The organism is Streptomyces sp. NPDC059906 (assembly GCF_042730645.1).
In the GTDB taxonomy this organism is placed as follows: Bacteria; Actinomycetota; Actinomycetes; order Streptomycetales; family Streptomycetaceae; genus Streptomyces; species Streptomyces rubrogriseus.
Genome location: NZ_JBHWKU010000004.1, coordinates 322773 through 378866, shown reverse-complemented (window position 1 = coordinate 378866; position 56094 = coordinate 322773). Strand labels below are relative to the sequence as shown.

Genomic DNA, 56094 nt, shown 5'->3' with positions numbered 1-56094 from the left:
GGGGTGTCGCGGGGGGCGCGACGGGGGGGGCGCGACGGGGGCTGTGGCGGAGGACGTGGCGGGGGGGCGCGACGGGGGGGGTGTCGCGGGGGGGCGCGACGGGGGGGTGTCGGAGGACGTGGGGGGGTCACACCAGCGGGGTCATGAAGCGGCGGAGGGTCTCCTCGTAGTCCGCGGGGTCGGCGTTCCACATGGCTCCGTGCGGGGCGTCCCGGACGGTGTGGAGGGCGACCAGGCGGGGGTGGGTGTCGGCGAGGCGGCGGCTCAGGCGCCAGGGGGCCACTTCGTCACCCGGGCCGTGGAAGATCAGGGTGGGCACGGCCGGGCGGTGCAGACCGGCCGTGCCGGTGTCCCGGTCCGCGTGCAGCCCGGCGCGGCCCTGCGCGGCCCGGACGGCGAGCGGCAGGAGCGCGCCGGGGGTGCGGCGGGCGGCGGCCAGGGCGCGCAGGGTGGTCTCCCAGCTGAGCACCGGGGAGTCCAGGACGAGCCCCGCGATGCGCTCGCGCACGCCGGAGAGCGCGGCGGTGCGCAGCGCCATGGTGGCGCCGGTGGACCAGCCGAGCAGGACGACCTGGCGGGCGCCGTGGTCGAGGGCGTAGCGGACGGCCGCGTCCACGTCGCGCCATTCGGTCTCGCCGAAGTGGTGCAGGCCGTCCGGCGAGGGCGGTGCGCCGACGTCGCCTCGGTAGGCGAGGGCGAGTACCGGGACGTTGCGGCGGTGCAGGGGGGCGATCAGGTTCAGCGCGTGTTCGCGGGTGGCGGCCAGGCCGTGCACGGCGACGATCCAGGTCGGCCGGGCCCCGGGCAGGAACCAGGCCGGGAGCGGCCCCAGTTCCCCCGGGACCTCGACGTCGGCGTACTCCAGGTCGAGGGCCGTGCCCGGGTTCCCGACGTACAGGTTGGGGGTGAACCACGCCCGGTCGCCGGTCGCGAGGGTGCCGTGCGTGACGCGTTCGAGGCGGCGTACGACGGTGTCGGCGCCGTGCTCGGCGGTGTCCAGGACGGGGCCGAGCACGGCGTGGGAGCCGTCGCCGGCGAGCCCGTACCGGCCGGGGCGCAGGGCGGCCAGGTCCCGGGTGAGGGTGATCTGCCCGGCGGCGGTCCCGTGCACGGTGAGCCGGGGCTCGGTGGGCAGGGGCCGGCCGGGGGGCGCCTTGAGCGCGGCGTCGCTGGCGAGCCGGCCGGCGGCGACGCTCGCCACCCCGGTCGCCAGTGCTGCGGTGACGGCGGCTGCCGTTGCGGTGACAGTGCGCATGGGGCCAGTCTCCTGGTGGAGTCCTCGGGCGGCCAGTGGACGCGTGACAGTGGGTGACGGGGTCTTCGTGTCCCGTAGCCGGTACCCGCGCAGCCGCCCGGCACGCACCGCGCGTCAGCTTCGCTGCCCGTACCCCCGCAGGCGTTCGGTCGCCTCGGCGAGCTGGGCCGGCGTCAGCAGGGACGGCGAGTGGCCCGGCACCGAGGACGCGGTCAGCCACAGGCGGCACATCCACTCGAGCTGGGCGGTGCGGTCGTAGGCCTGGTCGAGGGAGGTGCCGTAGGTGATCGTGCCGTGGTTGCGGAGCAGGCAGCCGGTGCGGTCGGCGAGGGCTTCGAGCATGCCGCGGGCGAGTTCGGCGGTGCCGTAGGCCGCGTAGGGGGCGACCCGGACGGGGCCGCCGAGGGCGGCGGTCATGTAGTGCACCGGCGGGAGTTCGGGGACGAGCAGCGAGACCGCCGTCGCGTGCACGGCGTGGGTGTGGACGACGGCCCGGGCGCCGGGGTCGGCGCGGTACACGGCGAGGTGCATGGGCAGTTCGCTGGTGGGGACGAGGGTGCCGAGCACCTGCCGTCCGTCCAGGTCGACGCCGGTCGCGTCGTCCGCGGCCAGCCGGTCGTAGGGGACGCCCGACGGGGTGACCAGGACCGTGTCGCCGACGCGCACCGAGACGTTGCCGGAGGTGCCGACCACCAGCCCGTCCGATACCGTCCGGCGGGCCGTCGCGACGAGTTCCGCCCAGGCCGGCCCGACGGCGGCCGCCCCGGCCGGCTCTCCCGCCGCGTCACCCGCCCGGTCTCCAGTCCCGGTCCCGGTCCCGTCCGCCCCTGCGGCCCGCGATCGCGTCACAGTCACCGTCTCCTCCCGGGCGCCCGCGCGCCCCTCACGTCCCGTCGCCGGACGCCCTCGCGGCGATCCTGCCAGGGACGTCTCCGGAGAGCACCGGAGCGGGTACGCAGCGGGAGGCCTCGACACCGCTTCCGGTCACCGTGACGCCCTGCCCAGTTCATCTTCCGTTCACCCTGGTTACCTACGTTCGTCGCGCCAACGACCTCGAACGATTGCCTGGGTAAATGGAAAGCTTCTCGCTGATCCTCGCGATTGTGGTGGTAACCGCACTCGCGTTTGATTTCACGAACGGTTTCCACGACACCGCGAACGCGATGGCAACGACCATTTCGACCGGTGCGCTCAAGCCCAAGGTGGCGGTGGCGATGTCCGCCGTCCTCAACCTTGTAGGCGCCTTCCTCTCGGTGGAGGTCGCCAACACGATCTCCAAGGGTCTCGTCGACGAGACCGGCATCCGTCCCGAGGTCATCTTCGCCGCCCTGGTCGGCGCGATCCTCTGGAACCTCCTGACCTGGCTGGTCGGGCTCCCGTCCAGCTCCTCGCACGCCCTGATGGGCGGCCTGATCGGTGCCGCCGTCGCCTCGGCCGGCATCGGCGCGGTCAACGGCGACGTCCTCGTCACCAAGGTGCTCCTCCCCGCGATCGCCGCCCCGCTCGTGGCCGGCCTCGCGGCGATGCTCGCGTCCCGGATGACGTACTCGCTGGGCCGCAAGGCCGACGGCAGGGCCGCCAAGAAGGGCTACCGGGCCGGGCAGATCGCCTCCGCCGGTCTGGTCTCGCTGGCCCACGGCACCAACGACGCCCAGAAGACCATGGGCATCATCACCCTCGCCCTGATCGCCGGCGGCTCGCTCGCCCCCGACTCCGACCCGCCGGTGTGGGTCATCCTGAGCGCGGGTCTGGCCATCGCGCTCGGCACCTACCTGGGCGGCTGGCGCATCATCCGCACCATGGGCAAGGGCCTGACCGACCTCCAGCCGCAGCAGGGCTTCGCCGCCCAGACCAGCGCCGCCACGGTCATCCTGGCCTCCTCCCACCTCGGCTTCTCGCTGTCCACCACGCACTCGGTCTCCGGTGCGGTGATGGGCGCGGGCCTCGGCCGCAAGGGCGGTGTGGTCCGCTGGTCCACGGCCACCCGGATGTTCGTCGCCTGGGGCCTGACGCTGCCGGCCGCGGCCCTGGTCGCCGCGCTCGCCGAGTGGGTCTGCCGCGCCGGCGACTGGGGTACGGCCCTCGTCGCGGTGTTCCTGATCGCCTCCAGCTTCGCGATCTGGCGGATCTCCCGCCGCGAGGTCGTCGACCACACCAACGTCGTCGAGGGCGACCCGGTGGACACCGAGGGGCCGGGGCAGCCCGAGCCCGCCGGTGTGGTCACCACGGCGATGGCCGCCGTGTCGCCGCCCCCGACGGGCGCGACCGAGGAGCTGGCGGCCACCGTCCCCGCCCCGGCCACCACCCCCGACCCCAAGGCCCCGTCGGCCGCCACCACCGTCTGAACCCGCCTGCCGGGTACGAAGGAAGCGAACCTCCATGAGCATCGACTGGGCAGCCCTCGGCTCCGTCTTCGGCGTCAGCCTCGTGGTCACGGTGGCCCTGGTGGGCCTGTTCACCCTCGGCATCGTCGGCCTCTCCCGCCAGGAGCGGGCCGCCGCCCGGGGCGGCTCCGCGGCCCTCGCGGTCACCGGCGCCTACGCGTGCTTCGCGGCGTGCACGGCGGCGGTGGCGTACGGGATCTATCTGATCGTCGCCTGAGCGTCGCCCCACGCACGGGCGCACGCCCCCGGGGCGGGGCGCGGGACGGACTCGAACCGTTCCGCGCCCCGCCTCTTCGCGTACCGGCGCACACCACTCGGGTGTGGGCCTTCGCACACTCCCCCGTCGCAGGTCAACGCCAGGTTGACGGGTGTTCGCGGACCGTGGTGGACTTCCGGGGCCATCTACGGCGGCAGAAGAGGAAGCCCGGTGCGAATCCGGCGCGGTCCCGCCACTGTGACCGGGGACAGGATCCCCGGGAGCCAGGAACTCTCGCCGCCGTGCTCTTCGAACCAGGGCGCGGACACCCTGAGTGAGGACCTATCGCCATGCGCGGCTGCCGTTCCGGGCTCACCAGCGACACGCTTCGACTTCCCCTTCCCACGGCCGGTTGAGCCGTGCGTGCCGGACGCGTCTTCGCGTACGGCGCCGCCGCCGGCCTCCTCGGTGACCTCCTCCTCGGCGATCCTCGCCGCGGACACCCGGTCGCCGCGTTCGGCCGTGCCGCGGGCGCCGTGGAACAGGTGCTGTGGCGGGACCACCGGGGCTGGGGCGCCCTGCACACCGTCGTGTGCGCCGGCGGCGCCGCCGTCCTCGGCTCGGCCGCCGCGCACGCCGTACGCCGCTCCCCCGCCGCCTCCGTCGCGCTGACCGCCGCGGCCACCTGGTCGGTCGTCGGCGGCAGCTCGCTGGCCCGCGAGGCCACCGCCGTCGGCCGTGCCCTGGACGCCGGGGACGTCGGGGCGGCGCGGGCGCGGCTGCCGCACCTGTGCGGGCGGGACCCGCAGGCGCTGGACGCCGACGGGATCGCCCGGGCCGTCGTGGAGTCCGTCGCCGAGAACACCTCGGACGCGGTGGTGGGCGCCCTGGTCTGGGGCGCGGTGGCCGGGGTTCCGGGGCTGCTCGGCTTCCGGGCCGTGAACACGCTGGACGCGATGGTCGGCCACAAGTCGCCCAGGTACCGCCGCTACGGCTGGGCCTCGGCCCGCCTCGACGACCTCGCGGGCTGGCCGGGCGCCCGCCTCACCGCCGTACTGGCCACCGTCGCCGGTGGCGACCCGCGGGGCGCCGTACGGGCCTGGCGCGCGGACGCCGCACGGCACCCGAGCCCCAACGCCGGGCCCGTGGAGGCCTCCTTCGCGGGCGCCCTCGGCGTGCGGCTCGGCGGGACGCTCTCGTACGGCGGGCGGGTCGAGCACCGGCCCGTCCTCAACGGGGCGGCGGGACGCGCCGTACGGGCGTCCGGCTCCGGCGACATCGACCGTGCCGTACGCCTGTCCCGGCGCGTGGGCTGGCTGGCGCTGGGCGTGTGCGCGGGCGCGCGGCTGCTCGCGAGCGGGGCCGCCTCCCTGAAGAACCGGGGCGTCGCGAAGGGACGTACGTCATGAACGGTGGCCTGCTCGTCGCCGGCACCACCTCCGACGCCGGCAAGAGCGTCGTCACCGCCGGGATCTGCCGCTGGCTGGTGCGCCAGGGCGTCAAGGTGGCGCCCTTCAAGGCGCAGAACATGTCGCTCAACTCCTTCGTGACCCGGGACGGCGCCGAGATCGGGCGGGCGCAGGCCATGCAGGCCCAGGCCTGCCGGGTGGAGCCGACCGCGCACATGAACCCCGTGCTGCTCAAGCCCGGCGGTGAGCGCAGCAGCCAGGTCGTGCTGCTCGGCAGGCCCGTGGGCGAGATGAGCGCCCGCGGCTATCACGGCGGGCGCCAGGAGCGGCTGCTCGGCACGGTGCTCGACTCGCTCGCCGAACTGCGCGGCACCTACGACGCGGTGATCTGCGAGGGGGCGGGCAGCCCGGCCGAGATCAACCTGCGTCGCACCGACATCGTGAACATGGGGATCGCCCGGGGCGCCGGACTCCCCGTCCTCGTCGTCGGCGACATCGACCGCGGCGGCGTCTTCGCCTCCTTCTTCGGCACGGTGGCGCTGCTGGCGCCCGAGGACCAGGCACTGGTCGCCGGGTTCCTGGTGAACAAGTTCCGGGGCGATGTGTCGCTCCTGGAGCCCGGGTTGGACATGCTGCACGGCCTCACCGGACGGCGGACGTACGGTGTGCTGCCGTTCCGGCACGGTCTCGGCATCGACGAGGAGGACGGACTGCGGGTCTCGCTGCGCGGGACGGTGCGGGAGTCGGTCGTCGCGCCGCCGGTCGGCGAGGACGTGCTGCGGGTCGCGGTCTGCGCGGTCCCGCTCATGTCGAACTTCACGGACGTGGACGCGCTGGCCGCCGAACCGGGCGTGGTGGTGCGGTTCGTGGACCGGCCGGAGGAGCTGGCCGACGCCGACCTGGTGATCGTGCCGGGGACGCGCGGGACGGTCCGGGCCCTGGAGTGGCTGCGGGAGCGGGGACTGGCGGACGCCGTCGCACGCAGGGTCGCGGAGCGGCGGCCCGTGCTCGGGATCTGCGGCGGCTTCCAGCTCCTCGGCGAGCACATCGAGGACGAGGTCGAGTCGCGCGCCGGGCACGTGGACGGGCTGGGACTGCTCCCCGTACGGGTGCGGTTCGACCGCGAGAAGACCCTCACCCGGCCGGTGGGCGAAGCCCTCGGCGAGCACGTCGAGGGGTACGAGATCCACCACGGCGTCGCCGAAGTGACGGGCGGGGCGCCCTTCCTGGACGGCTGCCGGGTCGGCCAGACCTGGGGCACGCACTGGCACGGCTCGCTGGAGTCGGACGGCTTCCGGCGGGCGTTCCTGCGCGAGGTGGCCGCCGCCGCGGGCCGCCGCTTCGTGCCGGCCCCCGACACCTCGTTCGCCGCGCTGCGCGAGGAGCAGCTCGACCGGCTCGGCGACCTGATCGAACAACACGCGGACACGGACGCGCTGTGGCGGCTCATCGAGTCCGGCGCGCCGCAAGGACTGCCCTTCATTCCACCGGGAGCGCCCGCATGAGCACAGTGCTGTTGTTGTCGACCGCCGACACGGACCTGCTGGCGGCCCGCGCGTCGGACGCCGCCTACCGGATCGGCAACCCGACCCGGGTCGACGTCGGAGAGGAACTGCCGGGCCTGGTCGACGGCGCGGACCTCGCCGTCGTGCGCCTGCTCGGCGGCAAGCGCGCCTGGGAGGACGGGCTCGCCGCGCTGAAGGCCGCCGGCATCCCGACCGTCCTGCTGGGCGGCGAGAGCGTGCCCGACGCGGAGCTGATGGCCGAGTCGTCGGTCCCGGCCGGGGTGGTGGCCGAGGCCCTGCGCTACCTGGTCGAGGGCGGCCCGGGCAACCTCACCCAGCTCGCCCGCTTCCTGTCGGACACGGTGCTGCTGACCGGCGAGGGCTTCGACGAGCCGCGGAAGATGCCGGAGTACGGCGTGCACGGCTCGCGGGACCTCGTGGCGGGCCGCCCGACGGTCGGCGTGCTCTTCTACCGCGCCCACCAGCTGAGCGGCAACACCGCCTTCGTCGACACGCTGTGCGACGCGATCGAGGCGCGCGGCGCCAACGCCCTTCCCGTGTACTGCGGTTCGCTGCGCGGCGCGGACCCCGGGCTGTACGAGCTGCTGGGCCGGACCGACGCCCTGGTCGCCACGGTCCTCGCGGCAGGGGGCACGCACGCCTCGCAGGCCTCGGCGGGCGGTGACGAGGAGGCCTGGGACATCGGGGCGCTGGCCGACCTGGACGTCCCGGTGCTGCAGGGGCTCTGCCTCACCTCCTCCCGGGCCGCCTGGGAGGCCTCCGACGCCGCCCTGTCCCCCATGGACGCGGCGATGCAGGTGGCGATCCCGGAGTTCGACGGACGGCTCGTCACGGTGCCCTTCTCCTTCAAGGAGCAGGGGCCGGACGAGGTGCCGGTCTACGTCGCCGACCCCGAGCGGGCCGCGCGCGTCGCCGGGATCGCCGTCCGGCACGCGGCGCTCGGCCACAAGCCGAACGCCGACAAGAGGCTCGCGCTGGTCTTCACGGCGTACCCGACCAAGCACTCCCGCGTCGGCAACGCCGTCGGCCTGGACACCCCCGCGTCCGCGGTGCGGGTCCTGGACGCGCTGCGGGAGGTGGGGTACGGGGTCACCGAGTACCCCTCCGAGGGCGACGAGTTGATCCACCGCCTCATCGAGGCGGGCGGTCACGACGTGGAGTGGCTGACGGAGGACCAGCTGGCGGCGGCGCCCGCGCGGGTGCCGCTGGCCGACTACCGGGCCTGGTTCGAGAAGCTGGACCCGGAGCTGCGGGACGGCATCCGGGAGGCGTGGGGCGAGCCGCCGGGCTCGCTGTACGTGGACGGGGACGACATCGTTCTCGCCTCCCTCCGGTTCGGGAACGTCGTGGTGATGATCCAGCCGCCGCGCGGCTTCGGGGAGAACCCGATCGCGATCTACCACGACCCGGACATGCCGCCGTCGCACCACTACCTGGCGGCGTACCGCTGGTTGGACAACAGCTTCGGCGCCGACGCGGTCGTGCACATGGGCAAGCACGGCACGATGGAGTGGCTGCCGGGCAAGGGGCTGGGGTTGAGCGCCGGCTGCGCACCGGACGCGGTCCTCGGCGACCTGCCGCTGATCTACCCGTTCATCGTCAACGACCCCGGCGAGGGCACCCAGGCCAAGCGCCGCGGGCACGCGACCGTGGTGGACCACCTCGTCCCGCCCATGGCGCGCGCCGACACCTACGGCGACCTGGCCAAGCTGGAGCAGCTCCTCGACGAGTACGCCCTCGTCTCCGACCTGGACCCGACCAAGGCACCGGCAGTCCGGGCCCAGATCTGGACGCTGGTCAAGGCGGCCGAGCTCCACCACGACCTGCACGTGGACGACCAGCCGGACGACAACGACTTCGACGAGTTCGTCATGCACATCGACGGCTACCTGTGCGAGATCAAGGACGTGCAGATCCGCGACGGCCTGCACGTCCTGGGCGGCGGCCCGGTCGGCGAGCCGCGCGTCAACCTCGTCCTCGCGGTGCTGCGCGCCTCGCAGGTGTGGGGCGGGCAGGCGAACGCCCTGCCGGGCCTGCGAGCCTGTCTGGCCGAGCACTTCGGGCTGGTGGAGAAGGAACTGCTGGCCGAGCCGGGCGCCCCGGTGAAGGTGCCGGCGGAACTGACGGACCTGGTGGAGGGCCCGGCGCGGTCGGCGGCCGACGCGATCGACCTGCTGGAGCAGCTGTGCCGGCGGTTCGCGGAGGGGATGGAGCTGCGGGCGTGGGACGCGGGGGCCGTTCCGGGTCTGGTACGCGACGTGCTGGGCACCGAACTCGCCGACGCGGTGGCGGTGCTGGAGTTCGCCTGCGTGGAGGTCGTACCGCGCCTCGCCCGGACCACGGACGAGATCGGGCACATCCTGCGGGCCCTGGACGGCGGTTACGTCCCGGCCGGTCCGTCGGGCTCCCCGACCCGCGGCCTGGTCAACGTCCTGCCGACCGGCCGGAACTTCTACTCCGTCGACCCGAAGGCGATCCCGTCCCGGCTGAGCTGGGAGGTGGGCCAGTCGCTCGCGGACTCGCTGATCCAGCGCTACCTGACCGACACCGGCGAGTACCCGAAGTCGGTCGGCCTCACGGTGTGGGGCACGTCCGCGATGCGCACCCAGGGCGACGACATCGCGGAGATCCTGGCCCTGCTGGGCTGCCGTCCGGTGTGGGACGACGCGTCGCGCCGGGTGACGGGCTTCGAGGTGGTCCCGGTCGCGGAACTGGGCCGGCCGCGCGTGGACGTCACGGTGCGCATCTCGGGGTTCTTCCGGGACGCGTTCCCGCACGTGGTGGGGCTGATCGACGACGCGGTACGGGCGGTGGCGGAGCTGGACGAGCCGGCCGACGCCAACTACGTGCGGGCGCACGTGGAGGAGGACACGGCCGAACACGGCGACCGCCGCCGCGCCACGGCCCGCATCTTCGGCTCCAAGCCCGGCGCGTACGGTGCGGGTCTGCTGCCGCTGATCGACGCCCGCAACTGGCGCAGCGACGCGGACCTCGCCGAGGTCTACGCGGTCTGGGGCGGTTACGCCTACGGGCGCGGGCTGGACGGGCGTGCGGCCCGCGGCGACATGGAGACGGCGTTCCGGCGGATCGCGGTGGCGGCGAAGAACGTCGACACGCGAGAACACGACATCGCCGATGCGGACGACTACTTCCAGTATCACGGCGGCATGGTCGCCATGGTGCGCCATCTGACGGGCGAGAGCCCGGAGGCGTACGTCGGGGATTCCGCGACTCCGGACCAGGTGAAGACGCGGACGCTGGGCGAGGAGACGCACAGAGTCTTCCGGGCCCGGGTGGTCAATCCCAGGTGGATGTCAGCGATGCGCAGGCATGGCTACAAGGGTGCCTTCGAGATGGCGGCCACCGTGGACTACCTCTTCGGCTACGACGCCACGGCCGGGGTCGTGGACGACTGGATGTACGAGAAGCTCAGCGCGGAGTACGTCTTCGACGTGGACAACCGGGACTTCATGCGCGAGTCGAATCCCTGGGCCTTGAGAGGCATCACCGAACGCTTGCTGGAGGCAGCGGATCGGGGGCTGTGGGCGGAGCCTGACCAGGAAACCCTGGACCGGCTCCGGGCGACCTACCTCGAGCTTGAGGGAGATCTGGAGGGGGACGCGTGATCTCCCCGAATATCCCCGCGGGTGCGGGGAGCACAGCAGCAGCTCGACCAGGTGGTCGTGCAACAGCGGACCATCCCCGTCCTGACGGGGAGCACGCCACCACTCTGCCTGTCGCTGTCGCCTCGCCGGCCTGGAAATTTCCTGCGCCACTCAAAGGAGTGATCCCCGCATGAACACGCCCTACCCGTTCACCGCGATCGTCGGGCAGGACGACCTACGGCTCGCCCTGCTGCTCAACGCAGTTGCGCCGAACATTGGTGGCGTGCTGGCCAGGGGCGAAAAGGGCACGGCCAAAAGCACGACCGTACGGGCGTTGTCGACGCTACTGCCTGAATTGGAGGTGGTCGCCGGCTGCCGCTTCGCATGCGACCCCGGGGCCCCCGACCCGGGGTGCCCGGACGGACCACACCGGGCTGGTGGAAGTGTCACTCGGCCATCGAGCATGGTCGAGCTGCCTGTCGGAGCTTCCGAGGATCGACTCATCGGAGCGTTGGATATCGAACGCGCCCTCACTGAGGGCGTGAAAGCGTTCGAACCTGGGCTTCTCGCCTCCGCGAACAGAGGCATTCTCTACGTCGACGAAGTCAATCTGTTGCATGACCACTTGATCGACGTCTTGCTGGACGCGGCTGCCATGGGCGCCTCGTACGTCGAGCGCGAAGGCGTGTCGGTGCGGCACGCCGCGCGGTTCCTGCTCGTCGGGACCATGAATCCCGAAGAGGGTGAATTGAGGCCGCAACTGTTGGACCGGTTCGGGCTCACCGTCGAGGTCGCCGCCTCGCGCGAGCCCGACCAGCGGGTGGAGGTCGTACGGCGCAGGCTGGCGTACGACGACGACCCGGCCGGTTTCGCCGCGCGCTGGACCGACGAGGAGGCCGCTGTACGGGCGCGGATCGTGGCGGCGCGGGCGCTGCTGCCGTCGGTGCGGCTGGGCGACGGGGCGTTGCGGCAGATCGCGGCGACGTGCGCGGCCTTCGAGGTGGACGGCATGCGGGCCGACATCGTGATGGCGCGGACGGCGACGGCTCTGGCCGCCTGGGCGGGACGCACGGAGGTTCTCGCGGAGGACGTGCGGCAGGCGGCGTTGCTTGCGCTGCCGCACCGGCGGCGGCGGAATCCCTTCGACGCGCCGGGGATCGACGAGGACAAGCTGGACGAGACGCTGGAGGAGTTCGGCGGGCAGGACGGGCAGGGCGAGGACGGGGACGACGACCCCGACCCGGGCCCTGGAGGCGGCCCGGGTGGGCAGCCCGAGCCCGATGACGCGCCCCAGGGGGACGGCGACGCCGCCGCGCGCCCCGACGCCGGGGAGGGGGGCGAGCCGCAGCCTGCCGGTGGTGCCGGTGAGCAGTCCCCCGCGCGTGCCGCCGAGCCGTTCCGCACCAAGGTGCTGAGCGTTCCGGGGCTGGGTGAGGGCGCCGCCGGGAGGCGTTCGCGGGCGCGGACCGAGCACGGCAGGACGACGGGCGCCCGGCGGCCGCGGGGCGCGCTGACGAAGCTGCACCTGGCCGCGACCGTGCAGGCCGCCGCACCGCACCAGCGGGCGCGGGGCCGCAGCGGGCCGGGGCTCGTGGTGCGCCGCGACGATCTGCGGCAGGCGGTTCGCGAGGGGCACGAATCCAACCTCGTGCTGTTCGTCGTCGACGCCTCCGGGTCGATGGCCGCGCGGCAGCGGATGAGCGCCGTCAAGGGTGCCGTGCTGTCGCTGCTGCTGGACGCGTACCAGCGGCGGGACAAGGTGGGGCTGGTGACCTTCCGGGGGTCGGCGGCCGATGTGGCGCTGCCGCCGACGTCGTCGGTGGACGCGGCGGCGGTGCGGCTGGAGTCGCTGCCCACCGGGGGCCGTACGCCGCTGGCCGCCGGGCTGCTGCGCGCGCACGAGGTGCTGCGGGTGGAGCGGTTGCGGGATCCGGCGCGGCGGGCGCTGGTGGTCGTCGTGACGGACGGTCGGGCCACGGGCGGTCCGGAGCCCGTCGCGCTCGCGACGCGTGCCGCGCGGCTGTTCGCCGCCGAGGGCACCGCCTCCGTCGTCGTGGACTGCGAGTCGGGGCCCGTGCGGCTCGGGCTCGCCGGGCAGCTCGCGGGTGAGCTGGGCGGTACCGCGGTGACGTTGGACGAGCTGCGGGCCGACTCGATCGCCGGTCTCGTGAAGGACGTCCAGGGCAGCAGGAGGGCCGCGTAATGCCGCAGGGGAAGCCGAGCATCGTCCCGGACGACGGGCTGACGACCCGGCAGCGGCGCAACCGTCCGCTGGTCGTGGTGCACACGGGCATCGGGAAGGGCAAGTCCACCGCCGCCTTCGGGCTGGCGCTGCGGGCCTGGAACCAGGGGTGGCCGATCGGGGTGTTCCAGTTCGTCAAGTCGGCGAAGTGGAAGGTCGGCGAGGAGAACGCCCTGCGGGTGCTGGGCGCCAGCGGCGAGGGCGGGTCCGTCGACTGGCACAAGATGGGCGAGGGCTGGTCCTGGGTCCAGCGGGACGCCCAGATGGACAACGAGGAGAAGGCCCGCGAGGGCTGGGAGCAGGTCAAGCGGGACCTGGCCGCCGAGACGTACCGGCTGTACGTGCTGGACGAGTTCGCCTACCCGATGCACTGGGGGTGGGTCGACACCGACGAGGTGGTGTCGGTGCTGCGCGAGCGGCCGGGGACCCAGCACGTCGTGATCACCGGGCGGAACGCGCCCGGCGCCCTCGTGGAGTGCGCCGATCTCGTCACCGACATGTCCAAGGTCAAGCACCCGATGGACGCGGGGCAGAAGGGGCAGAGGGGCATCGAGTGGTGACCTCGCCCGATTCCGGTGTTCCTCGGCTGATCATTGCCGCGCCCTCGTCCGGCAGCGGCAAGACCACCGTCGCCACCGGGTTGATGGCCGCGCTCCGGGCGCGGGGGCTCACCGTGTCGCCGCACAAGGTCGGGCCCGACTACATCGACCCCGGCTACCACGCGCTCGCCACCGGGCGGGTGGGCCGCAACCTCGACGCGTACCTGTGCGGGCCCGAGCTGGTCGGGCCGCTGTTCCTGCACGGGGCGCGCGGATGCGACATCGCCGTGGTCGAGGGCGTGATGGGGCTGTACGACGGGGCCGCCGGGGAGGGCGAGCTGGCCTCCACCGCGCAGGTCGCGAAGCTGTTGCGGGCGCCGGTGGTGCTGGTCGTGGACGCGTCCTCGCAGTCGCGGTCGGTGGCGGCGCTGGTGCACGGGTTCGTGTCCTGGGACCCGGAGGTGCGGATCGGGGGCGTGATCCTGAACAAGGTCGCGTCGGACCGGCACGAGGTGTTGCTGCGGGAGGCGGTGGACTCCGTCGGGGTGCCGGTTCTTGGGGTGTTGCGGCGGGCCGCGCCCGTGGAGACGCCTTCTCGGCATCTGGGGTTGGTGCCGGTTGCCGAGCGGGGCTCGGATGCGGTGGACGCGGTGGCGGCGATGGGTGCGCAGGTTGCGGCGGGGTGTGACCTGGAGGCGTTGGTCGGGTTGGCGCGGGCTGCCGGGCCGTTGCCAGGGGGCTCCGCCCCCTGGACCCCCGGGCCTGTGCCCACCCACGACCCGTCTCGGTCGGACAAGAAGTCACCCCCGCGCGTCGCCGTTGCCGGTGGACCCGCCTTCACCTTCTCCTACGCCGAGCACACCGAGCTGCTCGCCGCCGCCGGGGCCGAGGTCGTCACGTTCGACCCGCTGCGGGACGAGGAGCTGCCCGAGGGCACACAAGGGCTCGTCATCGGCGGCGGGTTCCCCGAGGTGTACGCCGCCGAGCTGTCCGCCAACGAGGGGCTGCGCAAGTCCGTCGCCGAGCTGGCGCTCTCCGGTGCTCCCGTCGCCGCCGAGTGTGCGGGGCTGCTGTATCTGTGCCGGGAGCTGGACGGGTTGCCGATGTGCGGGGTGCTGGACGCCGCCGCGCGGATGTCGGAGCGGCTGACGCTGGGCTACCGGGACGCCGTGGCCGTGTCCGACAGCGCGCTGGCCGGGGCGGGGACGCGGATGCGGGGGCACGAGTTCCACCGGACGGTGGTGGAGCCGGGGGCCGGGGCGGCGCCGGCGTGGGGGATGCGGGCGCCCGAGCGGCGCGTCGAGGGATTCGTGGAGCGCGGTGTGCACGCGAGCTATCTGCACACGCACTGGGCGGCCGAGCCCGGTGTCGCCCGTCGGTTCGTGGAGAGGTGCCGGACGTCATGAGCAGCAGGCTGATCGGTGTGGGGGTCGGGCCCGGGGACCCCGAGCTGGTGACCGTGAAGGGGGTCAACGCGCTGCGGGCCGCCGATGTCGTGGTCGTGCCGGTAATGGACACGGGGGAGCGCGGGCGTGCCGAGGCGACCGTGCTGCACTACGTGGGCGCCGAGAAGATCGTGCGGGTCGTGTTCGCGCTGAACGAGCGCACCGACCGGGCGCGGCGCGAGGCGGCCTGGGACGCGGCCGGTGAGCGGGTGGCCGGGCTGCTGCGGGAGCATGCCGCCGTCGCCTTCGCGACCATCGGTGATCCCAACGTGTATTCCACCTTCACCTATCTCGCGCAGACCGTCGGCGCGCTCGTGCCGGGTACGGTCGTGGAGACCGTGCCGGGGATCACCGCCATGCAGGACCTCGCGGCGCGGTCGGGGGCGGTGCTGACCGAGGGCACGGAGCCGTTGACGCTGGTGCCGGTCACCGCGGGGTCCGCGGTGCTCAAGGAGGCGTTGCACGGGCCCGGCACGGTCGTCGCCTACAAGTTCGGCCGTCAGGCGGCCGAGGTGGCCGAGGCGTTGCGGGAGAGCGGGCGCCTCGACGACGCCGTGTGGGGGTCGGCGCTGGGGCTGCCGGAGGAGTCGGTGCGGCCGGCCGGCGAGCTGGACGGGGCGCCGTTGCCGTATCTGTCGACGCTCATCGCGCCCGCCCGGCGCGGGGGCGGGCGGGGCGGGAAGCTGTGACCGCCTCCCGTTGCCGGCGCTCACTCCGCGATGCCCACCACCAGCCAGATGAACGCCGCGCCCGCGATCGTGCACAGCAGGGTCGAGCGGGCGGGGTGCTCGTGGTGGGCCTCGGGGAGGATCTCGGCCGCGGCGAGGTAGAGGAGTACGCCGCCGAACAGGCCGAGATAGGCGCCGAGGGCGCCCTCCGGGATGGTGAAGAGGAGGGTGGAGGCCGCGCCGACGACGGGGGCGATCGCGTCGGCGACGAGCATCGCGACGGCTCGGCGGCGGGCGTTGCCGTACAGGCTGGTCAGTGTGTAGGTGTTGAAGCCGTCCGCGAAGTCGTGGGCGATCACGGCCAGCGCGACCGCCGCGCCCATGCCGCCGCCGACCTGGAAGGCCGCGCCGATCGCCACGCCGTCCATCGCGCTGTGGCCGACCATCGCGGCCGCGGCCGTCAGGCCCACCTCGGGCGAGCGGTGTCCGTGCTCGTCGGCGCCGTGTGCGGCGCGGCGGGCCGCCAGCAGGCGTTCCACCAGGTGCGCGAGCAGGAATCCGGCGACGAAGAGCAGCAGTGCGGCGGGTACGCCGAACACCTCGTCGCCCGCCGCCTGAAGGGCCTCCGGCAGCAGGTCGAGGCCGACGACGCCGAGCATGAGGCCGCCGGCCAGGCCCAGGACCAGGTGGCGCCGGTCGGTGACGCGCTGTGCCGTCCAGCCGCCGGCCAGCGTCATCAGGAACGCGCCGAGCGCGACGAAGACCGCCATGGGCCCTTGGTATCCGATCACGCCGCGTTCACGCGCGTACGACAGCAGCAACCGCAGTAAATATGCGCAGGGCGCACCGGAACAGGATGCACAGGAGAGGACCGAAAACGATGGATTCCGAGGCCAGGGTGACCTTCGTCGGTGCCGGTCCCGGCGCCGCCGATCTGCTGACGTTCCGTGCGGCGCGGGCGATCGCCGAGGCGGACGTGGTGATCTGGGCGGCGAGCCTCGTCCAGGCGGAGGTGCTCCAGCACGCGCGCGAGGGCGCCGAGGTGCTGGACTCGGCGACGATGTCGCTGGAGGACGTCGTCGCCGTGTACCGGCGGGCCCGGGCGGAGGGGCTGCGGGTGGCCCGCATCCACTCCGGCGACCCGGCGCTGTGGGGCGGCACGCAGGAGCAGCTCGACCGGTGCGCGGAGATCGGCGTCGCGACCGAGGTGGTGCCCGGTGTCTCCGCGTTCTCGGCCGTGGCCGCGCTCGCGCGGCGCGAGCTGACCATCCCGGAGGTCGCGCAGTCCGTGGTCCTCACCCGGCTCGGCGGGGGCAAGACGCCGATGCCGCCCGGGGAGGAGGTCCGCGAGTTCGCGAAGCACGGCACGACCATGGCGGTCTTCCTGTCGGCCGCCCGCAGCGGACAGCTGGTGCGGGAGCTGCTGGAGGGCGGCTATCCGACCGAGACTCCGGTGGTGGTCGCCTACCAGGCCACCTGGCCGGAGGAGCTGGTCGTGCGGTGCACGATCGGGACGCTGGAGGAGACGGTCAAGGAGCACAAGCTCTGGAAGCACACCCTGTTCCTGGTCGGCCCGGCCCTGGACGCGCACGGCACCCGCTCGCACCTCTACCACCCGGGGCACTTCCACGGCTATCGCAAGGCCGACCCACAGGCGCGCCGGGAGCTGCGCTCGCGGGGTGCGAGCACGTGATCACCGTGGTCGGGATGGGGGCCGCCCCCGGTGCGGCTCCCGCCGGGGAGGTCGCCGCGGGTGCGGAGCTGGTCGTCGGCGGACGTCGGCACCTGGACGCCGTACGGCTGCATGAGGGGGCCCGGACGGTGGTCCTCGGGGCGTTGGCGCCCGCCCTGGACACGGTCGCGGAGTACGTCGCCCGGGGGCGGCCGGTGACCGTGCTGGCCTCCGGTGATCCGGGGTTCTTCGGGATCGTGCGGGCGCTGGCCGAGCGGTTCGGGCCGGAGCGGCTGGACGTGCGGGCCGGGGTGTCCTCCGTCGCGGCGGCCTTCGCGCGGGTGGGGCTGCCGTGGGACGACGCCGTGGTGGCGAGCGCGCACGGGCGGGACCTGCGGACGGCGGTGCATGTGTGCCGGGCGCACCCGAAGGTCGCCGTGCTGACCGGTCCCGGGGCGGGCCCGGCAGAGCTGGGGGCCGCGTTGCGGGACGACGGGCGGATGCTCGTCGTCGCCTCCGCGCTGGGCTCGGCCGAGGAGCGGGTGGAGCGGGTGACGCCCGCCGAGGCCGCCGAACGGGACTGGGGGACGGCGGTGAGCGTGGTGCTGTGCCTGGACGGGGCGCGGGCGCTGGGGCCGGTGCGGGCCCTCGCGGGGGCGCGTCCCGGTCCCGCGGGGTGGGCGCTGGCCGAGGACGCGTTCGCGCACCGGGACTCGATGATCACCAAGTTCGAGGTGCGGGCGCTGGCCCTGGCCCGTCTCGGGCCGCGCCCCGGCGATCTGGTGTGGGACGTCGGCGCCGGTTCGGGGTCCGTGGCGGTGGAGTGCGCGCGGCTGGGTGCCGCCGTCACCGCCGTCGAGCGGACGCCGGACGGTGTCGGGCGGGTCCGCGCCAACGCCGCCGCGCACGGTGTCGACGTGCGGGTGGTGCACGGGTCGGCGCCGGCGGTGCTGGCCGGGCTGGGCGAGGTCCCGGACGCGGTGTTCGTGGGCGGCGGCGGGCGCGAGCTGCCCGCGATCGTCGCCGAGTGCGCGCGGCGGGCCCGGCGCTGCGTGGTCGTCGCCGTGGCCGCGCTCGACCGGGTGCCGGCGGCCCGCGAGGCGCTGCTCGGCGCCGGTCTCGACTGCGACGGGGTGCTGCTGCAGTCCTCGCGGCTCGCGCCGCTGCCGGGGGACGTGACCCGGCTCGCGGCCACCAATCCCGTCTTCCTGCTGTGGGGCGTCAGGCCGCACGGCCGTACCGAAGGAGTTGCCCCTTGATCGGCCTCATTTCCGCCACGGCGGCGGGAGCGGCGGCGCGGGACCGGCTGGCCGCGGCGTGGCCGGACCGCACGCGGGTGTACGACGGTCCCGTCGGGGACGCCGTGCGGGCCGCGTTCGCCGAGTGCGGGCGGCTGGTGTGCTTCCTGGCCACCGGGGCCGTGGTCCGGCTGGTGGCGCCGCTGCTGGACGACAAGCGGACCGACCCCGGTGTGGTGTGCGTCGACGAGGGCGGGCGGTTCGCCGTGTCGCTGGTCGGCGGGCACGCGGGCGGCGCCAACGAACTGGCCCGTGCGGTCGGCGAGGTGCTGGGCGCGGAGCCGGTGGTGACGACGGCGACCGACGCGGTCGGGCTGGCCGGTCTGGACACGCTCGGGCTGCCCGTGGAGGGCGACGTCGCCGGAGTGTCGCGGGCCCTGCTGGACGGTGGGCCGGTGGCGCTGCGGGCGGAGGTGGCGTGGCCGCTGCCGCCGCTGCCGGTCACCGCCGAAGGGGCCTACGGGATCCGGGTGACGGACCGTGCGGTGGAGCCGGCCGAGGGCGAGGTCGTCCTGCGGCCGCCGTCCCTGGTCGTCGGCGTCGGCGCGTCCCGGGGGGCGCCGGTGGACGAGGTGCTCGGCCTGGTCGAGGCCGCCCTGCGCGAGGCGGGGCTGTCCGCCGCGTCGGTCGCCGAGCTGGCCACCGTGGACGCCAAGGCCGCAGAACCCGGGATCGTCGGGGCGGCGGCGCGGCTCGGGGTGCCCCTGGTGCCGTACCCCGCCGACGTGTTGGCGGACGTCGAGGTGCCCAACCCGTCCGACGCCCCGCTCGCGGCCGTGGGCACCCCGTCGGTGGCTGAGGCGGCGGCGCTGGTGCGCGGGGGCGAACTGCTCGTGCCCAAGCGGAAGTCGGCGGCGGTGCCCGCGATGGCGACCTGCGCGGTCGTACGGCGTCCCGGGCGCGGACGGCTCGCGGTGGTCGGGCTCGGGCCCGGCGCCCGGGACCTGGTGACGCCGCGGGCGCGGGCGGAGCTGCGGCGGGCGTCGGTGCTGGTCGGGCTCGACCAGTACGTCGACCAGATCCGCGACCTGCTGCGGCCCGGCACCCGGGTGCTGGAGTCGGGGCTCGGCGCCGAGGAGGAGCGGGCCCGGACGGCGGTCGCGGAGGCCCGGCGCGGGCATGCCGTGGCGCTGATCGGCAGCGGTGACGCTGGCGTGTACGCCATGGCCTCGCCCGCGCTGGCGGAGGCGTCCGACGACATCGACGTGGTCGGGGTGCCGGGCGTGACGGCGGCGCTGGCGGCCGGGGCGGTCCTGGGCGCGCCGCTCGGGCACGACCACGTGTCGATCAGCCTGTCCGACCTGCACACGCCGTGGGAGGTCATCGAGCGGCGGGTGCGGGCGGCGGCGGAGGCGGACCTGGTGGTGACGTTCTACAACCCGCGCAGCCGGGGCCGCGACTGGCAGCTGCCCAAGGCGCTGGCGATCCTCGCGGAGCACCGGGAGCCGACGACTCCGGTGGGTGTCGTGCGCAACGCGTCGCGCGCCGACGAGTCGAGCCGCCTGTGCACGCTCGCCGCTCTCGACCCGGCGACCGTCGACATGATGACGGTCGTGACGGTGGGCAACACCGCGACCCGGGAGATCGCCGGGCGCATGGTGACGCCGCGCGGCTACCGCTGGCAGGCGCGCGAGACCGCGCCGCCCGCCGAGAGGACCGGCTCGTCCGCCGAGAGGACCGGCTCGTCCGCAACGGCCGAAGCGCCCGCCGAACCCGAAGTGTCCGCTGAACCCGATGTGTCCGCTACACCCGAGGAGACCCTGTGACGACCCCGCCCGCCCTGCTCATCGCCGGACACGGCACCCGGGACGAGGCCGGAGCCGCGGCGTTCCGCGACTTCGTGCGCGAGCTGGGCCGACGCCATCCCGAGCTGCCCGTCGCGGGCGGCTTCATCGAGCTGTCCCCGCCGCCGCTGGGCGACGCGGTCGCCGAACTGGTCGAGCGCGGTGTGCGCCGGTTCGCGGCGGTGCCGCTGATGCTGGTGTCCGCCGGGCACGCCAAGGGCGACATCCCGGCGGCCCTGTCCCGCGAGAAGGAGCGCCACCCCGGCATCACGTACACCTACGGGCGCCCGCTGGGCCCGCACCCCGCGCTGCTGCGGGTGCTGGAGCGGCGCCTGGCCCAGGCGGTCGATCCGGCCTGGGACCCGGCCGAGGTGACCGTGCTGCTGGTCGGGCGCGGTTCGACGGACCCGGACGCCAACGCCGAGGTGTTCAAGGCGGCGCGGCTGCTGTGGGAGGGCCGCGGTTACGCGGGCGTGGAGACGGCGTTCGTGTCGCTGGCGGAGCCGGACGTGCCGGGCGGCCTGGACCGGTGCGTGCGGCTGGGGGCGCGGCGGGTCGTGGTGCTGCCGTACTTCCTGTTCACCGGCATCCTCCCGGACCGGGTCCGGCACCAGACCGAGGAGTGGGCCGCCGCGCACCCGGAGACCGAGGTGCGGTCGGCGGACGTGATCGGGCCGGAGCCGGAGCTGCTCGACCTGGTGTGGGAGCGGTACGAGGAGGCCGTCGGCGGCGACCTGCGGATGAACTGCGACAGCTGCGTGTACCGGATCGCGCTGCCGGGGTTCGAGGACAAGGTGGGGCTGCCGCAGCAGCCGCACTTCCACCCCGACGACGACGGCGGTCACCACCACGGGCACCATCACGGGCATGGACACGCACACTCCCATGCACACTGAGGCCGACGGCCTCGACCTGCGCCATCACGGGGACGCCGAGGTGCGCGACGACGGTGCGGCACTGGTGGACCTCGCGGTGAACGTCCGCGCGGACACTCCCCCGGCCTGGCTGCGCGAGCACGTCGCCGCCTCGCTCGGTTCGCTCGCCGCCTACCCGGACGGTCGGGCCGCGCGGGCGGCGGTGGCGGCGCGGCACGGACTGCCGGTGGAGCGGGTGCTGCTGACGGCCGGCGCGGCGGAGGCGTTCGTGCTGCTGGCGCGGGCGCTGAAGGTGCGTCGGCCGGTCGTGGTGCATCCCCAGTTCACCGAGCCGGAGGCGGCGCTGCGGGACGCGGGGCACACGGTCGGCCGGGTGCTGCTGCGGGAGGCGGACGGCTTCCGCCTCGGCCCTGCCGACGTCCCCGAGGACGCCGATCTGGTGGTGGTCGGCAACCCGACGAACCCGACCTCGGTGCTGCACCCGGCGGGCGTGCTCGCGTCGCTGGCCCGGCCCGGGCGGACGCTGGTCGTGGACGAGGCGTTCATGGACGCGGTGCCGGGCGAGCGGGAGGCGCTGGCCGGGCGGACGGACGTACCCGGGCTGGTCGTCCTGCGCAGCCTCACCAAGACGTGGGGCCTCGCGGGGCTGCGCATCGGGTACGTCCTCGCGGACCCGGAGACGATCGCCGAACTGGAGCGCGCCCAGCCCCTGTGGCCGGTGTCCACGCCCGCGCTGGCGGCGGCCGAGGCGTGCGTGGCGCCGCGGGCGCTGGCGGAGGCCGCCCACGCCGCCCACCGCGTCGCCGCCGACCGGGACCGGCTCGTCGCCGGGCTGGCGACGTTCGCCGGTGCCGGGGTGCGGGTCGTCGGACCGGCCGAGGGACCCTTCGTCCTGGTCGGCGTCCCGGAGGCGGCCGCCGTACGGCGCCGGTTGCGCGGCCTGGGGTACGCGGTCCGGCGCGGGGACACGTTCCCCGGTCTGGGCGGCGGATGGCTGCGGCTGGCGGTACGGGACCGGGCGACGACGGAGGGCTTCCTGAGCGCGCTGGAGCAAGCGGTGACAACGACGAACCCGACCTGAGCCACACGCCCCCGCCAGCCCCGCCCACGCCGGGACACACCCCCGGCGCCCCGCCACCCACCAGGACCGGCACCACGCGGCCCCCTCCCCAGAACGGGGACAGCCGACCCCCGGCCACACCTGCCCCGGCAACCGGCCCCCAACACCCCGCCACCCTCCCCAGAACGGAGACGGCCAGCCCCCGGCCACACGCAGGCCACACCTGCCCCGACGACCGGCCCCCAACGCCCCGCCATCCACCCGGACCGGCACCACGCCGCCACCCTCCCCAGAACGGGGACAGCCGACCCCCGGCCACACGCCAGCCACACCTGCCCCGGCAACCGGCCCCCAACGCGCCGCCATCCACCCGGACCGGCACCACGCCGCCACCCGCGTCGCGCACGGTTTCCGGACCGCCCCCGTCCCGGCCAGGGCCGTCACCGCGGGGCCGTCCACCCCGGAGCCGGCCCCGGCCGGGCGTCAGGTGCGCCTGCGGCGGGACAGGGCGAGTGCGCTGCCGCCCGCCAGGACCAGGGCCGCGGCTCCGGCCGCGACGTACGGCGTCGCGGAGCTGCCGCCGGTCTCGGCGAGGTCGGCCTCGGCCTCGGTGCGGGCGCCCTGGGCCTTCACGTCGGCCGCGGGCTCGGCGGGCTGTTCCGCGTCCTGCCCGGCCCGGGGCTCGTCGGCCTTCGCCGGGGGCTGCCCGGCCTCGTCCGCGGGGGCGGCCGGGGACTCGCAGGTCGCCTTCGCCAGGGTGACGGTGCCGTCGACCTCGGCGACGTTCAGATCGCCGGGGTTGACGGAGACCTTGAGTTCGAGCGCGGTGGCGGCGGCCGTGCGGGAGGTGGTCTCCTCCTTCGAGAGGTCGAGCCGTACCTCGCCGACGCCGGGCACCTTCACGTCGGTCGTCCCGCCGGTGGTGAGCGTGACCTTCTTGCCGAGGACGGTCACGGGTCCCAGGAGGTCGGCGTCGGCGACCGGCTTCTTCCCGGCCTCGCAGGTCGCCGTGGAGGTGACCTCCTGGACCTCGATCACCGACAGCAGCGGCAGGCCGGGAACGTGGAGCCTGGCGCGGGCCAGCGTGGTGGAGCCCTCGCTCTTCTCGGCGGTGGCCGTCGCCCTCGCCTCGGCCACGTCGGCGCGCAGGACGCTGAACGGCTTTCCGCCGTCGACGCCGTCCAGGCGGGCGGTGAGCGCGGTCTTCTCGGCGCTCTCGGGCGCCTGCACCTCGTTGAGGGTGACCGCGAGCGGGATGTTCACGGTCTTGTTGAGCAGGGAGACGTCGAGCCCGGTGCGCAGCACGGTGGCGCTCGCGCGGCCGTGGTCGCCGGTCGCGTGGGCGGACCCCGCGCCGGCCAGGATCGCGGGACCCGCGGCCAGGGCCGTGGCCGCCGCGACGGTGGCGAGACGGCGTGCGGGCATGCGGAAGGTGTTGCCGTTCAAGGTGGTGGGACCCCCAGTGAGACATGCGTGCGGGGCACGCATGAGCGACGTGCTTGGGACCCGGACAGAATGTCCCCGCGTCCGCCGAACCGTCAGCGAACCGGGGGCACTTCACCCCTTCGTGGGGTTTTGGCGGATCTATTCGAATCTTCGTCGCATCTTCCGGCACGGGTGTTCCCCGGCGTCACTCCCGTCGGTCAACCGACGACCCACCCGTTGAGCACGACCCGGCGCGGAGCGGTCAGCACGCGCACGTCCGCGCGCGGGTCCTGCTCGTACACCACCAGGTCCGCCGGCGCGCCCTCGTCCAGGCCGGGGCGGCCGAGCCAGCGCCGGGCGGCCCAGGTCGTCGCGGCGAGGGCCTCGACGGGCGGGATGCCCGCGGTGACCAGCTCGGCGACCTCGGCCCCGGCCAGCCCGTGGGCAAGGGCACCGCCCGCGTCGGTGCCGACGAAGACCGGGATTCCGGCGTCGTAGGCGCTCCGGACGGTGTCGTAGCGGCGTTCGTGGAGCCGGCGCATATGGGCCGACCAGCGCGGGAACCGGGACTCGCCGCCGTCGGCCAGCGCCGGGAAGGTGGCGATGTTGACCAGGGTGGGGACGATGGCGACGCCGCGCTCGGCGAAGAGCGGGATCGTGTCGTCGGTCAGCCCCGTGGCGTGCTCGACGCAGTCGATGCCGGCCTCGACCAGGTCGCGCAGGGAGTCCTCGGCGAAGCAGTGCGCGGTGACCCGGGCGCCCAGGCGGTGGGCCTCGGCGATGGCCGCCTCCACGGCGCCGCGCGGCCAGCAGGCCGACAGGTCGCCGAGGTCGCGGTCGATCCAGTCGCCGACCAGCTTCACCCAGCCGTCGCCGCGCCGGGCCTCCTGGGCGACGTAGGCGACGAGGTCGTCGGGCTCGACCTCCCAGGCGTAGTTGCGGATGTAGCGGCGGGTGCGGGCGATGTGCCGGCCGGCCCGGATGATCTTCGGGAGGTCCTCGCGGTCGTCGATCCAGCGGGTGTCGGAGGGCGAGCCCGCGTCCCGGATGAGCAGGGTGCCCGCCTCGCGGTCGGTCAGCGCCTGCTTCTCGGCGACGTCCGCGGGGACGGCGCCGTGCTGGTCGAGGCCGACGTGGCAGTGCGCGTCGACCAGGCCGGGCAGCGCCCATCCCTCGACGGTGCGGACGTCGGCGGCGCCCGCGGGGCGGTCGTAGGAGATCCGGCCGTCGATCACCCACACCTCGTCCCGGACCTCCTCCGGTCCGACGAGCACCCGACCCTTCACGTGCAGCACCGCGCGATCGCTCATGCCCCGCACCCTAAACGGTGCCCGCACACCCGTCCGGGGCCGGTCACCGGCCGTCGCCGCGCGCTGCCGCGCGGGCGCGCGCCTCACTCGCGCATCCGGCCCCGACGGCACAAGCGGCGGCGGTCAGGGCCAGGGCGGCGGTGGCGGGGTTGACGTAGCCGGGGACGTCGTCGCTGGTGTACTCGCCGCCGTCGGTGGTCTCGCAGACGAAACCCAGCGGCAGGAAGGAGACCGACTGGTCGATGACGTGGAGGGCGCGCTCCTCGTTCCCGGGTGTGCGGCAGGGCAGCGCCGGTGCGGAGCCCGCGCCGCCGTTGGACTCCATGACGGCGCCGGTCACGTGCAGCAGCCCCCAGGCGTACACCGCGACGGCGGCGGCACCGGCGAAGGCGGCGAGGGCGTGCAGCGCCGGTCCGGCACGCGTTCCCCGGGCGCGGCGGGCGGCGAGGACGCTCGCGCCGTGGCCGGTCAGGCCGACGGCGGACACCACGGCGATCAGGACGACCAGCAGGAGTACGAGGAACACGAGGCCAGTTCATCAGGCGGTGATCGCTTCGGCTGTGACGGAAGCCATGATTCCGGGCGTGGGGGTGTCGCAACGGAAGCACTCCGGCGCGAGTGCCGGCGGACGCCATGGTTACTCTCGACTCCGTACGCCGCGTACCCGCGCCGCACACCCGCCGTCACCGAAGAGAGCACCGCCGTGACCCATCCCTTCCTGGACCTCCCCCCGCTGAGCGCCGGACGTTTCGCCGCGATCGAGGACCGGGTCGCGCGCCTGCTCGGCACCGGCCAGGACGTGGTGGTCATGCAGGGCGAGGCGCTGCTGCCGCTGGAGGGCGCCATCCGCGCCGCCGCGGGACCCGGCACCGTCGCGCTGAACGTCGTCACGGGACCGTACGGGCAGACCTTCGGGAACTGGCTGCGGGACTGCGGCGCGAGGGTGCACGACCTCGCCGTGCCGTTCCACACGGCCGTCTCCGCCGAGCAGGTCGGCCGGGCTCTGGCCGAGCACCCGGAGATCGACTTCGTGTCCCTGGTGCACGCCGAGGCGGCGACCGGCAACACCAACCCGGTCGCGGAGATCGGCGAGGTGGTCCGGGCGCACGGCGCGCTGTTCTACCTGGACGCCGTGGCCTCGGTGGGCGCGGAGCCGGTGCTGCCGGACGCCTGGGGCGTGGACCTGTGCGTCATCGGCGCGCAGAAGGCGATGGGCGGCCCGGCGGGCGTCTCGGCGGTGTCGGTGAGCGAGCGGGCCTGGGCCCGCATGGCGGCGAACCCGAACGCCCCGCGGCGGTCGTACCTGTCGCTCCTCGACTGGAAGGAGCGGTGGATCGACGGCGGGCGCAAGGCGCTGCTGCACGCGCCGGCGCAGTTGGAGATGCTCGCGCTGGAGGCCTGCGTCGAGCGCATCGAGGCGGCGGGCCCGGAGACGGTGATGGCGCGGCACGCGTCCGCGGCGGCGGCCACCCGGTCCGGCGCGCTGGCGCTGGGCGGCCTGGAGCCGTACGTGTACGAGGCGAGGGACGCGGCGCCGGTCGCGACGACACTGCGCACGCCGTCGGACGTCGACGCGTCCGCGCTGGTGGCCCGTGCCCTGGAGTCCGACCCGGCGCTGCCGCTGGCGGCGGGCGGCGGCGCGCTGGCGGCCGAGATGATCCGGGTCAACCACTACGGTCCGGACGCGACGCGCGGGGCCGTACAGGGCTGCCTGGCGGCACTGGGTGCCGCACTGGTCGAGCGGGGTGTGAAGGCCGACCCGGAGGCCGCCCGGCGGGCCGCCGAGGAGGCGTGGGAGCGGCCGACCGGGCCCGGCCTTTCCGAAGGCTGAATCAGAGGGAATTCCGGATACTCGCACAAGCAGAATTTAGGAATTCCACTCAGCGCAGCTTCCCGTATTCTTCTGCCCGCTTTCTTCGGACCTAAACACAAAGATTTCACGACAGCCGATCTTCACATTTCGGACACGTCTCGCACGGGTTACGCGATTGTGACCCGATCCACATGCTGCCCGATTTGCGGCTTACGACCCTGTCAAATCGCCTCAAAACGCCGCCCCCTCGCGCGGAAGCACGCGCCCGCGTGATAACACACGAGGCGCCCATTCGTAACCCCGTCCGGCGATGCAATTTCGAATTTCGCTGGGTAAATTCAATTTGCATGACTGCCGCGCAAGCAGACCTGCAAATCGATCGTCCGAGAGTGGCCGACGGCGCCGCCCTGTGGCGGATAGCGAGGGATTCCGAGGTCCTCGACCTGAACTCCTCGTACAGCTACCTGCTCTGGTGCCGGGACTTCGCCGCCACCTCCGCCGTCGTCCGCGACGGGCACGGCGTGCCGGTCGGCTTCATCACCGGCTACGTACGGCCCGACAGCCCCGACACCCTGCTCGTGTGGCAGGTGGCGGTGGACCGGACGTACCGTGGTCGTGGGCTCGCGGCCACGCTGGTCGACGGACTGGCGGAGCGGGTGGCCCGCGAACGCGGGATCACCACCCTGGAGACAACGATCTCTCCCGACAACACGGCGTCCCAACGACTGTTCACCTCGTTCGCCGAGCGCCGCGGCGCCCGGCTTGAGCGCGAAGTCCTGTTCGACACGGCGGTGTTCCCCGACGGGCCCCACGAGCCCGAGGTCCTGTACCGCATCTGCCCCCTGTCCGCCGGCGGCTGACCCCTCGCCGAGCCGTCGGGGCACCCCCGACCGGTTTGGCCCCCCAGACTTCCCGGCCGGGACCACGAACGGTCCCACCGGACCTGTACGACCTTCCTCTCCCACCCTCACCCCACGAGGAGCGATTCGTCGTGACCATCACCCAGCCCGACCTCAGCGTCTTCGAGACCGTCGAGTCCGAGGTGCGCAGCTACTGCCGCGGCTGGCCCACCGTCTTCGACCGTGCGGTCGGCAGCCGCATGTACGACGAGGACGGCCACGAGTACCTCGACTTCTTCGCCGGAGCGGGTTCGCTCAACTACGGGCACAACAACGCGGTCCTGAAACGCGCGCTGATCGACTACCTGGAGCGGGACGGCGTCACGCACGGGCTCGACATGTCGACGACCGCCAAGCGCCGCTTCCTGGAGACGTTCCAGAACACCATCCTGCGGCCCCGTGACCTGCCCTACAAGGTCATGTTCCCGGGCCCGACGGGCACCAACGCCGTCGAGTCGGCGCTCAAGCTGGCGCGCAAGGTGAAGGGGCGCGAGTCGATCGTGTCCTTCACCAACGCCTTCCACGGCATGTCGCTGGGCTCCCTCGCGGTGACCGGCAACGCCTTCAAGCGGGCCGGCGCCGGCATCCCGCTGGTGCACGGCACGCCCATGCCGTTCGACAACTACTTCGACGGCACCGTCGAGGACTTCATCTGGTTCGAGCGGCTGCTCGAGGACCAGGGCTCCGGCCTGAACAAGCCGGCCGCCGTGATCGTCGAGACCGTGCAGGGCGAGGGCGGCATCAACGTCGCCCGGGCCGAGTGGCTGCGCGCCCTGGCCGACCTGTGCGAGCGCCAGGACATGCTGCTCATCGTCGACGACATCCAGATGGGCTGCGGCCGTACCGGCGCCTTCTTCTCCTTCGAGGAGGCGGGCATCACGCCGGACATCGTCACCGTCTCCAAGTCCATCAGCGGCTACGGCATGCCGATGGCGCTGACCCTGTTCAAGCCGGAGCTGGACGTCTGGGAGCCGGGCGAGCACAACGGCACCTTCCGCGGCAACAACCCGGCCTTCGTCACGGCGACCGCCACGCTGGAGGCGTACTGGGCCGACGGGTCGGCGATGGAGAAGCAGACCCGCAAGCGCGGCGAGCAGGTCGAGCAGCACATGATCGCCATCACCGAGGAGAACCTCGCCGACGTCAAGGAGTACCGCGGCCGCGGCCTGGTCTGGGGCCTGGAGTTCCACGACAAGGACCGCGCGGGCCGGGTCGCCAAGCGCGCCTTCGAGCTGGGGCTGCTCATCGAGACCTCCGGTCCCGAGAGCGAGGTCGTCAAGCTGCTGCCGGCGCTCACCATCACGCCCGACGAGCTGGACGAGGGCATGAAGACCCTGGCCAGGGCCGTGCGCGAGACGGCCTGACCGTCCGCCGGACCGGCTGTCCGGCACCCCCCGTACTTCCGGCGCCTTCGGCCCGCGCGGCCGAAGGCGCCGGGGACCATTGCACACCCTCACCTAGGAGGCATCGCAACACCGTGATCGTCCGTTCGTTCAAGGAGTTCGAAGGCACCGACCGGCACGTGAAGAGCGCGTCCGGCACCTGGGAAAGCACCCGGATCGTCCTCGCCAAGGAGAAGGTCGGCTTCTCCGTGCACGAGACGATCCTGTACGCGGGTACGGAGACGTCGATGTGGTACGCCAACCACATCGAGGCCGTCGTCTGCACCAAGGGCGACGCCGAGTTGACCGACCGCGAGACGGGGAAGACGTACCACATCACGCCGGGCACGATGTATCTCCTCGACGGCCACGAGCGGCACACGCTCAAGGTCAAGGAGGACTTCCACTGCATCTGTGTCTTCAACCCGCCCGTCACCGGACGGGAGGATCACGACGAGAACGGCGTCTACCCGCTGCTCACCGAGGAGGTGTGAGTCACCGTGACCACCACGACCACGAACGTCACTGATCTCTATCCCACCCGCGGCGCCACCGAAGTGGCCACCCCTCGGCAGGACCCGGTCGTCTGGGGCTCCCCGGACGCGTCCGGCCCCGTCTCGGCGGGCGACCTGCAGTCCCTGGACCGCGACGGCTTCCTCGCCATCGACCAGCTGATCGCGCCGGACGAGGTCGGCGAGTACCAGCGGGAGCTGGAGCGCCTCACCACCGACCCGGCCATCCGCGCGGACGAGCGCTCGATCGTCGAGCCGCAGTCCCAGGAGATCCGGTCGGTCTTCGAGGTGCACAAGATCAGTGAGGTCTTCGCCAAGCTGGTGCGCGACGAGCGCGTGGTCGGGCGGGCGCGGCAGATCCTCGGCTCGGACGTGTACGTCCACCAGTCGCGGATCAACGTCAAGCCGGGCTTCGGGGCCAGCGGCTTCTACTGGCACTCGGACTTCGAGACCTGGCACGCCGAGGACGGCCTGCCCAACATGCGCACGATCTCGGTCTCGATCGCGCTCACCGAGAACTACGACACCAACGGCGGTCTGATGATCATGCCGGGGTCGCACAAGACGTTCCTCGGGTGCGCGGGGGCCACGCCGAAGGACAACTACAAGAAGTCCCTGCAGATGCAGGACGCGGGGACGCCGTCCGACGAGGGCCTGACGAAGATGGCCTCGGAGTACGGCATCAAGCTGTTCACCGGCAAGGCCGGTTCGGCGACCTGGTTCGACTGCAACTGCATGCACGGGTCGGGCGACAACATCACGCCGTTCCCGCGCAGCAACGTGTTCATCGTGTTCAACAGCGTGGAGAACACGGCGGTCGAGCCGTTCGCGGCTCCGATCCGGCGGCCGGACTTCATCGGCGCGCGGGACTTCACCCCGGTGAAGTGACTCGCGTCCGAGACGTCTGAGACATCTGAAACGTCTGAGATGTCCGAGACTCGGGCAGGGGCCTCTTCGTGTGGGACGGGAGGCCCCTGCCCGATATTTTCTTCCCGGCTCCGCCGGGTCAGCCCGCCAGCACGTCGAGCAGCCGGTCCACGTCGGCCGCGGTGTTGTACACGTGGAAGGCGGCCCGCAGATTGCCCGCCCGGTCCGAGACCTGGACGCCGGCCTCGCCCAGCTCGCCCTGCCGGTGTCCGAGTCCCGGCACGGACACGATCGCGGAGCCCGGCGCGTCCACCGGTTGGTGGCCCAGCGAGCGCACCCCCGCGCGGAACCGGTCGGCGAGCCCCGTGTCGTGGGCGTGCACCGCGTCGACGCCCAGTTCCTCGATCAGGGCCAGGGAGTGCCGGGCACCGGTGTAGGAGAACAGGGCGGGGCTCTCGTCGAACCGCCGGGCGGAGTGCGCGAGTTCCTCGACGGGGCCGTAGCAGCTGTCCCAGGGGCGCTCACCGGACGCCCACCCGGCGAACAGCGGTGTCAGCCCGGCCGCCGCCCCCAGATCCTCCGGTACGACGAGGAAGGCGACGCCGCGCGGGCACAGGACCCACTTGTAGGCGACGGCGGCCACGAAGTCGAAGTCGCCGGCGGTCAGCGGCAGCCACCCGTTCGACTGCGAGGCGTCGATCAGCGTCCGCGCCCCGTGCGCCCGGGCGGCGTCCCGCAGCGCGGCGAGGTCGGCGAGCCGCCCGTCGGCGGACTGCACGGAACTGACCGCGACGAGCGCGGTGTCCGGTCCCACCGACTCGGCCAGCCGTTCCAGCGGCACGCTGCGCACCTTCAGGTCGCCGCGCGTGTACAGCGGGTTCACCAGGGAGCTGAAGTCGGCCTCCGCGGTGAGCACTTCGGCTCCCGGGGGCAGCGACGCGGCGACGAGCCCGCTGAACGTGGCCACGGACGCGCCGGTCGCGACCCTGGTGGCGGGCACCCCCGCGAGGCGGGCGTACGCGGCCCGGGACGCCTCGACGTCGGCGAACATGTCGAGCGGCTGCCCTTGTGCGGCGGAGGCCGCGGCCTCGCGCATGGCCACCAGGGTCCGGGCGGGGAGCAGGCCGGTGCTGGCGGTGTTCAGGTACGTGGTCTTCGGGGCGAACTCGGTACGGACGAGATTCTCGAAGCTCTCCATGGCACCACTGTGCGGCCCAGTGACCTCCCCGTCCATCGCGTATTTCTACGCGGTTTCTCCAAGCATCGCTTATGAACGGGCCCTCATCTGGGCTTTCCGCCGGCCCTTCACTCCTGGGGCACCGCGCACCCGTCCGGACCGCAGGCCTCGGCGCCGCCGTCGTCGATCAGCTTCAGCGGCGTGCGCTCGCCCCACGCCTGGGTCAGTGCCTGGCTGAAGACCTCGGCGGGCTGGGCGCCCGAGACTCCGTAGGCCCGGTCGAGCACGAAGAACGGCACCCCGGTGGCCCCGAGCTGGGCGGCCTCGCGCTCGTCGGCGCGCACCTCGTCGGCGTAGGCGGCGGGGTCGGCGAGCACCGCGCGGACCTCCTCGGCGTCCAGCCCGGCGCCGACGGCCAGCTCCACCAGCCGCTCGTCGTCGTTGAACACGGAGCGCTCGTCGGCGAAGTTGCCCCGGTAGAAGGCGTCGAGGAGCGCCTCGTGCCGTCCCCGCTCCTTGGCGAGGTGCAGCAGGCGGTGCAGGTCGAAGGTGCTGCCGTGGTCGCGGTCCCGGGTGCGGTAGTCCAGGCCCTCGGCGGCGGCCTGCGCGCCGAGGTTGTCCTCACCGGCCTGCGCCTGCGCCTCGCTCATGCCGTACTTGGCGGTGAGCATCGTCAGCACCGGCTGCACGTCGTCCTTGGCCCGCCCGGGGTCCAGTTCGAACGAACGGTGGACCACCTCGACGCCGTCACGGTGCGGGAAGGCCGCGAGCGCCTTCTCGAAGCGGGCCTTGCCCACGTAGCACCAGGGGCAGGCGATGTCGCTCCAGATCTCGACGCGCATGTCTCGGCTCTTCTCCAGGTCGTACGGCGGCGGAGGCCCTCTCCGCCACGTACGTGAACGTTCAAGCGGCCGCTCTCATTCCCGCCCCGCGCTCAGCTGCCGTCCCGCAGATCCGCGGGCCAGACCGGCCGGAACTCCAGGTTCTCGTACGTCACGGTGCAGCCCTCCCCCGTCGGCGCCTGCGCCAGGAAGCCGACCAGGGCGGAGCCGGTCTCCTCCTCGTCGCCCAGTGTGAAGAGCCGTACGAAGGTCCAGCGCTCCCCGTCGAGGGAGGCGTGGAAGGCGAAGGCCCGTCCGGTCCGGCTGACCCGGAACCAGACGGAGTCGCCCTCCACGGTGAAGGAGTTGCAGTCGTCGGAGTGCCCCCGGGTGACCACCGTGCAGACGGTCGGCACGTCCGGGGAGTACTCCAGACACAGCTTGGCCCAGGCCCGCTCCCCCACGTGCACGTAGAGCACCCCGGCGTCGAAGGCACCCCGGAACCCGACGGACACGCGGGCGATCAGCTGAAAGTCCCCGTCGGGAGCGCCGAGCAGCCGGGGCGCGTCGGAGGCTGGCTCCAGCGACACCCCGGTAGGCGGCACAAACCGATCCTGCCGCGCCCCGGCGACCCCGGTGAGCACACCGTCGGCGTAGGTCCAACGGCCGTCGGGCCCGTGGGGACGGAGGAGAAACGGCAGTTCGGGAAGCTGAAGAGTCATGCACTGATCATCGCAGGCTCAGTGGATGCACTCAGGGGCGCGGGGAACTGCGCGACCAGCCACGACGGCGCAGCACTCCACACACAACCCCGCGCCCGACGGCGCTACCGCTCAAGCACCCCGTTGAACCGCCGAGGCAGCCCCAGCGCGTTCTCGTCCCGCAACTCCACCGGCAGCAAGGACTCCGGCACCCCCTGATAAGCCACCGGCCGCAACCACCGCTCGATAGCCGTACCCCCCACCGAGGTGGACGTCGACGTGGTCGCCGGGTACGGCCCCCCGTGCTGCTGAGCCGCCGCCACGGCAACCCCCGTCGGCCAGCCATTGACCAGCACCCGCCCCGCCAGCGGCGTCACCTCGGCGAGCAGAGCCGCCCCGGCACCCTCCCCCGCCGCCTCCTCGGCAGAGAGCTGCACGGTCGCCGTCAGGTTCCCCGGCAGTCGCGACAGCACCCCCCGAACCTCACCCTCGTCCTGATAGCGGGCCACCACGGTGACCGGCCCGAAGCACTCCTCCAGGAGCAGGTCGTACTCGCCCTCCGCCGCCAGCCGCGCCGCCGGCACCGTGAGGAACCCCGCGCTGACGGTGTGCTCGCCGCCCGAGCCCGGCGTCACCGGGGAGTCCACGTCGGGCAGCGCGACGCGCTCGGCGACGCCCGCGACGAAGTTGTCCCGCATGCGGTGGTCGAGGAGCACTCCGGCGTCGGTGGCGCTGACCGCGTCGGTGAGCGACTTGACCAGGCCGTCACCGGCGTCGCCCGCCGGCACGAGCACCAGGCCGGGCTTGACGCAGAACTGGCCGACGCCCAGCGTCATCGAACCGGCCAGGCCCGCGCCGATCGCCTCCGCCCGCTCCACGGCCGCCGCCTCCGTGACGACGACCGGGTTCAGCGAGCCCAGCTCGCCGTGGAACGGGATCGGCACCTCACGCGCCGCCGCCGCGTCGAAGAGCGCGCGGCCACCGCGGACGGAGCCCGTGAAGCCCGCCGCGGCGACCAGCGGGTGCTTGATCAGCTCGACGCCCGCCTCGAAGCCGTGCACCAGGCCGAGGACCCCGTCCGGGATGTCGTGCCGGGCCGCGGCCCGGCGCAGCACCTTGGCGACCAGCTCGGACAGGGCCGGGTGGTCGGGGTGCGCCTTGACGACGACCGGGCAGCCGGCCGCGAGCGCGCTCGCGGTGTCGCCGCCGGGGACGGAGAAGGCGAAGGGGAAGTTGGAGGCGGAGTAGACGGCGACGACGCCGAGCGGCACCTTGTAGCGGCGCAGGTCGGGGATGGGCGGGGTGGCCGTGTCGTCGGGGTGGTTGACGACCACGCCGAGGTACTCGCCCTCGTCGACGATGTCGGCGAAGGCCCGCAGCTGGTAGCAGGTGCGGGCGAGTTCGCCGGTGAGCCGGACCGGGCCGAGCGCGGTCTCCGCGTCGGCGGCCTCGACGAGAGTACTCTCGGCCGCCTTCAGCTCGTCGGCGGCGCTCCGCAGGAAGGCCGCGCGGACGGCGCGGTCGGCAAGGGCGTCCCGGGCGGCGTGCGCGGCGCGGACGGCGGCGTCCACCTCCTGGGCCGTGGCTTCCACGGCGACCTGTTCACGCTGCTTCCCGGTACGGGGGTCGACACTCCAGACTGGTGCTGCTGCCACCGCGGGTCCCTCCACGTGCTCTGCACAGAAGTTGTTCGATATACTGAACGCTGTCTCTACTGATGAATATGCTGTTCGAGACTATATCTTCAGCTTCTCGTCGAACGAAGGGGTCAAGGTCGATGTCGGCTGTCGAGACGGGGGGCGGAGCGCAGGTCAAGTCCGCGGTGCGGACGGTTGAGCTGCTCGAGTACTTCGCCGGGCGCCCCGGTATGCACTCTCTGGCGTCGGTCCAGGAGGCCGTCGGCTACCCCAAGTCCAGTCTCTACATGCTGCTGCGCACGCTGGTGGAGCTGGGCTGGGTGGAGACGGACGCCACGGGCACGCGGTACGGCATCGGCGTACGGGCACTGCTGGTCGGCACCTCGTACATCGACGGCGACGAGGTGGTCGCGGCGGCCCGGCCGACGCTGGACCGGCTCTCCGACGACACGACGGAGACCATCCACCTCGCGCGTCTGGACGGCACGAACGTGGTGTACCTGGCCACCCGCCAGTCCCAGCACTACCTGCGGCCGTTCACCCGGGTCGGCCGCCGGCTGCCCGCGCACTCGACCTCGCTGGGCAAGGCGCTGCTGAGCACGTACACCGACGAGCAGGTGCGCAAGATGCTCCCGGAGACCCTCCCCGCGCTGACCGAGCACACCATCACGGACCGGGAGAAGCTCATCGAGGAGCTGCGCCTGGTGCGGGAGCAGGGCTTCGCCGTGGACCGCGAGGAGAACACGCTGGGGCTGCGCTGCTTCGGCGTGGCGGTCCCCTACCGCACCCCCGCGCGGGACGCGATCAGCTGCTCGGTGCCGGTGGCGCGGCTGACGCCCGCGCACGAACAGATGGTGAAGGACGCTCTGTTCGACGCGCGGGACCGGCTGACACTGGCGACGCGTAGGCTCTGAGCCATGCACATCGCACTGCGCGAGGTTCACGACAGCGATCTGCCCGTCTTCTTCCGGCAGATGAACGATCCGGAGGCCGTGCGGATGGCGGCCTTCACGGCGAGGGACCCCTCCGACTGGGCGGCGTTCGCGGCCCACTGGGCGAAGATCCGGGCCTCCCGCGACGTCGTGCGCACCATCCTCGGCGACGGTGACGTCATCGGCAGCACGGCGGTGTACGGGGAGCCGGGCGAACGCGAGGTGACGTACTGGGTCGACCGGGCGTACTGGGGGCAGGGCGTGGCGACGGCCGCGCTGCGAGCCCTGCTCGCCGAGGTCCGGGACCGGCCGCTGTACGCGCGCGCGGCGGCCGACAACGCGGGGTCGCGGCGTGTGCTGGAGAAGTGCGGCTTCGTGACCAGCGCGTGGGCGCGGGGGTTCGCGCGGGCCCGCGGCGAGGAGATCGACGAGGTCGTCCTGCACCTCGCGGAATGAGCCGGGAGCGTGCGGGCGAGAGCGTGGACGCATGACGCCGACGCCCGCCGCCTCCGCCCCGGCCGCCGCCGCCTCCGCCCCGCCCGCCCCGATTCCGCCCACGGGCCCCACCCGGCCCCGGCGGCTGCTGCGGGCGGTCGCCGTCGTGGCCCGTCTGCCGTACCTCGCGCTGGTGCTGACCCGGCCCTGGGGGCGCCGGATGCCCGCCCGGTCACTGGCGTTCCCTGTGTGGGTCGCCACCGGGCTGCTCGCGCCGATCATGGCGGGGTATCCGCTGCAACTCCTCGCGCGGGCGGTCACCGGCGGGGCCGCCACGGCCGCCGTCGCCCGGGGATGCCGCGGGCCGCGACCGCCGTCGCCGCCGTCGCCGCCGTGCTCGCGCTGTTCCCGCTCGTGGTCCGGGCTTACGAGGCGGGCTTCATGAACGGGCGATGAGAAGCATGAGAAAGATGAGAAATCGGGGCACACGGGAACGACCGCCGCCCGCCCGTTCGTCCTGTCAGCGGGATGAACGGGATGAACAAGACGATCAGGCGTGCCTCGGTCTTCACGCTGCTCCTGGTGTTCGCTCTGCTGATCAGGGCGACCTGGGTGCAGTTCTACGAGGGTCAGGCACTCGCGGACGGCAAGGACAACCGGCGGAACGCGATCGAGACGTACGCGGAGCCGCTCGGCAACATCATCGTGGCCGGCCGGTCGGTCACCGGCTCGGCGCCGACGGAGGGCGGCGACCTCGCGTACAAACGCACGTACAAGAACGGGAAGCTGTACGCGGCGGTGACGGGCTACGCCTCGCAGGCGTACGCGCCGACCCAGCTGGAGGGCATCTACCAGGACGTCCTCAACGGCACCGATCCGCGGCTGAAGACGGTGATGGACACCGTCACCGGCACCCGGGCCGAGCCGGGCAACGTGGTGACGACGATCGACCCGGACGTGCAGAAGGCCGGGTTCGAGGCGCTGGGCGACACGAAGGGCGCCGCCGTCGCGATCGACCCGGAGACGGGCAGGATCCTCTCGGTCGTGTCGACCCCCTCGTACGACCCGACGTCGCTGACCGACGCCAACACCGCCGGTGAGGCCTGGGAGAAGCTCACCGGCGACCCGGACAAGCCGCTGACCAACCGGGCGCTGCGCCAGCCGCTGCCGCCGGGCTCGACGTTCAAGCTGGTCGTGGCGGCCGCCGCGCTGGAGAACGGGCTGTACGACTCGGTGGACGTGAAGACCGACAGCCCCGACCCGTACACGCTCCCGGACACCACGACCGACCTGACCAACGAGAATCCGAACGCGCCCTGCGAGAACGCCACGATCCGCACCGCGCTGCAGTACTCGTGCAACAACGTCTTCGCGAAGATGGCCGTCGACCTCGGCCAGGACGAGCTGCGCGCCATGGCCGAGAAGTTCGGCTTCAACGACGAGACGCAGGACGTGCCGGTACGGGCCTACACCAGCGTCTACCCGAAGGACATGAACCGGTCGTCGACGGCGCTGACGGGTATCGGCCAGTTCGACGTGACGGCGACCCCGCTGCAGATGGCGATGGTCTCCGCGGCCCTCGCCAACGGCGGTGAGCTGGTCTCCCCGCACATGGTGTCGCAGGTCACCGACAGCGGCGGCGACGTCCTGGAGGACCACACCGACGCGGACTCGAAGCGGATCGTCAGCTCCACCACCGCCGAGCAGCTGCAGTCGGCCATGGAGACGGTCGTCGAGAAGGGCACGGGGTCCAACGCGCAGATCGCCGGGGCGACGGTGGGCGGCAAGACGGGCACGGCCCAGCACGGCGAGAACAACAGCAAGACGCCGTACGCCTGGTTCACCTCCTACGCCAAGTCCGACACCTCGGACAAGGAGGTCGCGGTGGCGGTCATCATCGAGCAGTCCGACGCGGCCCGCAGCGAGGTCAGCGGCAACGGCCTGGCGGCCCCGGTGGCCAAGGCGATGATGGAGGCGGCGCTCAAGGGCTGACCCTGCGGGGGTCGTTCGGGTTCGGTCTGCCGTACGGTGTTCGGCAGCCGGGAAGCCGCTGCGAGGAGAGCCCGCCGTGGGGACAGTCGTCGACGACGCCGCCGCCGCGGAGTTCCGCGCCTTCTTCGAGCGCCACTACGCCGAACTGGCCAGGCTCGCCCACCTGCTGACGGGCGAGCCGGACGCCGCCGACGACCTCGCGGCGGACGCCCTGCTGGCCCTGTGGCACCGCTGGGACCGGGTGCGCGCGGCCGACCACCCGGTGGCGTACGCGCGCGGTGTCGTCGCCAACCTCGCCCGTACCCGCGTCCGGAGCGCCGTGCGCGAGCGCAGACGCGTCGCCCTGTTCTGGTCGCAGCGCGAGGAGCGGACGGAGAATCCCGACGTCGCGGGCGTGGTGGACGTGCGGGAGGCGCTGCGCCGGCTGCCGTTTCGCAAACGGGCGTGCGTGGTGCTGCGGCACGCCTTCGACCTCTCCGAGAAGGACACGGCGCTCGCCCTGGGCATCTCCGTGGGGACGGTCAAGAGCCAGACCTCGAAGGGGGTGGCCGAACTCCAGCGGCTGCTCGGCACCCGGACCGCTCCCCGCGCTCCCGGGCAGGTGCGCGCGGCGATCGCGCACAGCGGTGAGGCCGCGGGAGGGGCCCGGTGACCGGGCGGCGGGAGGCGGACGAGCGGTTGCGTGCCCGGCTGCACGGGGCGGCCGGGGCCCACGAGCCCGACCGGGCCCGGATCCTGGCCCGGGTCGAGCGCGGCATGGCGGCCGGTGACCGCGGTCCGGCCCGCCCGCCGCTGCCGGGCTGGGTACGGGTGGCCGGTGCGACGGCGGCCGTGGCGGGCGTCCTGGTGGCCGGTGGTTACACGGTCGCCCCGGCGGTGCGGGGCGACGCGCCCGCACAGCGTCCGGCCGCCACCGCACCGGCGTCGCGCGAGCCGGGCCCGCTGTGGTCGGGCGGTGCGGTGGACCCGCACAGCAACGAGTTCTGGGCGCAGAGCAACATCACCCTGGGTACGAGCGCCCCGCTCACCGCGCTCACCGTCGAACTGCGGGTGGCGCAGACCGGTTCGGTGACCTCCACCGGCGCCTGGCGGTCGCTGCCCGAGGACGACTTCGCGTTCACGGTCGGCGAACGCGCGGGCTTCCTCGTCTACCGGTGGACCCTCAAGGAGGGCCGTACCGTCCCGGCCGGCGAGTGGGTGTTCGCCGGGCAGTACAACCACGAGCGCGGTGGCCGGGACGCGGGCGGCGACCGCTACGCGGCGACGGCCACCGCCGCGTCCGGACGGCTCACGGTCCGGGGCGGCTTCACCCCGGGCGGCTGAGCGGGCGAACCGCTACTCGACGAAGTACGTCGGGTTGGGCAGCTTGTACGTCCGGTCCGCGTAGCCGCCCTGGAGGTCGGAGTACTGGTCGCCGAAGTTGGCGACGACGTCGTACCCGAGGTCGTGCTCGATGTGCCGGCGGGTGCCCGCCTTGTACTGGACGGTGGTGCACGTCCAGCTGCCCGGGGTGGCGCAGTGGGCCAGGTAGGACGGCGGGTTCGCCTTGTCCTTGAGGAACATGTGGGAGGCGTCCAGGTTCACGTCCGCGCCGACCTTCTTCAGGTTCACGACGGCGGCGGCGCGCTGGGCCTCGCTCAGACCGGAGTTGTAGAAGACCTCGACGCCCTTCTCGTCGGCGTACCGGACCAGCTCGGGGCTGCCGGGGACGGCCGGGCGGTCGGCCCGGTCGACGTAGGCGGCCCAGGTCGCGCCGTCGTAGCCGTAGTTGTTCTTCTTCTCGTAGTCGAGGCTGAGCAGCAGCGTGTCGTCGATGTCGAAGACGACCGCGGGCCTGGTGTGCTTGTGGTGCGCCGTGCGGGCGGCCCGGTCGATCTGCTTCTTCGCGGCGGCGTCGACGCGGGCCAGATCCGCGGCGTACGGGCTGTCCGGGGAGGCCTGGTAGACGCCGTCGGCGTCGAGCGTGGTGCCGTAGTAGGCGTCGATGTCCTTGGCCAGCACCCCGATGTTGTACGGCTCGTGGGTGGAGTTCGCCGTCGACTGGCCGGCGGTGGCGGCGCCCGTTCCGTACAGGACGGCACCGGCGACGGCACAGGCGGCGGTGACGGTCGCGATGCGCAGTGGTTTATGCATGACACAGGTTTCTACGCGCGTCACCCGGGTGAGCGCGAGACCCGTGGCCGGATCCGCGCCCCTTTACCTGGCAAAAATCGCGTCAAGCAGGTCAAGTACCGGCCGTGACGGCCGTGACTGCCGGGTCGGCCCGTTCAGTGCCGTCCGTGGTGGTGCTGCCGGTCGTAGGGCCGCCAGTCGCCGAGGTACGCCTCGCGGGTGTGCGCGGCGGCCTCGGCGCGGGTGAGCTGCGGCCGGTTGTCCGGGACGGTGACCGCGGCGCCGGGGCCGGTGTTGCGGTACTCGCGGAACCGCTGCTCCTGCCAGGGGTGGGCGTCGCGCATGTTGGCGTACGGCGCCACCGCGTCGATGCCCGCGCCGAGGTGGGTCTCGCGGACGGTGAGCATCGGACGGGCGGTGGTGTCGGAGCTGGGCACCCAGGGGCGGGCCAGCTTGTAGTAGCCGTCGGGGGCCTCGCTGCTGACGCGGCCGCGGGTCACCAGGTAGCCGCGCGGGTTGGCGCCCGCCGTGGAGGGCGCGAAGACGAAGCCGTACGGGGCGGCGTCGAGGTCGGTGCGGACCAGGGTGCGGAAGTGGCAGTGCTCGTACACCGCGGTCGCCCGGCCGAAGACGAAGTCGACGTCGCCCTCGACGTAGCAGCGCTCGTAGTACTGGCGGGCGAAGAGGGAGAGGTCGCGGCTGTCGGCGTAGAGGGTGTCCTGGTGGCCGAGGAAGCGGCAGTCGTGGAAGGCGGAGCGGTCGCCCATGACCTTGATCGCGACCGCCTGGGTGCCGGTCCAGTCGGGCCGGTCGGCGCGCAGCCAGTCGTTGGCGAAGGTGAGGGCTCGGGCGGTGAAGCCGTCGGCGCGCACGGTGGTGGTGGCCGACCCGCTGGTGCCGTGGGTGCCGGAGCCGTCCGGCTTGGGGGTGCCGGCCGCGTTGTCGTGGACGATGACGGCGTCGCGCGGGTCGCCGGAGGCGCCGATCCAGGTCGCACCGGTGCGCCCGGCGTCGACGGAGACCGTCTCGCGGTAGGTGCCCGGGGCGAGGACGAGGGTCCAGCCGTCGCCCCCGGCGGCGTCGACGGCGGCCTGGACGGAGGTGAAGTCGCCGCGGCCGTGCGGGTCGACGTACAGGGTCTTGGGTGTGCGGCGGACGGCCGGTGAGCCGTACCGGCCGAAGGGACGCGGGCGCGGTCGGGTGCCGGCGACGGCGGGACCGGCTGCCGTGAGGCCGAGGGCGAGGGCGGCGCCCGTGCCGGCGGTCGCCAGGAGGAAGCCTCTGCGGGACGGGACGGGTGGGTGCATGCGGGTGCTCCTTCGGGGGTGGGCCGGGGCGGTGCGGGCGCCCCGGCCCGGTTCGGGGGACGGGTCTCAGCGCAGCCGGCCGGCGCCCGCGCCGTGGTCGACGACGAAGGGGACCGCCCGGGCCGGCAGGACCTTGGTGCGTAGCGAGGGCGTCCAGCCCGCGCCGGAGCGCAGGACCGCGTCCGGGTTCTCGGCGTTGTGGGCGGCGATCAGGTCGACGGTGCGGCCGTTGACGCGGTTGTGGGCGGCGCTGAGCGGCGAGTCGTTCCAGCGCTTGAGCACCTTCGCGGGGCTGACCCCGGCCGGCAGGGTGAAGGCGTTGTGCTCGGCGACCAGCGCGGACTCCTTGCCGACGCCGAAGCTGTAGGCGTAGTCGTCCGAGGCCACGAAGTGGTTGTTGTAGACGTCGACCTGGCCGAAGCGGACGCGGGGCGCGCGCTCGACGAGGTTCTTGAACAGGTTGTGGTGGAAGGTCGCCCTGAGGTGGCCGCGGTCGACGGCGGCGGTGGACTCGCTGTCGCTGTTGCCGATCAGGATCGTCTTGTCGTGCTCGGTGAAGACGTTCCAGGAGGCGGTGACGTAGTCGGCGCCCTTGACGATGTCCAGCTGGCCGTCGTGCTGCTGGTAGAGCATGCCGAAGTAGGTGGGTGCCGCGCTGTCGGGGTGCTCGCCGTCGGTGAAGGTGTTGTGGTCCAGCCAGACGTGCGTCGACCCGTACACGACGGCGCTGTCGTACTCGGAGTTCCAGTTGCCGCTGTCCCCGTCCGTGGGGTCCCACTGCGGGAAGCAGTCGACGGGGCTCTCGAAGGCCAGGTTGCGGACGATGACGTTGTCGACGTCCTTGATCTGGAGGCTGGCGCCCTTGAGCGCGGCGCCCCGGCCGACCCCGATGATGGTGGTGTTGGAGGGGACGTTCGCCTTGATGGACCGGTCCTGCTGTGCGGCGGAGACGCGGCGCAGGCCCTCGGGGCTGTCGTCGGGCTCGGCGCTCAGGTCGCTCTCCGTCCCCCAGTTCTCCGGGGAGTACTTCTCCAGGTAGGCGTCGAAGTCGTAGCCGGGCGCGGCGAAAGCCTCGCAGCCCTCCGAGACGGCGTCGACGGTGCCCTTGACCTTGATGATCCTGGGCGCGGTGCCGTCGGCGGCGAGGGCGGCCTTGAACTCGGCCCAGGTGGAGACGGTGTACACGTGCTCGGCGTCGGCGGCGGCCCCGCCGGTGGTGCCGGTGCCGTGGGAGGCCCAGCCGTCGTTCGCGGGGAGCGTCTGCCGGGCGGTGTCCCGGGGGTGGTGGTGACCGGGGCGGGCCTCGGCGGTGGCGGCGGTCAGGCTCAGTACGAGGGCGGTGCAGCCGATGAGTGCGGCGGTTCTCTTTGTGGCATGCCCATGCCATGTACGAGTGCTCATGCTATGGCTCTCCCTTGCTCTGGGGGTCGGTCGACGGTCGGTGTTACGCAGTGGCCGGTGCGGGCCAACTGATCCAGGACTCGGGGATCTCCTCGTCCAGCCGGCGCACGTCCCGGTGCGCCAGTACGCGCCCGCGCAGCAGTTCCCGGGCGACGAGCCGGGCGACCGCGATCGCGCCCGGCGGGTTGAAGTGGGTGTTGTCCTGCTCGGTGGCGGTCCAGTTGAAGTACGCCTTGGTCCCCTCGACGCCGATCCGCTGCCACAGCGCGAGCGACAGCGCCTGCACGTCGAGCAGCGCCACGCCCTCCCGCCGCGCGAGCGCCCGCATCGCCGCCGGGTACTCCCCGTGGCTCGGCACGGCGTTCCCCTCCGCGTCGAACCGCCGTCGCTCGACGGGCGTGGCCAGCACCGGCCGCGCCCCGCGGGCCCGCGCACCGTCGACGTACCTCCGCAGGTAGTCCTGGTACGTCGTCCAGGGCTCGGTGTAGCGGGCGGGGTCCTCGTCCTTCTCGTCGTTGTGCGCGAACTGGACCAGCAGGAGGTCGCCGGGCCGGATCGCCCCGAGGACGACATCGAGCCGCCCCTCGTCGGCGAAGCTCTTGGAACTCCGCCCGTTCACGGCGTGATTGGCGACACGGAGGTCGTTACGGAGAAAGAAGGGCAGGGCCATGCCCCACCCGGTCTCGGGCGCGGCGTCGGAGTACTTCTGCGCGGCGGTGGAGTCCCCGGCGATGAAGAGGGTGCGGGGGTGGTGGCGTCCGCCGGCCTGGGCGGTGCCGGTGGCGGCGAACGCCAGGGGAATGGAGGCAACGGCGGCTGAGGTGACTTGTCTTCGGCTGAGCGACATGCCGGTCTGCCTTTCAAGAAGGGGATGGGGCAGTCCCCCCAGGGGCGCGGGGCTGTATCGATGTGCGGCTCCGCCGCGTGGGCGCGATCAACCACGGACGGCCCGCAGCCCGCGACGAACCACGGACCGCCCACGGCGAAACCCGAAACCGAACCCGCCGACTAACCCATCTGCTCCGTCCACTCGGCCTGCGCCTCATTCAGCTTCTCGGCCAGCCCGTCCAGGAAATCCTTCGCACTCATGTCGCCCAGCAGCACCTTCTGGAACCCCGGCTCGCTCTCCGACTTGGACAGCGTGTTCCAGTCCGGCAGGTAGTACGGCAGCTGGACGATGGTCGTGGACCCGTCGTTCAGCGCCTCGGCCGCCAGCTTCGTCGGCTCCGCCTTCTGGATCCACGCGTCGTTCGCGGCCTCGGTGCTGGACGGCACCTGCCCGGCCGACTCGTTGAACTTCGAGTTCTGCTCCTTCGACGTGGCGAACTCGATGAACTTCCAGGCGGCCTCCTTGTTCTTCGAGCTCTTGAACATGCCGAGCCCGTCGACCGGGTTGGACACCTGGACCCGCTTGCCGGAGGCACCGACCGGCTGCGGGATGCCGCGGAACTTGTCGACGCCGAGCGCCTTCACGTGGTCCTGGTAGGAGCCCAGGTTGTGGTTGAGCATGCCGATGGTGCCGGTGTCCCACTGGGCGACCATCTTGGCGAAGTCGTTGTTGACGTCGGCGGCCGGCGTGACCTTCTTGTAGAGGGCCGCGTACTTCTCCAGCGCCTCGACGTTCTTCGGGTCGTTGACGGTGGTCTTCTTCTTGCCGGCGTCCCAGAACGAGGTGATGCCGGACTGCCCGTACATCGCGTCGAGCGCCTGGGCGATGGAGCCGGAGCCGCCGCGGATGGTGTAGCCGAACTCGTTCTTGCCCGCGTCGGTCAGCTTCTCGGCGGCGGCGTAGAACTTGTCCCACGTCGTCGGCGCGTCGAGGCCGGCCTTCTCGAACAGGTCGGTGCGGTAGTAGAGGACGCCGTTGTTGGCGGAGGTCGGCATCGAGTACAGCGTGCCGTCGCCGCCGCCGGCGGCCTTCAGGGACTCGACCATGTCCTTGTTGAGCTTGTCGCTCAGGGGCGACTTGGCGAGCCGGGCGTCCAGCGGTTCCAGGGCGCCCTGGGCGGAGAAGCCCGCGAGCATCGACGCCGTCACGCCGCCGACGTCCGGCAGGCCGCCGCCCTGGATGGCGGTGTCCACCTTGGACTGGTACTCGGTGGCGGCGATGCCGACGTACTCCACGTCGATGTCCGGGTTCGCCTTCTCGAAGTCGGCGATGATCTCCTTCCAGACGGCCGTACGGATACCGCCGTTGTTGTCCCAGAAGGTGATCTTCCCCTTGCCGCTGCCCTCGGCCCCCTTGTCGCCGCCCGCCCCGCTGCCGTCGTCACCGCAGGCGGTGGCGGTCAGCGCGAGCACGGCTCCCAGGGCGACGGCGGCGGACGTCCGGCGCCTGACTGTGCCTTTGTCTCTGCTGCTGAGCATGCTGATCCTCATGGTCGGCTCTCTTCTTCCGGGTCTTCTGGATCGAACAAGGCGGTGGAACGACAACGTGGGGTTCAGTGGGTTCGGTGGGGCCCGACGCGGAACCGCGTGAAGGTGGCGGTGCCGGCGGGTCCCTGGCCGGCGGGCGCGAGGGCGAACAGGCCGAGCAGTGCGCCGACCCAGCGCCAAGGGGTGGCGGCGAACTCCCGGCCGACGGGGACGGCCGGCGAACCGTCGCCCGGGCCGCCGTCGCCGAGGTCGCATGAGAAGCGGCAGCGCGCCCCCGGCACCGTTTCGATCCGCAGCCGGGCCCGTCCCCCGGGGGCGGGGCGGGGCCGGTCGGCATCCCGTTCGGCCTCGGCCACGGACTCGGCGAAGCGGTGCACCAGGTGCACGGTCCCGTCGGTGTCCCGCTGGAGCCCGATCCAGCGGTAGGCGTCGCCGAGCACCGCGAGCCCGGCCCGCGCGCCGGGTTCCTCGCTGTCCAGGCGCAGCTCGACCTCGATCACCGAGGGCGCGCCGGGGAAGCGCTGGGTGAGGGCGCTCGGCAGCAGGCGCAGGTCGTGCGCGTCGGCCGAGCGGACGCAGGCGAGGCGCAGCCCGTCCCCGGCGTGCTGGGTGGCCCAGCCGGCCCGGGGGTTGGCCGTCCACGACCACTGGCGGCCGAACCGCCCACCGGGGAAGTCGTCGTCGGTGGCGGGCGCGGCGGGCGGCTGCGGGGGCAGGGCGGGACGCCGGTGCTCGGCGACCGGGGCGCCCTCGTCGCCCAGCACCGGCCAGCCGTCCACATCCCACCGCATCGGCTGAAGGTGGACCACCCTCCCGTACGCGCCGCGCTGCTGGAAGTGCAGGAACCAGTCCTCGCCGGACGCCGTGCGCACCCAGCCGCCCTGGTGGGGGCCGTTGACGTCGGTGTCCTTCTGTTCCAGGACGACCTTCTCCTCGTACGGCCCGAAGAACTCGCGGGAGCGGAAGGCGCCCTGCCAGCCGGTCTCCACCGATCCGGCGGGGGCGAGGATCCAGTACCAGCCGTCGTGCCGGTAGAGCTTGGGGCCCTCCAGGGTGAACCAGCCGGGGAGCCGGTCGGCGTCGACGATCACCGTGCCGTCGTCGAGGAGTCCGGTGCCGTCGGGGCGCATGCGGTGGCCGGTGAGGCGGTTCTTGATCCCGGAGCGGGAGCGGGCCCAGGCGTGCACGAGGTAGGCCTCGCCGCTCTCCTCGTCCCACAGGGGGCAGGGGTCGATCAGGCCCTTGCCCGCCTTGACCAGGTGGGGCGCGGTCCACGGGCCCCGGATGTCGGGGGCGTTGACCTGGAAGACTCCTTGGTCCGGGTCCCCCCAGAAGATCCAGAACCGGTTGGCGTGGTGGCGCAGGGCCGGTGCCCAGACGCCGCAGTCGTGGCGGGGCCGGGCGAACTCCCGCTCGGGCTCCAGGCGCTCCAGGGCGTGCCCGACCAGGGTCCAGTGGACCAGGTCGCGGGAGTGCAGGAGGGGCAGGCCGGGGACGCGGCCGAAGCTGGAGGCGGTCAGGTAGAAGTCGTCGCCGACGCGGACGACGTCGGGGTCGGACCAGTCGGCGTTCAGGACGGGGTTGGTGTACGTCGTCCCCGCGCTCTCGACGGCGGTCACGGGCTCACCGCCTTGCGTACGAGGGCGGCGGCGCCGTCGGCGTCGAGGCGGCCGTCGGCGACGACGGTGACGATCCGCCGGACCAGGGTGTCGCCCGGGGCGACGGTCACCCTCTCGTCGTGGGCCAGCGAGGAGCCGACGCCCGGGTACTCCTCGGTGCGCACGAACCACGGGTCGCGCCGGGTGCGTTCGGTGGCGCCGGCGAACACCAGCGACCAGGTCTCGCCGGTCAGCGCGAGCCAGTCGGCGCTGCGGCCGTGCACCTCCCGTTCGCCCTCCCGGTCGGCGGTGAAGACGCCGGGCGCCGTGCTCTCCTTGCGGGCGCGCCAGAAGAAGCCGCCGTACGCGGCGCCGGGGCGCCCGTTGGTGGCGGGGCTGCCGAGGGTGAGCGGGTCCGGGGTGACGTTGGTGAGGGAGAAGGTGAAGTCCAGCGCCCAGGCGGTGCCGGTGAGTCCGGTGGCCGCGACCGTGCGGCGTTCGCGCAGCAGCTCGGTCCCGGCGGCGACCCAGCGCAGCTCCTCGACGAATCCGTCGGGGTCGCGGAGCTGGAAGGCGGTGTGCCGCTGGGTGCCGTGGTTGTCCAGCTCGGTCGGCCCCCGGCCCCGGACGTAGGTGCGCCCGCCCCAGAAGTTGTGCCCCTCGACGTCGGGAACGGCGACACCGACGCCGAGGTGATGGAGGTGGTCGGCGGGGCTGAACTCGGTGACGGGCGTGCCGGCCAGGGTGGCGACGGGGTGCAGGTAGGGGCGTGGGGAGAGCCGGTGGGGCAGTTCGGGCCGGGTCACGTAGCGGGCGACGGGGCGGCCTGCCACGCGCAGCACCGGGGAGTCGTTGCCGGTCATCGGGTGCTCACCTCGTATCGCGGGTGCTCGGTGCGCGGCGCCCAGGGCGCGCCCAGTTCGGAGTAGAGGGAGAGGGTGTCGGCGGCGGCGGCCACGAGGCCGTCGATGCCGGGGACCACGCGGCGCCGCTCGCCGGGGACGCGCCGCCAGGCGGCCTCGGGCAGCGGCTCCGGGTCCGGCGCCCGGCGGATCGCCTCGACCACCCGCATGAAGGCGCCCGTCTCGTCCGGCGGAACCAGCAGCGGGGCCCCGGTGGTGAGGTGGTCGACCAGGTTCTCCAGCAGGTCGGTGCGGTCGTGGTGGAACTCCTCGGGACCGTGGCCGCCGCGCTGGAGCAGGACCCGGTCCTGCTTGTACCAGAAGGTGACGCGGCCGCTGGAGCCGTGCACCAGGACGTACGGCTCGCCGGCCCGCTCCGCGCACAGGGTGGCGGCGACGGTGACGCGGTGCCCGGGCGCGGTGCCGATCCGCACGCAGGAGGTGTCGTCGGCCTCGATGTCGTTGGCGTGGCTCAGCTCGGTCTCGATGCCGGTGACGTCCTCGGCGCGGGCGGTGCCGCCGAGCGCGAGGGCGGTGGCGACGGCGTGCGCCAGCGGGTTGGTCAGCGCGCCGTCGATCACGTCGGCGCCGTTCAGCCGCCGCTTGCCCGACCAGGGCGCCCGGCGGAAGTAGGCCTCGTCGCGCACCCACGCCCCGGCCCCGCCGATGCCCACGACCTCGCCGATCGCACCCCGGGCGACCAGCTCCCGGATGGCGGGCACGGCGTGCGAGCCCAGCGACTGGAACCCGACCTGGCAGGCGACGCCGGCCTCGGCGACCCCGTCGGCCATGCGCCGGAACTCGGCGTACGACGGTGCCGGGGGCTTCTCGAGGAGCAGGTGCACGCCTCGGCGGGCGGCCATCAGCGCGAGGTCGGTGTGGGTGGGGATCGGCGTGCAGATCACGGCGATCCGGGCGCCGGTGGAGTCGAGCAGGGCGCCGAAGTCGGCGGACTGCTCGGGGAGTTCGCCCTCGGCCTCCTGTTCGGTCAGCGGGGTCAGTTCGCAGATGCCGGCCAGCCGGATCAGTCCCGCCCGCTCCAGGCGGCGGATGTTGGCGACGTGCCAGCGGCCGTGGCCGCGGGCGCCGGCGAGGACGACGGGAACCCGACTCATCCCTTCACCGCCCCCGCGCTGAAGCCGGTGATCAGCCACTTCTGGATGAAGGCGAAGACGATCACGACGGGGACGGCCGCGACGATGCCGCCGGCGGCCAGCGCGCCGAGGTCGACGCTGTCCGCGCTCATCAGGGAGTTGAGGCCGACCGGGATGGTCTGCTTGCTCTGGTTGTTGAGGAACATCAGGGCGAACAGGAAGTGGTTCCAGGAGTGCACGAAGGCGAAGGAGCCCACCGCGATCAGTCCCGGCCGCAGCAGGGGCAGTACGACGATCCGGAAGGCCCGGAACCGGCCGCAGCCGTCGACCCAGGCGGCCTCCTCCAGGGAGTACGGCACGTTCTTGATGAAGTTGCTGATCAGGATGATCGACAGGGGCAGCTGGAAGACCGTCTCGGCGATGATGACGCTGCCCAGCGAGTTGATCATCTGGAGCCCGGCGAAGATCTCGAACAGCGGTACGAGCAGCAGCGCGCCGGGCACGAACTGGGAGCAGAGCAGGGCGAGCATGAAGCCGCGCTTGATCCGGAAGTCGAACCGGGCGAGGGCGTAGCCGCCGGCCAGGGCGACGAGCGTGGTCATCACCAGGGTCGCGAGCCCGACGTACACGCTGTTGGTGAAGTAGGTGCCGAAGCCGCGGTCGGTCCACACCTTCTCGAAGTGCTCGGTGGTCATCGGCCAGGGCACGAGCGAGGTCGACCCGGTCGGGCGCAGCGCGAAGAGCAGGATCCAGTAGAACGGGATCAGGGTGAAGACCAGGTAGATCCCGAGCGGCAGGTAGATCTGCCAGCGGGGCACCTCGTCCCAGGCCGGGCGCTTCTTGCCGGGCCGCGCCGCTGTAGGGGCGGCCGGCGCGGGGGCGGGGGCGGCCGCGGGGGCCTCTTTGGTGATCACTTGTTCTCGCCTCCGAACTTGCTCAGCCGCAGGTAGACGATCGAGCAGAAGAGCAGGATCACGAACGCGACCGTGGTGAGGGCCGACGCGTAGCCGAAGTCGTGGGCGTCGACGCTGGTGTTGGCGATGTACAGGGGCAACGTCGTGGTCTCGCCCGCGGGTCCACCGCCGGTCAGGGTGTAGAGCAGGTCGACGTTGTTGAACTCCCACACCGCGCGCAGCAGGGTGGACAGGATGATGGCGTCCTTCAGGTGCGGCAGCGTGATGTGCCAGAACTGCTTGAGCCGGCTCGCCCCGTCGACCTCCGCGGCCTCGTACAGGTCCTTCGAGACGGACTGGAGGTCGGCGAGGATGAGGATCGCGAAGAAGGGCACGCCGCGCCAGAGGTCGGCGACCACCGCCGCGGAGAAGACCGTCGAGGTGTCGGAGAGCCAGCTGGTGCCGTACGAGCCGATGCCCATGTCCGCGAGGTAGCGGGTGACGCCGGTCTGGGAGTTGTAGAGCAGTACCCAGATCGCGGAGGTCAGGACGCCGGAGACGGCCCACGGGGAGAAGACCATGGCCCGCCCGATGCCCCGGCCCACGAAGGTCTGGTTGACGATGAGCGCCAGTGCCAGTCCGAACAGCAGCTGCAGTCCGACCTCGACGAAGACCCACTTGGCGCTGAAGACGAGGGTGTCCCAGAACACCGGGTCCTCGGTGAAGATCTTGACGAAGTTGTCGAAGCCCGCGAAGCCGTTGCGCCACGGTTTGGTGGGGTTGTACTCCTGCAGGCTGTAGTAGAAGACGCTGATGACCGGGTAGGCGATGAAGCCCAGCATCAGCAGGGCGGCCGGTCCGATCAGCAGGTACGGGAGCCTGCGCGGCGTGGCCGAGGCACGGCGCCGCCGGGGTGGCGCGGGCGGTTTCGCCACGGCTGCGGCTTGGGCCATGACAGTTCTCCGTTCTGGTGCGGCGTGCGGGGGTCGTACAGGAAGCAGGAAGCGCTTTCTCGCTGGGCAGGGGTGTGCGGGGGCCCGCCGTCGGCGGGCTCAGCCCGCGTAGGGGTCCTGCACCTTGCCCGGGCGGGCCAGGAACTCGAAGTCGCAGCCGGTGTCGGCCTGGGTGATCTGTTCGTTGTAGAGCGCGCCGTAACCGCGCTCGTAGCGGGCGGGCGGCGGTGTCCAGGCGGCTCTGCGCCGTTCCAGCTCCTCGTCGTCCACGTTCAGCCGGAGGGAGCGCGCGCCGACGTCGAGGGTGATGGAGTCGCCGGTGCGCACCAGGGCGAGCGGTCCGCCGACGTACGACTCGGGGGCCACGTGCAGCACGCACGCGCCGTAACTGGTGCCGCTCATCCGGGCGTCGGAGATCCGGACCATGTCCCGCACGCCCTGCTTGAGCAGGTGGTCGGGGATGGGCAGCATGCCGTACTCGGGCATGCCCGGCCCGCCCTTGGGCCCGGCGTTGCGGAGCACCAGCACGCTGTCGGCGGTGATGCCCAGCTCCGGGTCGTTGATGGTGCGCTGCATGGTCTTGTAGTCGTCGAAGACGACGGCGGGTCCGGTGTGCTTGAGCAGGTGCGGCTCGGCGGCGATGTGCTTGATGACGGCGCCGTCCGGGCAGAGGTTGCCGCGCAGTACGGCGACCCCGCCCTCGCTCGCGACCGGGTTGTCGCGGGGCCTGATGACGTCGTCGTGGTGGACGAGGGCGCCGTCCAGCTGCTCGCGCAGGGTGTCGTGGGAGACGGTGGGCCGGTCCAGGTGGAGCAGGTCGGTGATGCGGGAGAGGAAGCCGGGCAGCCCGCCGGCGAAGTGGAAGTCCTCCATCAGGTGGGTCTGTCCGCCGGGGCGGACGTTGGCCAGCACCGGGACGGTGCGGGCGACGCGGTCGAAGTCGTCGAGCGTGAGGGTGACGCCCGCGCGGCCCGCCATGGCGATCAGGTGGATCACGGCGTTGGTGGAGCCGCCGAGGCCCAGCACGGTGGTGACGGCGTCCTCGAAGGCGTCGGCGGTGAGGATGTCGCTCAGCTTCCGGTCCCGGTGGACCAGTTCGACGACGCGCAGTCCGGCCGCGGCGGCCATCCGGTCGTGCCCGGAGTCGACGGCCGGGATGCTGGAGGCACCGGGGACGGTGACGCCGAGGGCCTCGGCGGCGGCGGTCAGGGTGGAGGCGGTGCCCATGGTCATGCAGTGGCCGGGCGAGCGGGCCAGGCCGCTCTCCAGTTCCTGCATCTCGCAGTCGCCGATCAGGCCTGCCCGCTTGTCGTCCCAGTACTTCCACATGTCGGTGCCGGAGCCGAGCCTCTCGCCGCGCCAGTGCCCGGGGAGCATGGGCCCGGCGGGGACGAACACCGCGGGCAGGTCCACCGTGGCGGCGCCCATGAGCAGGGCGGGCGTGGACTTGTCGCAGCCGCCCATCAGCACGGCGCCGTCGACGGGGTAGGAGCGCAGCAGTTCCTCGGTCTCCATGGCGAGGAGGTTGCGGTAGAGCATCGGGGTCGGCTTCTGGAAGGTCTCGCTGAGTGTCGAGACCGGGAACTCCAGCGGGAAGCCGCCCGCCTGCCACACTCCCCGCTTGACGGCCTGGGCGCGGTCGCGCAGGTGGACGTGGCAGGGGTTGATGTCGGACCAGGTGTTGAGGATGGCGATGACGGGCTTGCCGAGGTGCTCCTCGGGCAGGTAGCCGAGCTGGCGGGTGCGGGCGCGGTGGCTGAAGGAGCGCAGGCCGTCGGTGCCGTACCACTGGTGGCTGCGGAGCTGTTCCGGAGACTTCCCGGGGGTCGTACGGAGGGTCATATGGACCACCCCGCGGCGATGGCGGCGACCTCGGCGCGTTCGCTCTCGGGCAGCGGCTTGCTCGGCGGGCGGACCTCCCGGCGGCACAGGCCGAGCGAGGCGAGGGCCTCCTTGACCACGGTGACGTTGTTGGCGGAGCCGTTGGCGGCGCGCAGTTCCTCGAAGCGGCGGATCTGCTCCCAGACCTTCATGGCGGCCGGGTAGTCGCCGGATCGAAGCGCTTCGATCATGTTCAGCGAGACGGCCGGGGCGACGTTCACCAGCCCCGAGGTGAAGCCGGTGGCGCCCGCGGAGAAGTACGAGGGCGCGTAGGGCTCGGCCAGCCCCGCGACCCAGACGAACCGGTCGAGGCCGGCGTCGCGGGCGAACGCGGCGAACCTGGAGGCGTCCGGGACGGCGTACTTCACGCCGATCACGTTGGGGCAGGCGTCGGCGAGGTCGGCGAGGCGGGCGCCGGTGAGCTGGGCGTTGCGGATGTAGGGGACGACGCCCAGTTCGGGCACGGCCTCGGCGATGGCGCGGTGGTAGTCGACCCAGCCGCCCTGGGAGACGTAGGGGTGGACGGGCTGATGCACCATCACCATGGAGGCGCCCAGGTCGCGGGCGTGCCGGGCGGAGGCGACCGCGGTCGGCACGTCGTGGCCGACACCGACCAGGATGTCCGCGCGCTCGCCGCTCTCCTCGATCGTCAGCTCGGTGACGAGGCGGCGCTCGGCGGGGTCCAAGGCGTAGAACTCCCCAGTGTTGCCGTTGGGGGTGAGGGTCGTGATGCCACCGTCGAGGAGACGACGCAGCAGGGCCCGGTAGGTGGCGGGGTCGACGGTGCCGTCCTCGGCGAACGGGGTCACCGGGATCGCCACCACGTCGGCCAGGGCCGCCCGCTGGGTCTCGAACGTCGCTGTCATGCCTGACCGTCCTCTTCCTGGGCCGCGTTCCCCGCTTCGGGGAAGGCCCGCTCGACGAACGACGCGATGTGCGCGTGCAGGGCGCGGGCCGCGCCGTCCGCGTCACCGGCGAGGGCGAGGCGCAGGATCTCCTGGTGCTCGCCGGCCTCCCGCTCCCAGGAGGGGTCGGCGGCCCAGGCGACCGCGGAGACGAGGGCCGCCTGGTCGCGGACCTCGTCGAGCATCCGGCCGAGCAGCGGGTTGCCGCACGGCACGTACAGGGCACGGTGGAACTCGCGGTTGGCCAGCGACCGTTCGGCCGTGTCCGTGGCCCGGCCGGCCCGGGTCAGGGCCTCGCGGGCGGCCTCCAGGGAGGCCTCCCGGCGCACGGCGCGCCTCAGCGCCTCGGGCTCCAGCAGGAGCCGGACGTCGTAGACCTCGCGCGCCATGTCCGCGTCCACCATGCGCACGGTGACGCCCTTGTACTGGCTCATCACGACCAGTCCGGTACCGGCCAGCGTCTTGAGCGCCTCGCGCACCGGTGTCTTGGACACCCCGAACTGTGCGGCGAGGTCGGTCTCGACCAGGGCCTGGCCGGGCGTCAGCCGGCCGGTGAGGATGCGGCGTTTGATCTCCTCCAGCACGTACTGCGTGCGGGAGGGGATCGGCGTGGGCACAGAGGTCATGCGCGCCTCTCGGAATCTCGCGTCGGATGCGCGGACAGATCTCGGACATCAGATCTCGCGTATCGCGTCTCATATATGACGTACGGAGTACGACGCGTTGAAGGTAAGAGGGGCGCGCGGCCACGTCAATGCTTCTGACAAAGGAAGTTGTGCCGGGTGTCCTCCCGCGTCAGGCGTGCGTCAGGCGGGGCGGCTCCAGCCCGGGTCCCGCCCGCTCAGCCCCACCGCGCGCTCCAGCAGCGGCGCGTCGGCGGGCACGGCGACGACGGGCCCGAACATGCCTGCGTCCCGGTCGGACTCCTCCGCGGCGGCGGCTAGCAGCCCGTACGCCGCCCGCAGCGCGGCCGCGTCTGGGGCGTACTCCTGCCCGGTCGCGCGGGCCAGGTCCCAGCCGTGGATGACCAGTTCGTCGGCGACGACGGCGCCCGCGACCTCGCCGGGCAGGTCGATGCCGCCGGCCCGGGTCATGCCGGTCCACGCGCCGGGCTCGCGCCACGCGTCGGCGAGTTCCCCGAGCACGCCGGCGAGCTGCTCGCGCCAGCCGGGCCCGATGTCCGGCACGGACGCCTCGGGGCTGGTGTTCGTGGTGGGCCCCAGATCCTTGCGCGCGGCGTCGCGGAAGGCGACGGCGAGACCGGTCAGGTGGCCGAGCAGGTTGCGCACCGCCAGACCGGGGCAGGGTGTCGGGTCCGCGAGCCGGTCCTCGCGCACGCCGTCGGCGAGGCGGGCGAGGATTCGGGCCTGCGGCCCGAGGTCGAGGGTGTCGGTGGTGGTCTCGTGTGTCATCCGTGTCTCCCGGGAACGTGCGTTCGCTCTGTCGGTAGGCAGACCGATCACGACCGCGAAACTCATCGCTCTCCGGGCCCGCGCATAGGTCACCTTCCCGATGCCGACCGCCGCGCCTTAGTCCCACGATGACCAGGCATGACGACGAGAACGACGGACACGGCCAAGCCGCGGCGCAGCCCTTGGCCCCTGACCCGCGTCCTGCGCGACCGCAACGCCGGCCTGTATCTCGCGGGGGTGGTCGTGTCCGGTTTCGGCAGCTCGGCGCTCGGCCTGGCGGCGGGCGTGTGGGTGAAGGACCTCACCGGCTCGGACGGTCTGGCGGCGCTGTGCCTGCTCGCGCTCTGGGCGCCGACCCTGGCCGGACCCGCGCTCGGCACGCTCGCCGACCGGGTCCGCCGCAAGCCGCTGCTGATCGCCGCGAACCTGCTGCCGGCCGGCCTCCTGCTCACCCTCTTCGCCGTCGACTCGCCGGGCACCCTGTGGCTGCTGTTCGCGGTGCTGTTCCTGTACGGCGTGGCCGGTGTCGTCCAGGACGCGGCCGAGTCGGCCCTCGTGGCCGCCGCCGTCGATCCCGGCCTGCTCGGCGACTTCAACGGACTGCGTATGACCGCCAACGAGGGCATGAAGCTGGTGGCGCCCCTCGCCGGTGCGGGACTCTGCGCGGCGTACGGCGGCCCGAGCGTGGCGGCGCTGGACGCGGCGACGTTCGTGCTGGCCACGGGGCTGTACGCGGCCCTGCGGGTGCAGGACGCGCCACCGGAGCGCCCCACGGTGAACTGGCGGCGGCAGACGGCCGAGGGCGCCCGGTACCTGTGGGGGCACCCGGGGCTGCGCCCACTGGTCCTCGCGGGCGGGGTGACGATGCTCTGCGCGGGCGTCGGCGGCGCCACCCTGTACGCCGTCGTCGACAACCTGGGCCGCTCCCCCGCCTACGCCGGTGTGCTGTACGCCGTCCAGGGCGCCGGTTCGGTGGCGGTCGGCCTCCTGTCCGGCCCCGCCCTGCGCCGCCTGGGCGCACGGCGGTTCGGGGCGGCCGGGATCGCCCTGTTCGCGGCGGCGGTGGCGGCACGGGCGGTCCCGTCCGACGCGGTCGTGTGGGCGTCCAGCGCGGCGGTCGGCGTGGGCCTGCCCACGGTGCTGATCGCCGCCCTGACCGCCGTCCAGCACGAGACGCCGGGCCCCCTGCTGGGCCGGGTCTCGGCGACGGCCAACTCCCTGGTCTTCGCCCCGAACGTCCTGGGCCTGGCCGCGGGGGCGGTCCTGGTCGAGACGGTGAGCCTGTGGCTGCTGCTGCCGACGCTGGGCGCGATCCTGCTGGCGACGGCGACGGCGTTGCGGTCGCCGTAGTACGTCGTGCCCCCTCGCGCGCCGCTCCTCCCATCACGGAGCCGAAGGC

The 56094-nt window shown here is 73.1% G+C and carries 50 protein-coding genes and 1 riboswitch; of the genes, 26 read left to right on the top strand and 24 right to left on the bottom strand.

Annotation, left to right across the window (positions count from 1 at the left end):
* Positions 1-127: 127 nt before the first annotated feature.
* Together ACFV9J_RS09410 and ACFV9J_RS09405 are read right to left on the bottom strand one after the other, a co-directional pair.
* The gene (locus tag ACFV9J_RS09410) at positions 128-1255 is read right to left on the bottom strand and encodes an alpha/beta hydrolase family protein (protein ID WP_385352101.1); all 1128 of its coding nucleotides are present in this window, start codon (positions 1253-1255) and stop codon (positions 128-130) included.
* 114 nt (positions 1256-1369) lie between these two features.
* Complete coding sequence (locus ACFV9J_RS09405) at positions 1370-2104, bottom strand: class II aldolase/adducin family protein (protein WP_385352234.1); 735 nt, start codon at positions 2102-2104, stop codon at positions 1370-1372.
* 224 nt (positions 2105-2328) lie between these two features.
* Between ACFV9J_RS09405 and pitH the strand changes: the two genes are divergently transcribed.
* From pitH to cobI, 9 genes are all read left to right on the top strand, one after another.
* A complete protein-coding gene (gene pitH, locus ACFV9J_RS09400) occupies positions 2329-3600 on the top strand; it encodes a low-affinity phosphate transporter PitH (protein ID WP_385352099.1) in 1272 nt (423 codons plus the stop codon).
* Between the two features lie 34 nt (positions 3601-3634).
* Positions 3635-3856: a hypothetical protein gene (locus ACFV9J_RS09395; RefSeq protein WP_003976975.1), complete on the top strand. Its 222-nt coding sequence runs from the start codon at positions 3635-3637 to the stop codon at positions 3854-3856.
* 159 nt (positions 3857-4015) lie between these two features.
* Positions 4016-4149: riboswitch (cobalamin riboswitch) on the top strand.
* Positions 4150-4254: 105 nt separating this feature from the next.
* A complete protein-coding gene (locus tag ACFV9J_RS09390; RefSeq protein WP_385352097.1) occupies positions 4255-5244 on the top strand; it encodes a cobalamin biosynthesis protein in 990 nt (329 codons plus the stop codon).
* Entirely contained in the window at positions 5241-6749 is a 1509-nt protein-coding gene (locus ACFV9J_RS09385) for a cobyric acid synthase (protein ID WP_385352095.1), read from the top strand. Before ACFV9J_RS09390 ends, ACFV9J_RS09385 begins: the two co-directional genes overlap by 4 nt.
* Positions 6746-10396 carry a cobaltochelatase subunit CobN gene (gene cobN / locus ACFV9J_RS09380; protein ID WP_385352093.1) on the top strand — a complete coding sequence of 1217 codons (3651 nt, stop codon included), beginning with the start codon at positions 6746-6748 and terminating at the stop codon, positions 10394-10396. The genes ACFV9J_RS09385 and cobN overlap by 4 nt, the downstream gene beginning before the upstream one ends.
* Positions 10397-10565: 169 nt before the next feature.
* Complete coding sequence (locus tag ACFV9J_RS09375; protein ID WP_385352091.1) at positions 10566-12578, top strand: putative cobaltochelatase; 2013 nt, start codon at positions 10566-10568, stop codon at positions 12576-12578.
* Positions 12578-13177 carry a cob(I)yrinic acid a,c-diamide adenosyltransferase gene (gene cobO, locus ACFV9J_RS09370; protein WP_385352089.1) on the top strand — a complete coding sequence of 200 codons (600 nt, stop codon included), beginning with the start codon at positions 12578-12580 and terminating at the stop codon, positions 13175-13177. The genes ACFV9J_RS09375 and cobO overlap by 1 nt, the downstream gene beginning before the upstream one ends.
* A complete protein-coding gene (locus tag ACFV9J_RS09365) occupies positions 13174-14562 on the top strand; it encodes a cobyrinate a,c-diamide synthase (protein WP_385352087.1) in 1389 nt (462 codons plus the stop codon). The genes cobO and ACFV9J_RS09365 overlap by 4 nt, the downstream gene beginning before the upstream one ends.
* On the top strand, positions 14559-15290 hold the full coding sequence (gene cobI, locus ACFV9J_RS09360) for a precorrin-2 C(20)-methyltransferase (protein ID WP_385352085.1): 732 nt from the start codon (positions 14559-14561) through the stop codon (positions 15288-15290). Before ACFV9J_RS09365 ends, cobI begins: the two co-directional genes overlap by 4 nt.
* 20 nt (positions 15291-15310) lie before the next feature.
* Here cobI and ACFV9J_RS09355 read toward each other — a convergent pair whose 3' ends face one another.
* Positions 15311-16039 (bottom strand): ZIP family metal transporter, encoded by a 729-nt coding sequence (locus ACFV9J_RS09355; protein ID WP_385352083.1) that lies wholly within the window; start codon positions 16037-16039, stop codon positions 15311-15313.
* A gap of 110 nt (positions 16040-16149) precedes the next feature.
* Between ACFV9J_RS09355 and cobM the strand changes: the two genes are divergently transcribed.
* Genes cobM through cobC form a run of 5 tightly spaced genes read left to right on the top strand, consistent with a single transcriptional unit; the run spans position 16150 to position 21979 of the window.
* Complete coding sequence (cobM, locus tag ACFV9J_RS09350) at positions 16150-16962, top strand: precorrin-4 C(11)-methyltransferase (RefSeq protein ID WP_385352081.1); 813 nt, start codon at positions 16150-16152, stop codon at positions 16960-16962.
* Positions 16959-18200 carry a precorrin-6y C5,15-methyltransferase (decarboxylating) subunit CbiE gene (cbiE, locus tag ACFV9J_RS09345; RefSeq protein WP_385352079.1) on the top strand — a complete coding sequence of 414 codons (1242 nt, stop codon included), beginning with the start codon at positions 16959-16961 and terminating at the stop codon, positions 18198-18200. The genes cobM and cbiE overlap by 4 nt, the downstream gene beginning before the upstream one ends.
* Complete coding sequence (gene cobJ / locus ACFV9J_RS09340; protein WP_385352077.1) at positions 18197-20005, top strand: precorrin-3B C(17)-methyltransferase; 1809 nt, start codon at positions 18197-18199, stop codon at positions 20003-20005. Before cbiE ends, cobJ begins: the two co-directional genes overlap by 4 nt.
* Entirely contained in the window at positions 20002-20919 is a 918-nt protein-coding gene (locus ACFV9J_RS09335; protein ID WP_385352075.1) for a sirohydrochlorin chelatase, read from the top strand. Before cobJ ends, ACFV9J_RS09335 begins: the two co-directional genes overlap by 4 nt.
* Positions 20891-21979 (top strand): Rv2231c family pyridoxal phosphate-dependent protein CobC, encoded by a 1089-nt coding sequence (gene cobC / locus ACFV9J_RS09330; protein WP_385352073.1) that lies wholly within the window; start codon positions 20891-20893, stop codon positions 21977-21979. Before ACFV9J_RS09335 ends, cobC begins: the two co-directional genes overlap by 29 nt.
* 462 nt (positions 21980-22441) lie before the next feature.
* Here cobC and ACFV9J_RS09325 read toward each other — a convergent pair whose 3' ends face one another.
* The 3 genes from ACFV9J_RS09325 to ACFV9J_RS09315 form a co-directional block, all read right to left on the bottom strand.
* A complete protein-coding gene (locus ACFV9J_RS09325) occupies positions 22442-23404 on the bottom strand; it encodes an SCO1860 family LAETG-anchored protein (protein WP_385352071.1) in 963 nt (320 codons plus the stop codon).
* A gap of 197 nt (positions 23405-23601) precedes the next feature.
* Positions 23602-24693 (bottom strand): amidohydrolase family protein, encoded by a 1092-nt coding sequence (locus ACFV9J_RS09320; RefSeq protein WP_385352069.1) that lies wholly within the window; start codon positions 24691-24693, stop codon positions 23602-23604.
* Between the two features lie 43 nt (positions 24694-24736).
* Positions 24737-25219: a hypothetical protein gene (locus ACFV9J_RS09315; protein ID WP_385352067.1), complete on the bottom strand. Its 483-nt coding sequence runs from the start codon at positions 25217-25219 to the stop codon at positions 24737-24739.
* Between the two features lie 177 nt (positions 25220-25396).
* On the opposite strand from ACFV9J_RS09315, the gene ACFV9J_RS09310 reads away from it, so the two are divergent.
* From ACFV9J_RS09310 to thpD, 5 genes are all read left to right on the top strand, one after another.
* A complete protein-coding gene (locus ACFV9J_RS09310; protein WP_385352065.1) occupies positions 25397-26524 on the top strand; it encodes a pyridoxal-phosphate-dependent aminotransferase family protein in 1128 nt (375 codons plus the stop codon).
* A gap of 329 nt (positions 26525-26853) precedes the next feature.
* On the top strand, positions 26854-27366 hold the full coding sequence (gene ectA / locus ACFV9J_RS09305) for a diaminobutyrate acetyltransferase (RefSeq protein WP_385352063.1): 513 nt from the start codon (positions 26854-26856) through the stop codon (positions 27364-27366).
* A gap of 131 nt (positions 27367-27497) precedes the next feature.
* A complete protein-coding gene (gene ectB, locus ACFV9J_RS09300) occupies positions 27498-28769 on the top strand; it encodes a diaminobutyrate--2-oxoglutarate transaminase (RefSeq protein WP_003976955.1) in 1272 nt (423 codons plus the stop codon).
* A 113-nt stretch (positions 28770-28882) separates the two neighbouring features.
* Positions 28883-29281 (top strand): ectoine synthase, encoded by a 399-nt coding sequence (locus ACFV9J_RS09295; RefSeq protein ID WP_003976954.1) that lies wholly within the window; start codon positions 28883-28885, stop codon positions 29279-29281.
* A 6-nt stretch (positions 29282-29287) separates the two neighbouring features.
* Positions 29288-30187: an ectoine hydroxylase gene (thpD, locus tag ACFV9J_RS09290; protein ID WP_385352058.1), complete on the top strand. Its 900-nt coding sequence runs from the start codon at positions 29288-29290 to the stop codon at positions 30185-30187.
* 118 nt (positions 30188-30305) lie between these two features.
* Here the strand turns inward: thpD and ACFV9J_RS09285 are convergent, their stop codons facing one another.
* The 4 genes from ACFV9J_RS09285 to ACFV9J_RS09270 form a co-directional block, all read right to left on the bottom strand.
* On the bottom strand, positions 30306-31400 hold the full coding sequence (locus ACFV9J_RS09285) for an aminotransferase class V-fold PLP-dependent enzyme (protein WP_385352056.1): 1095 nt from the start codon (positions 31398-31400) through the stop codon (positions 30306-30308).
* A 71-nt stretch (positions 31401-31471) separates the two neighbouring features.
* Entirely contained in the window at positions 31472-32185 is a 714-nt protein-coding gene (locus tag ACFV9J_RS09280; RefSeq protein WP_054101591.1) for a DsbA family oxidoreductase, read from the bottom strand.
* Between the two features lie 92 nt (positions 32186-32277).
* Positions 32278-32886, bottom strand: a complete 609-nt coding sequence (locus ACFV9J_RS09275; protein ID WP_385352054.1) for a DUF1349 domain-containing protein — start codon at positions 32884-32886, stop codon at positions 32278-32280.
* 104 nt (positions 32887-32990) lie between these two features.
* Positions 32991-34520, bottom strand: a complete 1530-nt coding sequence (locus ACFV9J_RS09270) for an aldehyde dehydrogenase (NADP(+)) (protein ID WP_385352052.1) — start codon at positions 34518-34520, stop codon at positions 32991-32993.
* A gap of 122 nt (positions 34521-34642) precedes the next feature.
* Here ACFV9J_RS09270 and ACFV9J_RS09265 point away from each other — a divergent pair, with 122 nt between their 5' ends.
* From ACFV9J_RS09265 to ACFV9J_RS09240, 6 genes are all read left to right on the top strand, one after another.
* Entirely contained in the window at positions 34643-35416 is a 774-nt protein-coding gene (locus ACFV9J_RS09265) for an IclR family transcriptional regulator (protein WP_003976948.1), read from the top strand.
* A gap of 3 nt (positions 35417-35419) precedes the next feature.
* Entirely contained in the window at positions 35420-35890 is a 471-nt protein-coding gene (locus tag ACFV9J_RS09260) for a GNAT family N-acetyltransferase (protein WP_385352050.1), read from the top strand.
* A gap of 31 nt (positions 35891-35921) precedes the next feature.
* Positions 35922-36314, top strand: coding sequence for a hypothetical protein (locus ACFV9J_RS09255; RefSeq protein WP_385352048.1), 393 nt, complete (start codon positions 35922-35924; stop codon positions 36312-36314).
* A gap of 92 nt (positions 36315-36406) precedes the next feature.
* Complete coding sequence (locus tag ACFV9J_RS09250; RefSeq protein WP_385352046.1) at positions 36407-37861, top strand: peptidoglycan D,D-transpeptidase FtsI family protein; 1455 nt, start codon at positions 36407-36409, stop codon at positions 37859-37861.
* Between the two features lie 76 nt (positions 37862-37937).
* On the top strand, positions 37938-38513 hold the full coding sequence (locus ACFV9J_RS09245; protein WP_385352044.1) for a SigE family RNA polymerase sigma factor: 576 nt from the start codon (positions 37938-37940) through the stop codon (positions 38511-38513).
* Positions 38510-39184 (top strand): hypothetical protein, encoded by a 675-nt coding sequence (locus ACFV9J_RS09240; protein WP_385352042.1) that lies wholly within the window; start codon positions 38510-38512, stop codon positions 39182-39184. The genes ACFV9J_RS09245 and ACFV9J_RS09240 overlap by 4 nt, the downstream gene beginning before the upstream one ends.
* 12 nt (positions 39185-39196) lie before the next feature.
* Here the strand turns inward: ACFV9J_RS09240 and ACFV9J_RS09235 are convergent, their stop codons facing one another.
* From ACFV9J_RS09235 to ACFV9J_RS09170, 14 genes are all read right to left on the bottom strand, one after another.
* The gene (locus ACFV9J_RS09235; protein WP_385352040.1) at positions 39197-39994 is read right to left on the bottom strand and encodes an HAD family acid phosphatase; all 798 of its coding nucleotides are present in this window, start codon (positions 39992-39994) and stop codon (positions 39197-39199) included.
* Between the two features lie 134 nt (positions 39995-40128).
* A complete protein-coding gene (locus ACFV9J_RS09230) occupies positions 40129-41280 on the bottom strand; it encodes a pectinesterase family protein (RefSeq protein WP_385352038.1) in 1152 nt (383 codons plus the stop codon).
* 66 nt (positions 41281-41346) lie between these two features.
* Positions 41347-42681, bottom strand: coding sequence for a polysaccharide lyase family 1 protein (locus ACFV9J_RS09225; RefSeq protein ID WP_385352036.1), 1335 nt, complete (start codon positions 42679-42681; stop codon positions 41347-41349).
* Positions 42682-42724: 43 nt separating this feature from the next.
* Positions 42725-43528, bottom strand: a complete 804-nt coding sequence (locus tag ACFV9J_RS09220; protein ID WP_385352034.1) for a rhamnogalacturonan acetylesterase — start codon at positions 43526-43528, stop codon at positions 42725-42727.
* A 161-nt stretch (positions 43529-43689) separates the two neighbouring features.
* The gene (locus tag ACFV9J_RS09215; RefSeq protein WP_385352032.1) at positions 43690-45060 is read right to left on the bottom strand and encodes an ABC transporter substrate-binding protein; all 1371 of its coding nucleotides are present in this window, start codon (positions 45058-45060) and stop codon (positions 43690-43692) included.
* Positions 45061-45122: 62 nt separating this feature from the next.
* Positions 45123-46676 (bottom strand): family 43 glycosylhydrolase, encoded by a 1554-nt coding sequence (locus ACFV9J_RS09210; RefSeq protein ID WP_385352030.1) that lies wholly within the window; start codon positions 46674-46676, stop codon positions 45123-45125.
* Positions 46673-47518: a PmoA family protein gene (locus ACFV9J_RS09205; RefSeq protein ID WP_385352028.1), complete on the bottom strand. Its 846-nt coding sequence runs from the start codon at positions 47516-47518 to the stop codon at positions 46673-46675. Before ACFV9J_RS09205 ends, ACFV9J_RS09210 begins: the two co-directional genes overlap by 4 nt.
* On the bottom strand, positions 47515-48672 hold the full coding sequence (locus ACFV9J_RS09200; RefSeq protein WP_385352026.1) for a Gfo/Idh/MocA family protein: 1158 nt from the start codon (positions 48670-48672) through the stop codon (positions 47515-47517). Before ACFV9J_RS09200 ends, ACFV9J_RS09205 begins: the two co-directional genes overlap by 4 nt.
* A complete protein-coding gene (locus ACFV9J_RS09195; protein ID WP_385352024.1) occupies positions 48669-49565 on the bottom strand; it encodes a carbohydrate ABC transporter permease in 897 nt (298 codons plus the stop codon). The genes ACFV9J_RS09200 and ACFV9J_RS09195 overlap by 4 nt, the downstream gene beginning before the upstream one ends.
* The gene (locus ACFV9J_RS09190) at positions 49562-50497 is read right to left on the bottom strand and encodes a carbohydrate ABC transporter permease (RefSeq protein ID WP_109031995.1); all 936 of its coding nucleotides are present in this window, start codon (positions 50495-50497) and stop codon (positions 49562-49564) included. The genes ACFV9J_RS09195 and ACFV9J_RS09190 overlap by 4 nt, the downstream gene beginning before the upstream one ends.
* A 99-nt stretch (positions 50498-50596) precedes the next feature.
* A complete protein-coding gene (gene araD / locus ACFV9J_RS09185; RefSeq protein WP_385352022.1) occupies positions 50597-52339 on the bottom strand; it encodes an L-arabinonate dehydratase in 1743 nt (580 codons plus the stop codon).
* Positions 52336-53244 (bottom strand): dihydrodipicolinate synthase family protein, encoded by a 909-nt coding sequence (locus tag ACFV9J_RS09180; RefSeq protein ID WP_385352020.1) that lies wholly within the window; start codon positions 53242-53244, stop codon positions 52336-52338. Before ACFV9J_RS09180 ends, araD begins: the two co-directional genes overlap by 4 nt.
* The gene (locus ACFV9J_RS09175; protein ID WP_385352018.1) at positions 53241-53909 is read right to left on the bottom strand and encodes a GntR family transcriptional regulator; all 669 of its coding nucleotides are present in this window, start codon (positions 53907-53909) and stop codon (positions 53241-53243) included. The genes ACFV9J_RS09180 and ACFV9J_RS09175 overlap by 4 nt, the downstream gene beginning before the upstream one ends.
* Positions 53910-54089: 180 nt before the next feature.
* The gene (locus tag ACFV9J_RS09170; protein WP_385352016.1) at positions 54090-54695 is read right to left on the bottom strand and encodes a TIGR03086 family metal-binding protein; all 606 of its coding nucleotides are present in this window, start codon (positions 54693-54695) and stop codon (positions 54090-54092) included.
* Positions 54696-54833: 138 nt separating this feature from the next.
* On the opposite strand from ACFV9J_RS09170, the gene ACFV9J_RS09165 reads away from it, so the two are divergent.
* Entirely contained in the window at positions 54834-56045 is a 1212-nt protein-coding gene (locus tag ACFV9J_RS09165; protein WP_385352014.1) for an MFS transporter, read from the top strand.
* Positions 56046-56094 lie beyond the last annotated feature (49 nt).

What these genes read in the sequence shown, in the direction of transcription:
- ACFV9J_RS09410 (WP_385352101.1), bottom strand. Translation starts at nt 1,255, where the DNA reads ATGCGCACTGTCACCGCAACGGCAGCCGCCGTCACCGCAGCACTGGCG.
- pitH (WP_385352099.1), top strand. Translation starts at nt 2,329, where the DNA reads ATGGAAAGCTTCTCGCTGATCCTCGCGATTGTGGTGGTAACCGCACTC.
- ACFV9J_RS09395 (WP_003976975.1), top strand. Translation starts at nt 3,635, where the DNA reads ATGAGCATCGACTGGGCAGCCCTCGGCTCCGTCTTCGGCGTCAGCCTC.
- ACFV9J_RS09385 (WP_385352095.1), top strand. Translation starts at nt 5,241, where the DNA reads ATGAACGGTGGCCTGCTCGTCGCCGGCACCACCTCCGACGCCGGCAAG.
- cobN (WP_385352093.1), top strand. Translation starts at nt 6,746, where the DNA reads ATGAGCACAGTGCTGTTGTTGTCGACCGCCGACACGGACCTGCTGGCG.
- ACFV9J_RS09375 (WP_385352091.1), top strand. Translation starts at nt 10,566, where the DNA reads ATGAACACGCCCTACCCGTTCACCGCGATCGTCGGGCAGGACGACCTA.
- cobO (WP_385352089.1), top strand. Translation starts at nt 12,578, where the DNA reads ATGCCGCAGGGGAAGCCGAGCATCGTCCCGGACGACGGGCTGACGACC.
- cobI (WP_385352085.1), top strand. Translation starts at nt 14,559, where the DNA reads ATGAGCAGCAGGCTGATCGGTGTGGGGGTCGGGCCCGGGGACCCCGAG.
- ACFV9J_RS09355 (WP_385352083.1), bottom strand. Translation starts at nt 16,039, where the DNA reads ATGGCGGTCTTCGTCGCGCTCGGCGCGTTCCTGATGACGCTGGCCGGC.
- cobM (WP_385352081.1), top strand. Translation starts at nt 16,150, where the DNA reads ATGGATTCCGAGGCCAGGGTGACCTTCGTCGGTGCCGGTCCCGGCGCC.
- cobC (WP_385352073.1), top strand. Translation starts at nt 20,891, where the DNA reads ATGGACACGCACACTCCCATGCACACTGAGGCCGACGGCCTCGACCTG.
- ACFV9J_RS09320 (WP_385352069.1), bottom strand. Translation starts at nt 24,693, where the DNA reads ATGAGCGATCGCGCGGTGCTGCACGTGAAGGGTCGGGTGCTCGTCGGA.
- ectA (WP_385352063.1), top strand. Translation starts at nt 26,854, where the DNA reads ATGACTGCCGCGCAAGCAGACCTGCAAATCGATCGTCCGAGAGTGGCC.
- ACFV9J_RS09285 (WP_385352056.1), bottom strand. Translation starts at nt 31,400, where the DNA reads ATGGACGGGGAGGTCACTGGGCCGCACAGTGGTGCCATGGAGAGCTTC.
- ACFV9J_RS09280 (WP_054101591.1), bottom strand. Translation starts at nt 32,185, where the DNA reads ATGCGCGTCGAGATCTGGAGCGACATCGCCTGCCCCTGGTGCTACGTG.
- ACFV9J_RS09275 (WP_385352054.1), bottom strand. Translation starts at nt 32,886, where the DNA reads ATGACTCTTCAGCTTCCCGAACTGCCGTTTCTCCTCCGTCCCCACGGG.
- ACFV9J_RS09265 (WP_003976948.1), top strand. Translation starts at nt 34,643, where the DNA reads ATGTCGGCTGTCGAGACGGGGGGCGGAGCGCAGGTCAAGTCCGCGGTG.
- ACFV9J_RS09260 (WP_385352050.1), top strand. Translation starts at nt 35,420, where the DNA reads ATGCACATCGCACTGCGCGAGGTTCACGACAGCGATCTGCCCGTCTTC.
- ACFV9J_RS09255 (WP_385352048.1), top strand. Translation starts at nt 35,922, where the DNA reads ATGACGCCGACGCCCGCCGCCTCCGCCCCGGCCGCCGCCGCCTCCGCC.
- ACFV9J_RS09250 (WP_385352046.1), top strand. Translation starts at nt 36,407, where the DNA reads ATGAACAAGACGATCAGGCGTGCCTCGGTCTTCACGCTGCTCCTGGTG.
- ACFV9J_RS09235 (WP_385352040.1), bottom strand. Translation starts at nt 39,994, where the DNA reads ATGCATAAACCACTGCGCATCGCGACCGTCACCGCCGCCTGTGCCGTC.
- ACFV9J_RS09230 (WP_385352038.1), bottom strand. Translation starts at nt 41,280, where the DNA reads ATGCACCCACCCGTCCCGTCCCGCAGAGGCTTCCTCCTGGCGACCGCC.
- ACFV9J_RS09225 (WP_385352036.1), bottom strand. Translation starts at nt 42,681, where the DNA reads ATGAGCACTCGTACATGGCATGGGCATGCCACAAAGAGAACCGCCGCA.
- ACFV9J_RS09220 (WP_385352034.1), bottom strand. Translation starts at nt 43,528, where the DNA reads ATGTCGCTCAGCCGAAGACAAGTCACCTCAGCCGCCGTTGCCTCCATT.
- ACFV9J_RS09215 (WP_385352032.1), bottom strand. Translation starts at nt 45,060, where the DNA reads ATGAGGATCAGCATGCTCAGCAGCAGAGACAAAGGCACAGTCAGGCGC.
- ACFV9J_RS09205 (WP_385352028.1), bottom strand. Translation starts at nt 47,518, where the DNA reads ATGACCGGCAACGACTCCCCGGTGCTGCGCGTGGCAGGCCGCCCCGTC.
- ACFV9J_RS09200 (WP_385352026.1), bottom strand. Translation starts at nt 48,672, where the DNA reads ATGAGTCGGGTTCCCGTCGTCCTCGCCGGCGCCCGCGGCCACGGCCGC.
- ACFV9J_RS09190 (WP_109031995.1), bottom strand. Translation starts at nt 50,497, where the DNA reads ATGGCCCAAGCCGCAGCCGTGGCGAAACCGCCCGCGCCACCCCGGCGG.
- araD (WP_385352022.1), bottom strand. Translation starts at nt 52,339, where the DNA reads ATGACCCTCCGTACGACCCCCGGGAAGTCTCCGGAACAGCTCCGCAGC.
- ACFV9J_RS09180 (WP_385352020.1), bottom strand. Translation starts at nt 53,244, where the DNA reads ATGACAGCGACGTTCGAGACCCAGCGGGCGGCCCTGGCCGACGTGGTG.
- ACFV9J_RS09175 (WP_385352018.1), bottom strand. Translation starts at nt 53,909, where the DNA reads ATGACCTCTGTGCCCACGCCGATCCCCTCCCGCACGCAGTACGTGCTG.
- ACFV9J_RS09170 (WP_385352016.1), bottom strand. Translation starts at nt 54,695, where the DNA reads ATGACACACGAGACCACCACCGACACCCTCGACCTCGGGCCGCAGGCC.
- ACFV9J_RS09165 (WP_385352014.1), top strand. Translation starts at nt 54,834, where the DNA reads ATGACGACGAGAACGACGGACACGGCCAAGCCGCGGCGCAGCCCTTGG.